This window comes from Fundidesulfovibrio putealis DSM 16056 (assembly GCF_000429325.1).
GTDB classification, from domain to species: domain Bacteria; phylum Desulfobacterota; class Desulfovibrionia; order Desulfovibrionales; family Desulfovibrionaceae; genus Fundidesulfovibrio; species Fundidesulfovibrio putealis.
In genome coordinates, this window is record NZ_KE386886.1 from 256,320 (window position 1) to 305,868 (window position 49,549).

46 protein-coding genes and 1 pseudogene are annotated in these 49,549 nt (G+C 62.4%); 16 read left to right on the plus strand and 31 right to left on the minus strand.

Annotated features, from left to right (window positions below; translation table 11 throughout):
- From G453_RS25745 to G453_RS0121335, 11 genes are all read right to left on the minus strand, one after another.
- Window positions 1-218, minus strand: a 218-nt coding sequence (locus G453_RS25745; protein WP_043647126.1) for a chemotaxis protein CheW, incomplete at its 3' end; no start/stop codon positions are given.
- Window positions 219-245: 27 nt separating this feature from the next.
- Window positions 246-2,339 (minus strand): methyl-accepting chemotaxis protein, encoded by a 2,094-nt coding sequence (locus tag G453_RS28960; RefSeq protein WP_027192667.1) that lies wholly within the window; start codon window positions 2,337-2,339, stop codon window positions 246-248.
- Between the two features lie 102 nt (window positions 2,340-2,441).
- Window positions 2,442-2,954, minus strand: a complete 513-nt coding sequence (locus G453_RS0121295) for a chemotaxis protein CheW (protein WP_027192668.1) — start codon at window positions 2,952-2,954, stop codon at window positions 2,442-2,444.
- Window positions 2,955-2,980: 26 nt separating this feature from the next.
- Window positions 2,981-4,978 (minus strand): HAMP domain-containing methyl-accepting chemotaxis protein, encoded by a 1,998-nt coding sequence (locus G453_RS0121300; RefSeq protein WP_027192669.1) that lies wholly within the window; start codon window positions 4,976-4,978, stop codon window positions 2,981-2,983.
- Between the two features lie 594 nt (window positions 4,979-5,572).
- Window positions 5,573-6,664: an ACR3 family arsenite efflux transporter gene (gene arsB, locus G453_RS0121305; RefSeq protein WP_027192670.1), complete on the minus strand. Its 1,092-nt coding sequence runs from the start codon at window positions 6,662-6,664 to the stop codon at window positions 5,573-5,575.
- 81 nt (window positions 6,665-6,745) lie between these two features.
- Entirely contained in the window at window positions 6,746-7,453 is a 708-nt protein-coding gene (locus tag G453_RS0121310; RefSeq protein WP_027192671.1) for a cytochrome c biogenesis CcdA family protein, read from the minus strand.
- Window positions 7,454-7,465: 12 nt separating this feature from the next.
- Window positions 7,466-7,828 carry a thioredoxin family protein gene (locus G453_RS0121315; protein ID WP_027192672.1) on the minus strand — a complete coding sequence of 121 codons (363 nt, stop codon included), beginning with the start codon at window positions 7,826-7,828 and terminating at the stop codon, window positions 7,466-7,468.
- A 52-nt stretch (window positions 7,829-7,880) separates the two neighbouring features.
- Entirely contained in the window at window positions 7,881-8,117 is a 237-nt protein-coding gene (locus G453_RS0121320; protein WP_027192673.1) for a thioredoxin family protein, read from the minus strand.
- A 16-nt stretch (window positions 8,118-8,133) separates the two neighbouring features.
- Window positions 8,134-9,273, minus strand: coding sequence for a permease (locus G453_RS0121325; RefSeq protein ID WP_084502675.1), 1,140 nt, complete (start codon window positions 9,271-9,273; stop codon window positions 8,134-8,136).
- Window positions 9,274-9,275: 2 nt separating this feature from the next.
- Window positions 9,276-9,734 carry an arsenate reductase ArsC gene (locus G453_RS0121330; protein WP_027192675.1) on the minus strand — a complete coding sequence of 153 codons (459 nt, stop codon included), beginning with the start codon at window positions 9,732-9,734 and terminating at the stop codon, window positions 9,276-9,278.
- Between the two features lie 23 nt (window positions 9,735-9,757).
- On the minus strand, window positions 9,758-10,111 hold the full coding sequence (locus G453_RS0121335; RefSeq protein WP_027192676.1) for an ArsR/SmtB family transcription factor: 354 nt from the start codon (window positions 10,109-10,111) through the stop codon (window positions 9,758-9,760).
- A 491-nt stretch (window positions 10,112-10,602) separates the two neighbouring features.
- Here G453_RS0121335 and cyoA point away from each other — a divergent pair, with 491 nt between their 5' ends.
- From cyoA to G453_RS0121380, 9 genes are all read left to right on the plus strand, one after another.
- Window positions 10,603-11,472, plus strand: a complete 870-nt coding sequence (gene cyoA, locus G453_RS25750; RefSeq protein WP_268870802.1) for a ubiquinol oxidase subunit II — start codon at window positions 10,603-10,605, stop codon at window positions 11,470-11,472.
- 21 nt (window positions 11,473-11,493) lie between these two features.
- The gene (cyoB, locus tag G453_RS0121345; protein WP_027192677.1) at window positions 11,494-13,461 is read left to right on the plus strand and encodes a cytochrome o ubiquinol oxidase subunit I; all 1,968 of its coding nucleotides are present in this window, start codon (window positions 11,494-11,496) and stop codon (window positions 13,459-13,461) included.
- A gap of 61 nt (window positions 13,462-13,522) precedes the next feature.
- Window positions 13,523-14,122: a cytochrome o ubiquinol oxidase subunit III gene (cyoC, locus tag G453_RS0121350; protein ID WP_027192678.1), complete on the plus strand. Its 600-nt coding sequence runs from the start codon at window positions 13,523-13,525 to the stop codon at window positions 14,120-14,122.
- Window positions 14,123-14,446 carry a cytochrome o ubiquinol oxidase subunit IV gene (gene cyoD / locus G453_RS0121355; protein WP_027192679.1) on the plus strand — a complete coding sequence of 108 codons (324 nt, stop codon included), beginning with the start codon at window positions 14,123-14,125 and terminating at the stop codon, window positions 14,444-14,446. It abuts the gene before it with no gap.
- A complete protein-coding gene (gene cyoE / locus G453_RS0121360) occupies window positions 14,413-15,321 on the plus strand; it encodes a heme o synthase (RefSeq protein ID WP_169725388.1) in 909 nt (302 codons plus the stop codon). Before cyoD ends, cyoE begins: the two co-directional genes overlap by 34 nt.
- An 82-nt stretch (window positions 15,322-15,403) precedes the next feature.
- Complete coding sequence (locus tag G453_RS0121365; RefSeq protein ID WP_043647033.1) at window positions 15,404-16,384, plus strand: ABC transporter substrate-binding protein; 981 nt, start codon at window positions 15,404-15,406, stop codon at window positions 16,382-16,384.
- Complete coding sequence (locus tag G453_RS25755) at window positions 16,368-18,350, plus strand: SpoIIE family protein phosphatase (RefSeq protein WP_051272741.1); 1,983 nt, start codon at window positions 16,368-16,370, stop codon at window positions 18,348-18,350. The genes G453_RS0121365 and G453_RS25755 overlap by 17 nt, the downstream gene beginning before the upstream one ends.
- A gap of 121 nt (window positions 18,351-18,471) precedes the next feature.
- Window positions 18,472-20,307, plus strand: a complete 1,836-nt coding sequence (locus tag G453_RS0121375; RefSeq protein WP_051272743.1) for an autotransporter assembly complex protein TamA — start codon at window positions 18,472-18,474, stop codon at window positions 20,305-20,307.
- 121 nt (window positions 20,308-20,428) lie between these two features.
- Window positions 20,429-24,568 (plus strand): translocation/assembly module TamB domain-containing protein, encoded by a 4,140-nt coding sequence (locus tag G453_RS0121380; protein WP_027192683.1) that lies wholly within the window; start codon window positions 20,429-20,431, stop codon window positions 24,566-24,568.
- A gap of 283 nt (window positions 24,569-24,851) precedes the next feature.
- On the opposite strand, the gene G453_RS0121385 is transcribed toward G453_RS0121380, so the two are convergent.
- Window positions 24,852-25,142: an RNA recognition motif domain-containing protein gene (locus G453_RS0121385; RefSeq protein ID WP_027192684.1), complete on the minus strand. Its 291-nt coding sequence runs from the start codon at window positions 25,140-25,142 to the stop codon at window positions 24,852-24,854.
- A gap of 572 nt (window positions 25,143-25,714) precedes the next feature.
- Between G453_RS0121385 and G453_RS29220 the strand changes: the two are divergent.
- Window positions 25,715-26,095, plus strand: a pseudogene (locus G453_RS29220) (PP2C family protein-serine/threonine phosphatase); the annotation flags it as partial.
- A gap of 51 nt (window positions 26,096-26,146) precedes the next feature.
- Here the strand turns inward: G453_RS29220 and G453_RS28965 are convergent.
- The 8 genes from G453_RS28965 to G453_RS25770 form a co-directional block, all read right to left on the minus strand.
- Complete coding sequence (locus tag G453_RS28965) at window positions 26,147-26,737, minus strand: hypothetical protein (protein ID WP_027192685.1); 591 nt, start codon at window positions 26,735-26,737, stop codon at window positions 26,147-26,149.
- A gap of 216 nt (window positions 26,738-26,953) precedes the next feature.
- Window positions 26,954-27,433, minus strand: coding sequence for a hypothetical protein (locus G453_RS25760; RefSeq protein WP_043647036.1), 480 nt, complete (start codon window positions 27,431-27,433; stop codon window positions 26,954-26,956).
- A 37-nt stretch (window positions 27,434-27,470) separates the two neighbouring features.
- Complete coding sequence (locus G453_RS0121400) at window positions 27,471-27,896, minus strand: hypothetical protein (RefSeq protein WP_027192686.1); 426 nt, start codon at window positions 27,894-27,896, stop codon at window positions 27,471-27,473.
- A 61-nt stretch (window positions 27,897-27,957) separates the two neighbouring features.
- On the minus strand, window positions 27,958-28,374 hold the full coding sequence (locus G453_RS25765) for a hypothetical protein (protein WP_043647039.1): 417 nt from the start codon (window positions 28,372-28,374) through the stop codon (window positions 27,958-27,960).
- Window positions 28,375-28,404: 30 nt separating this feature from the next.
- On the minus strand, window positions 28,405-28,779 hold the full coding sequence (locus G453_RS0121410) for a hypothetical protein (protein WP_027192687.1): 375 nt from the start codon (window positions 28,777-28,779) through the stop codon (window positions 28,405-28,407).
- A gap of 219 nt (window positions 28,780-28,998) precedes the next feature.
- Window positions 28,999-29,373 carry a hypothetical protein gene (locus G453_RS0121415; protein ID WP_156921056.1) on the minus strand — a complete coding sequence of 125 codons (375 nt, stop codon included), beginning with the start codon at window positions 29,371-29,373 and terminating at the stop codon, window positions 28,999-29,001.
- 371 nt (window positions 29,374-29,744) lie between these two features.
- Window positions 29,745-30,374, minus strand: a complete 630-nt coding sequence (locus G453_RS0121420; protein WP_027192689.1) for a response regulator transcription factor — start codon at window positions 30,372-30,374, stop codon at window positions 29,745-29,747.
- Window positions 30,371-32,248 (minus strand): sensor histidine kinase, encoded by a 1,878-nt coding sequence (locus tag G453_RS25770; RefSeq protein WP_051272745.1) that lies wholly within the window; start codon window positions 32,246-32,248, stop codon window positions 30,371-30,373. Before G453_RS25770 ends, G453_RS0121420 begins: the two co-directional genes overlap by 4 nt.
- Window positions 32,249-32,787: 539 nt before the next feature.
- Between G453_RS25770 and G453_RS25775 the strand changes: the two genes are divergently transcribed.
- From G453_RS25775 to G453_RS0121445, 4 genes are read left to right on the plus strand one after another with little or no spacing between them, the layout of a single operon-like run.
- Window positions 32,788-33,861 (plus strand): hypothetical protein, encoded by a 1,074-nt coding sequence (locus tag G453_RS25775; protein ID WP_051272748.1) that lies wholly within the window; start codon window positions 32,788-32,790, stop codon window positions 33,859-33,861.
- Window positions 33,858-36,149: a xanthine dehydrogenase family protein molybdopterin-binding subunit gene (locus tag G453_RS0121435; protein WP_027192690.1), complete on the plus strand. Its 2,292-nt coding sequence runs from the start codon at window positions 33,858-33,860 to the stop codon at window positions 36,147-36,149. The genes G453_RS25775 and G453_RS0121435 overlap by 4 nt, the downstream gene beginning before the upstream one ends.
- A complete protein-coding gene (locus tag G453_RS0121440) occupies window positions 36,146-36,631 on the plus strand; it encodes a (2Fe-2S)-binding protein (RefSeq protein WP_027192691.1) in 486 nt (161 codons plus the stop codon). The genes G453_RS0121435 and G453_RS0121440 overlap by 4 nt, the downstream gene beginning before the upstream one ends.
- Window positions 36,628-37,452 (plus strand): FAD binding domain-containing protein, encoded by an 825-nt coding sequence (locus G453_RS0121445; protein WP_027192692.1) that lies wholly within the window; start codon window positions 36,628-36,630, stop codon window positions 37,450-37,452. Before G453_RS0121440 ends, G453_RS0121445 begins: the two co-directional genes overlap by 4 nt.
- Window positions 37,453-37,519: 67 nt before the next feature.
- Here G453_RS0121445 and G453_RS0121450 read toward each other — a convergent pair whose 3' ends face one another.
- The 10 genes from G453_RS0121450 to G453_RS25780 all read right to left on the minus strand — a co-directional run bounded on the left by G453_RS0121450 (window position 37,520) and on the right by G453_RS25780 (window position 45,390).
- Entirely contained in the window at window positions 37,520-38,755 is a 1,236-nt protein-coding gene (locus G453_RS0121450) for an MFS transporter (RefSeq protein WP_027192693.1), read from the minus strand.
- The gene (locus G453_RS0121455) at window positions 38,752-39,861 is read right to left on the minus strand and encodes a pyridoxal phosphate-dependent aminotransferase (RefSeq protein ID WP_027192694.1); all 1,110 of its coding nucleotides are present in this window, start codon (window positions 39,859-39,861) and stop codon (window positions 38,752-38,754) included. The genes G453_RS0121450 and G453_RS0121455 overlap by 4 nt, the downstream gene beginning before the upstream one ends.
- Window positions 39,845-41,161: an ATP-binding protein gene (locus G453_RS0121460; RefSeq protein ID WP_043647045.1), complete on the minus strand. Its 1,317-nt coding sequence runs from the start codon at window positions 41,159-41,161 to the stop codon at window positions 39,845-39,847. The genes G453_RS0121455 and G453_RS0121460 overlap by 17 nt, the downstream gene beginning before the upstream one ends.
- A gap of 572 nt (window positions 41,162-41,733) precedes the next feature.
- The gene (locus G453_RS0121465; RefSeq protein ID WP_027192696.1) at window positions 41,734-42,147 is read right to left on the minus strand and encodes a universal stress protein; all 414 of its coding nucleotides are present in this window, start codon (window positions 42,145-42,147) and stop codon (window positions 41,734-41,736) included.
- Between the two features lie 108 nt (window positions 42,148-42,255).
- Window positions 42,256-43,536 carry an NRAMP family divalent metal transporter gene (locus tag G453_RS0121470; protein WP_043647048.1) on the minus strand — a complete coding sequence of 427 codons (1,281 nt, stop codon included), beginning with the start codon at window positions 43,534-43,536 and terminating at the stop codon, window positions 42,256-42,258.
- A 139-nt stretch (window positions 43,537-43,675) separates the two neighbouring features.
- Window positions 43,676-44,074, minus strand: a complete 399-nt coding sequence (locus G453_RS0121475) for a PRC-barrel domain-containing protein (RefSeq protein ID WP_027192698.1) — start codon at window positions 44,072-44,074, stop codon at window positions 43,676-43,678.
- A 26-nt stretch (window positions 44,075-44,100) separates the two neighbouring features.
- A complete protein-coding gene (locus G453_RS0121480) occupies window positions 44,101-44,277 on the minus strand; it encodes a CsbD family protein (RefSeq protein WP_027192699.1) in 177 nt (58 codons plus the stop codon).
- 284 nt (window positions 44,278-44,561) lie between these two features.
- Window positions 44,562-44,873 (minus strand): BON domain-containing protein, encoded by a 312-nt coding sequence (locus G453_RS0121485; RefSeq protein ID WP_027192700.1) that lies wholly within the window; start codon window positions 44,871-44,873, stop codon window positions 44,562-44,564.
- A gap of 57 nt (window positions 44,874-44,930) precedes the next feature.
- Window positions 44,931-45,086, minus strand: a complete 156-nt coding sequence (locus G453_RS27530; protein WP_084502664.1) for a DUF3309 family protein — start codon at window positions 45,084-45,086, stop codon at window positions 44,931-44,933.
- Between the two features lie 31 nt (window positions 45,087-45,117).
- Window positions 45,118-45,390 carry a DUF2795 domain-containing protein gene (locus G453_RS25780; RefSeq protein WP_043647051.1) on the minus strand — a complete coding sequence of 91 codons (273 nt, stop codon included), beginning with the start codon at window positions 45,388-45,390 and terminating at the stop codon, window positions 45,118-45,120.
- A 519-nt stretch (window positions 45,391-45,909) separates the two neighbouring features.
- Here G453_RS25780 and G453_RS0121495 point away from each other — a divergent pair.
- Both G453_RS0121495 and G453_RS0121500 read left to right on the plus strand, forming a co-directional pair.
- Complete coding sequence (locus G453_RS0121495) at window positions 45,910-47,457, plus strand: FAD-dependent oxidoreductase (RefSeq protein ID WP_051272750.1); 1,548 nt, start codon at window positions 45,910-45,912, stop codon at window positions 47,455-47,457.
- A 157-nt stretch (window positions 47,458-47,614) separates the two neighbouring features.
- A complete protein-coding gene (locus G453_RS0121500; protein ID WP_027192702.1) occupies window positions 47,615-47,887 on the plus strand; it encodes a DUF5661 family protein in 273 nt (90 codons plus the stop codon).
- 460 nt (window positions 47,888-48,347) lie between these two features.
- On the opposite strand, the gene G453_RS0121505 is transcribed toward G453_RS0121500, so the two are convergent.
- Window positions 48,348-49,343, minus strand: coding sequence for a site-specific integrase (locus G453_RS0121505; protein WP_027192703.1), 996 nt, complete (start codon window positions 49,341-49,343; stop codon window positions 48,348-48,350).
- Between the last annotated feature and the right edge of the window lie 206 nt (window positions 49,344-49,549).

Consider the following 49,549-nt stretch of genomic DNA (forward strand, 5'->3'; position numbering starts at 1 on the left):
GCCTCCTCCATGCCGAAACGCAGGCGCAGGTCGATGACGGGCACCGCCGCGCCGCGCACGTTCACCACGCCGCGCACGGCGGCGGGAGTCTGGGGGATGCGGGTTATATCGGTCATGTCCAGTATTTCCCGGACGGTGGAGATGTCCAAAGCGAACATCTCCCTGCCCAGTGTGAAGGAAAGATAACGGTTGGAAACCGGGTGCGCCGACTCGCTCATGATAAAGCTCCTGTTTGGCGGTGCGACCTAGAACCGTTCGAAATCCCGGACGTCCGAGTCGTCCGCATCGCCCATGGCGAGCACCACGCCGCCTGCCGCTTTCTTGGGCGGCTGTGCCTGGGCCGGTATGCGGGCCTGCTGGGGCCTGGCGGTCCCTCTTTTGCGGCGAATGGAGTCCGGCTTGTCCCCTTCAACCTGAAAGAAGCCGATCACGCTTTGGAGCTGTTCGGCCTGAGCTGCCAGTTCTTCTGCGGTGGAGGACAATTCCTCGGATGCGGAGGCGTTCTGCTGCACCACCTGGTCCAGCTGCTGCAGGGCCTTGTTCACCTGGGCGGCCCCGGAGTTCTGTTCGGTGCTGGCGGCGCTGATCTCCTGCACCAGTTCGGCGGTCTTCTGGATGTCCGGCACCAGCCGGTTGAGGAGCGCCCCGGTGCTCTCGGTGACGGCGGTGCTGCTCGACGACAGGGTGTTGATTTCTGCGGCAGCCTGCTGGCTGCGCTCGGCGAGCTTTCGCACCTCGGCGGCGACCACTGCGAAGCCTTTTCCGTGCTCGCCCGCGCGAGCGGCCTCGATGGCCGCGTTCAAGGCCAGAAGGTCGGTCTGGCGGGCGATTTCCTCGATGATGGAGATCTTCTGGGCGATCTCTTTCATTGCGGCCACGGTCTGGATCATGGCCGCTCCGGATTCGCGGGCGTCCCCGGCGGCCTTGACCGCGATGCTTTCGGTCTGGCGGGCGTTGTCGGCGTTCTGGCTGATGCTCGAAGACATCTCCTCCATGGACGCGGAGGACTCCTCCAGAGCGGCGGCCTGCTCGGTGGTGGCCTGGGAGAGGCTCTGGGCCGACGCGGACAGTTCCTCGCTGCCGGCAGCCATGTTGCTGGCTCCGGACTGGACCTCCATCACCACGTTGGAGAGCCGCTCGACCATGTCCTTCATGGACAACAGCAGCATATCCTTGTCCGAGCGGGGGTGCACATCCAGGCGGAGGTCGCCCTCGGCCAGCCGCATGGCCAGGGTCGCTGCGGTCCGTTCTGCTTCCACCATGTTCTGCATGGCCTTGAGCAACGTGCCGATCTCGTCCGAGCTGTCGACCTGGACATCCTGGCTGACGTCTCCGGTAGCCACTGTGTTGGCGACGGTGATGGCCTTGCCTATTCCGGCCTTGAGAACTCTTATCATGTAGATGGCAAACACCACGCCCAGCATGATGCCCACCACCGACACGACAATACTGGTCATGTTGGCAGCCTGCGCGTCACCCGCCATTTTCTTCTTCTGGTCCTCGAGCGACAGTTCCGCCACGGAGCTGATCTTCTGGGCCAGCGCGGCCATGTCCTTTATCACCGTCCCCTGAGATTCCGCCGCTTTGAGGAAGCCGTCCATCCTGGAACGGTAGATCTCGGCCTTGGCGGAAATATCCAGCGCCATAGCTTTTTCTTCCGTGGAGGCGAGCATTCCGCTCAGGTCCTTTGCGGCGGGAATCACCTTGTCCAGAATGGACTTTGCGGCGTCCATGCGCGCCTTGTCCCCTTTCCAGAGGTAGTACAACACCTCGATGCGCGAACGCAGGAACTGCTGCAGGATCTCGTCAACACGCCCGTTGAGTTCGGCATTTCGGACTATGCTGTCCATATCCTTGGCTGCGAGCGCTTTTGCCGAGGCATCCATCAGCCGCTTGTCGAGCGCTTCCGTGACCTGGAGCAACGCCGTGGCGGCATCGACCAGGGTTTTCAAGGTCTCGGCATGGACCTTGTCCGCTTCCTGGTACTTGCCCAGGCCGGTTTCATAAGAAGCCGACGCCGCAACCAGCGTGTCCATGTTCTCCTTGTTCTTGGGATCGACGAATTCCGCCTTGAGGCCCTGGGCCGTGGCACGCGATTCGGACAGATGGCTCTTGAGCGATTCCAGGCGTTTTTCGTCATGCTGGTCGATGAAGTACAGCATGTCCAATCGGGCCATGAGTGTCTTTTCGACAATATCACCCATCTTGGAGGATTTCTCAGACCGGCTTGCGAGATTGCTCAGGCCGTTCCATCCCACCATCGCCACGCATACCGTGGAAAGGATGAGCAGAGTGAATCCAATGCCCAGCTTAACGGTCAGATTCATATTCTTGAACATTGTGCACTCCCTATTGATCCGCTCTCGAATCCATTTCGTCGATACAAATTGACGTGCCCAAGCCAATTAGTGAAACACGTATTCCTGTTTGACGACACATTCCTAGCCGACAGACTTCAGACCTTCCACGCTGGCGCTCACGTCGCCCAGCGACAGAACCTCGTCGGACCCCAAAACCTTGGCGATATCCAGCACCAGGATGAACCTGCCGTCCGCCTTGCCGATGCCGCGCAGGAAATCCGTATTCACGCAAGCGCCCATGGCAGGTGGAGGCGCGATGGTCTCCGGCTCCATCTCCAGCACCTCCTTCACGGAATCGGCTATGGCCCCGAGCACGGTCACGCCGTCACCGTTGGGGATTTCCACGATGACGATGCGCGTGTTCACCGTGCGCTCTGCCTCTTCCATGCCGAAACGCAGGCGCAGGTCGATGACGGGGACCGCCGCGCCGCGCACGTTCACCACGCCGCGCACGGCGGGCGGCGTCTGGGGGATGCGGGTTATGTCGGTCATGTCCAGGATCTCCCGGACAGCCGCGATGTCCAGGGCGAACATGTCCTTGCCCAGGGTAAGGGTGAGAAAGCGGTTTGATACAGAATGCGCCGTGTCGCTCATGATGTACTCCTGTTAGGCGGTGCGGCCTAGAACCGTTCGAAATCCCTGGCGTCGGTTTCATCCGCTTCGCCCATGGCAAGCACCACGCCGCTAGCCGCCTTCTTGGAAGGCTGCGCCGGAGCAGGCGACCTGGGCTGCCGGGGCCTCGCACCAGGCAGGGCGCGCCTGCCCGTTCCCTGTCCGCCGCCGTCCACCTGGAAGAAGGCGATCACGCTCTGGAGCTGTTCGGCCTGGGACGAGAGCTCCTCGGCGGTGGAGGACAGCTGCTCGGAGGCGGAGGCGTTCTGCTGCACCACCTGGTCAAGCTGCTGCAGGGCCTTGTTCACCTGGGCGGCCCCGGAGTTCTGCTCGGTGCTGGCGGCGCTTATCTCCTGGACCAGCTCGGCGGTCTTCTGGATGTCCGGCACCAGCCGGTTGAGGAGCGCCCCGGTGCTCTCGGTGACGGCCATGCTGCTCGACGACAGGGTGTTGATCTCGGCGGCGGCCTGCTGGCTGCGTTCGGCGAGCTTGCGCACCTCGGCGGCCACCACGGCGAACCCCTTTCCGTGCTCGCCCGCGCGGGCGGCCTCGATGGCCGCGTTCAGGGCCAGAAGGTCGGTCTGGCGGGCGATCTCCTCGATGATGGAGATCTTCTGGGCGATCTCCTTCATGGCGGACACGGTCTGGATCATGGCCACGCCGGATTCGCGGGCGTCCCCGGCGGCCTTGGAGGCGATGGCCTCGGTCTGACGGGCGTTGTCGGCGTTCTGGCTGATGCTCGAGGACATCTCCTCCATGGACGCGGAGGACTCCTCAAGGGCGGCGGCCTGCTCGGTGGTGGCCTGGGAGAGGCTCTGGGCCGAGGCGGAAAGCTCCTCGCTGCCCGAGGCCACGTTTCCGGCCCCGGCCTGCACTTCCACTATGACGCTGGAGAGCCTTTCCACCGTGAGGGCCAGGGCGCTCATGAGCACATCCTGGTCGGAGCGCGGCTTGACCGTCACCCGCAGGTCTCCTTCGGACAACTTCTGGGCAAGTTCCGTGATCTCGCGTTCGGCGTTCACCAAGGCCTGTATGGAGCGCATGAGGTCGTCATGCTCGGAACGCAGTTTCACATCCACGCGCAAATCTCCAAGCGAGATCCTGCGGGTGATGTTCTCGACGCCCTTTTCCGCTTCCACCAGCGCGGCGAAGGATTTGAGCATACTGTCTTCGGTAGACCTGGGCACGACCTCCACCTTCAGATCGCCGGAAGCGACCCTCTCCGCCAGCGTCGCGACGCCTTTCTCCGCTTCGGCGACGTTGCGCAGGGCGTTGGCCAGGATGCCGATCTCGTTTTTCAATTCGATGTCCAGCTTGGAGGTCAAATCCCCCACTGAAAGCTTATCGGCGAAGTCCACGCTTTTCTTGAGCGGAATCACGATGGAGCGGGGTATGAAGTAACCCAGCGCGAGGCCCGAGAGCACGGCCACGCTCAGCAGGATGATGGAAAGGAGCAACGCCCTCTCGTAGGATGTCTGCCCGGCGGTGGCCTCCTGCGCGGCCCCCTTGTCGTTGAGGTCGATTCCCTTGACCAGCGTCTCCAGCGCCAGGGTGTAGGTGCTCCTCATCCCGGTGGTCTGGAGCTTGACCGCCTCCTCCATCTTGCCGCTGGCCGCAAGCTCGACGATCTTCTTGTGCAGATCGAAGTATTCCTTGGACGCCTTCTTGAACACCTCGAAGTTATTGCGCTCTTCGTCACTGCTTATGAGCTTGTCATAGCGTTTGACGGCGGCGTCGAGCCGCTCCATGGCTTCCTTGATCCGCTTCTCCTGATCCGCCTTCACCTCAGGGGATTCTGCGATGAACTGGATCAGCTGGATGCGCCTGATGTCGTTGAATGACCTGTTGATGGTCCCGAGTTCCCTGATGCTCGGCAGCCAGTTGGTGGAGAGTTGCTCGATGTTAAGATCCATGGATTTCATGGAGTTTATATTCAACAACCCCATGATGAGAATGATAGCCGTGCAGGAACCGAATGCCAGCGCCAGTTTCAATGCCAACTTCATGATTGCCCCCCCCAGCTTCATGGTTGCGCCAGACGCCTGACAGAACGCCCGGACGTGCAGATCACCCCGAAACTTCTGAGTCACTTCGCCACGCCTTGGCGCGCAGCCATCAACCCCGATGTTTCATGCGAACCTGGGCAGACGCCATCTCCCAGGCGATACACCCGCAAACACCCTCCGGAACTACTCAAATCGAATTTTCGCACTTCCGATCAACGCTACCGACCGTTCGTTGTCCAGCGTGGTGCCTTGCCTGGAGACGCGTGAGCGCTGAAAACTGAATGCCCATTCAGTCTTACACAAATCAAAACTACTTGTAACCCTACCAAATTGAGTTTTTTTGTCCATGCTCGCTCATTGGTTCCTGTCAACTTTCATTTTTCCAAACACGACAGGCCAAAGCCGCATGACGATACCATGCTAAAATAGTTGGATATACCCTATTGACAGTGCTCCCCGAGGGGAGCCCGGGGGCAAGCGGCAGGCATGTCGGAGGAGGGGAAAATAAATCTGGAGAAGCCGTAACGTCTCTGAGGTAGGATCAAAACAGGGCCGCGCAGGGCCATAACCCCGCGCGGCCCCTCACAAAGACGTCTACGGCTTGCAGGACACGTGGCACACGCCAAGGGGCGTCTCCACGGCGTGGGGGAAGTACCTGCGCTTTATCCACAGGGCCACGTTCACCAGGGCGATCAGCACCGGGACCTCCACCAGGGGGCCGATCACGGCGGCGAAGGCCTGCCCGGAATCGATTCCGAACACGGCCACGGCCACGGCGATGGCCAGCTCGAAGTTGTTGGAGGCCGCCGTGAAGGACAAGGTGGCCGACTGTTCGTAGGTGGCCCCGGCCTTGAAGGAGAGCCAGAAGGATGCCAGGAACATCACCAGGAAGTAGATGCACAGGGGGACGGCGATCAGCACCACGTCGAAGGGCAGGCGCACGATGTATTCGCCCTTGAGCGAAAACATCACCAGGATGGTGAACAGCAGCGCCGTGAGCGTGATGGGGCTTATGCGCGGGATGAAGACCTCTTCGTACCACTCCCGGCCCTTCACCTTGAGCCCGATGAAGCGCGAGGCCATGCCCGCCAGGAAGGGGATGCCCAGGTAGATGAACACGCTCTCGGCGATCTGTCCCATGGAGATGTTCACCGCGATGCCTTTGAGACCGAGCGCGTCCGGCAAAACGGTGATGAACAGCCACGCGTACACCGAGAAAAACAGCACCTGGAAGATGGAGTTGAAGGCAACGAGCCCTGCGCAGTATTCCCGGTCGCCCGAGGCCAGGTCGTTCCAGACGATGACCATGGCGATGCACCGGGCCAGCCCGATGAGGATGAGCCCCACCATGTATTCGTGATGGCCGGACAGGAACGAGATGGCCAGCAGGAACATGAGCACCGGCCCGATCACCCAGTTCTGCACGAGAGACAGCCCAAGCACCCTGGCGTTTCGGAACACCTGCCCGAGTTCCTCGTACTTCACCTTGGCCAGGGGCGGATACATCATGAGGACAAGGCCGATGGCGATGGGGATGTTGGTGGTGCCCACCTGGAAGAACTCCACCACGCCGCGCACGCCGGGCATGGCCCAGCCGGTGAGCACGCCGATGAACATGGCCGCGAAGATCCACAGGGTCAGGTAGCGGTCCAGGAAGGAGAGTTTCTTTACGACGCTTTCGGACATGGCAAGCCTCCAGGCCTGTTCGAGCCGTCTTTTACGTTTGGGTTGTGATCGGAATTAACGCACAGCCTCATCCAAGCCGGCTCATACGCCGAGAAATGGCCGGGCCATGAAGTAGACGCCAAGCATCGCGATCATGACCCCCGCTCCCTTGCGGAACCACGCCCCTCCGTGCCGCATGGCCCCGTTCTCCAGCCAGCGCTGCACCAGCGCAGTGGAGCTCCCGGCGGCCACGATGGGCAGGCAGTGCCCCACGGCGAACAGGACGACAAGCGCCACCCCGGTCATGACCTTCTGCTGGATGGTGATGATGGCCAGTATGGGCGCGATGAAGCCAAAGGTGCACGAGCCGGACAGCACCCCGTAGGCCAGGCCCAGCACGAACGCTCCGGACAGCCCCTTGACCTTCAGACGGCCCATCAGGCCGCCCGACAGGGAGCATCTGGCCACGCCCAGCATGTCCAGGGCCACCCAGACCAGCACGGCCCCCACCAGGATGGTCCAATAGGGACCGACGTCCCCCAGCATGCGGCCCAGCAGCGAACAGAGCACGCCCACCGCCGCGATGGTCAGGAAAAGGCCGACCGTGAATGCCAGGGAGTACTTCGCCGCCTCGCGCCCCTGGATGAGCCTGCCCTGCCCGGCCACGTAGCCCACGATCAGCGGGATCGAGGCCAGATGGCAGGGGCTGAACAGCACGCTCACCATCCCCCAGAGGAAACACCCCACGGCGGCTATGGCGAAGCTGTCGGTCATCCAGGCGTTGATGGCCAGAAAGAGCTGGTCGAGCATCGTGTTGCGCCTTTACTGGGCCAGCAGTTTGTCCAGGATTTCCGAGATGGGCTTCTTGTCGAAGAATCCCTCGTGCCTGAACACCTCTTTCCCCTGCCTGTCGTAGAAAATCTGCGTAGGGATGGACTTCAGGCCGTACTTCTTGCTCTGGTCCGGGTTTTCCCACACGTCGATGAAGATGATTGCGGCTTTCCCGGCGTATTCCTTTTCCAGGGCGTCCATCACCGGCATCATCATCTTGCAGGGGATGCAGGCCTTCGCGCCCAGGTCCACCATGGTCACCATGTCCTTTGCCGGGACGTCGGGGATGGGGGCGGCGTGGGCGGGCAGAGCCAGGAATACAAGGATCGAGAGAGGCAGCAGGAATCGAAGCACGGGATTCTCCTTCGTAATCGGGGTGCGGCGCATGCGGGCGCGAAAGATGGCTTCAGGCTTGGGTGATCCAAGCGGCGATTTCCGCCTTGGACGGGACCTTGCCCACGCACTTCACCACGCCGTCCACCGCCACCGCCGGGGTGCTGAACACGCCCATCATGGCGATCTGCTGAAAATCCGACACCTTGACCACCGTGGCTAGCGCTCCGGTTTCAGCCACCACCTCGCGCACCAGCTTCTCCGTCTCGTGGCACTTCGGGCACCCAGGCCCCAGAACCTTGATCTCCATGAAATCCTCCCGAACGCTACAGGACCAGGTTGAACAGATAGCCCACCAGCAATATCCCAAGCCCCACCACGCCCACGAAGGTGGCCAGCAGGCGCGGCTTGAGCACCTTGCGCAGGATGATCATCTCCGGCAGCGACAGCGCGATGACGCTCATCATGAAGGCCAGCACCGTGCCCAGGGCAGCGCCCTTTTCCAGCAGCGCGTGCACCACGGGGATGATCCCGGCTGCGTTGGAGTACATGGGGATGCCGATGCCCACGGCGGCGATCACCGACCACCAGGCGTCCCGGCCCATGATGGAGGCCATGAACCCCTCGGGCACATAGCCGTGGATGCCCGCGCCCAGGGCGATGCCAGCCAGCACCCAGGGCCAGGTTTTGCCGACGATGTCCTTGACGGCGGCGAGGCCCGCGCGAATCCTGCCTGCCCAGGTCAACTCCTCTTCCGGCAGGTCCTGCCCCGCGTGGATGAGGCGCACCCACTCTTCCAGATGGGCCTCCATCTTCAGCCTGCCGATGACCCAGCCGCTCACCATGGCCACCAGAAGGCCCGTGCCCAGATACAGCGCCGCCACCTTCCAGCCCATCAGGCCGTAGAGCAGCACCAGGGCGACCTCGTTGACCATGGGCGCGCTGACCAGGAAGGAGAAGGTGACGCCAAGGGGCACCCCGGCGGTGACGAAGCCCACGAACAGCGGCACGGCCGAGCAGGAGCAGAACGGCGTGACGATGCCCAGCAGCGCGGCCAGGACGTTGCCCAGCGACTCCCTGCGCCCGGCCAGCAGTTGCCGGGCGCGCGCCGCCGTGAAGAAGGAGCGGATGATGCCCACGCCGAACACCACGAGCGTCAAAAGCAGCAGCACCTTGGGGCCGTCGTAAAGGAAGAAGGCCAGGGCGTCGGCGAACCTGCTGCCGTGCTCGAATCCAAGCAGGTCGTAGACCACGGACTGGGCCAGCGGCTCCAGGACAGCGTACAGGCCGATCCACAGGCCAAGCGCCGGAACGCCCCACAGGACGAAGCGCCTGAGCGCGGCCTTGTCCGCCTGGAGCGCTGCCACGCCGTCGTCTGCCGGGGGCTCTCCGGCGCAGGGTCCCCCCAGGGGACGCAGCACCGGCCCCTGCGCGTCCAGGCCGGACAATGGGCGTAATTCTTTCATGTTCATGCCAGCTTGCGTTTCGTCGTGTCGTCAGTCCACTCCGCCATCAGCTCGCGGACCTTGTCCCTGATGGCGTCGCGGATCTTGCGGACCTCTGCCAGCTTCTCTTCATGGGTCCCGGCCAGGGCTGCCGGGTCGGTGAAGGGGATGTGCAGCCGCCGGGTCACGCCGGGGAAGATCGGGCACTGCCCCTCGCGCGCGTCGTCGCACACCGTGACCACGTAGTCGAAGATGCGCCCGGACTTGTACAGGTCGAACACGCTCTTGGAGCGGTTGGCCGAAATGTCCAGCCCCTCTTCGGCCATGGCCTCTATCACCAGGGCGTTTATCTCTCCGGGCTCGAACCCGGCGCTCTCGGCCAGGAAAGCCCCCTCGGCCAGGGAGTTCATGAAGGCTTCGGCCATCTGGCTGCGGGCCGAGTTATGGACGCAGATGAACAGGACTCTTTTCGCGTGAACCATGGGACACCTCACTACTTGATCGGTCACTTGCCGGGTTTCGCGGAACACAGGTTCTCCCGGCGGATATCCTCCAGGCCGCCCAGCATCAGGGCGACCTCCGGATCGTCCTCCAGCCACGTCTTCAGGTGCCCGATGAGCGTCCGCGCGTATTCGGTTTCCCCGGCGGCCAGCGAGTAGTTGACCCACTGCCCCTCCTTGGCGCTCTCCACGATTCCGGCCTCCTCAAGCACCTTGAGGTGGCTGGAGACCGTGGGCTGCGCGATCCCCAAGGCGGCCTGAAGCTCACACACGCACATACGCCGCCTTTGCAGCATTTTGATGATCTTCACCCGGTTGGGGTCGGACAGGGCCTTCATGAGGCGGACGAACGGCTTCATAGTTCTATCTCCATATTTGAATCTACCGATATACCTGCCCTGGGCAGGTGTCAACCACCTCCAGTGAAACAGGTGCGGTTCTTTCCAACCCACGCCCCGATGCAAGGAAAACGTCAGGGCCATCCTGCTATCATGCGACACCACACGGTTCCTGCCCCGCAGAACCCCGAGGGCCAGTCCGGCCCGACCCGGCCGCAACCCCAAACGCAAGGATTCGTCTCATGCACCACCGTATGTTGCCGATGGCCTGCCTGCTCGCGTCCTGCGCCCCACAGCGTTCCAAGGCCAAGCCCGCAGCCGAAGCGCAGGCCAGGGGCGAGAAATCCCTGCCCCTCCCACCCTCTCCCGCTATCGCCGGAACAGCGCAAGAATCCGCCTGCGTTGACAATAAACTATGAAAGACGTAGAAAATAGAATACGGTCACAATCAGGAATGTTCCTCAATACGGCGAGGGAGATACATGAAAAGTCCACTCCGCAGTTTGCTCGTCATGGCCACGTGCCTATGTCTTCTTCCCCTGTTGGGTGGATGCAACGAGATGGTTCTTTTCAATCCCAAAGGACCCATTGGGGAATCTGAAAAATACATCATCCTCATTGCATTCGTGCTGATGCTGATCATAGTGATTCCAGTCATCGTCATGTCCATCGTTTTCCCCCTGAAATACAGGGAATCCAACACGAAGGCTCCGTATGAACCCAACTGGAGTTATTCAAGAAAACTTGAAATAATCATGTGGGTCATCCCATTTATTATCGTCTTTATTCTTTCCGCAATCCTCTGGCGGGAGACGCACCGCCTGGACCCGTACAAGCCGCTCGAAAGCAATGCGAAACCACTTAACGTGGAAGTCGTCAGCCTGGACTGGAAATGGCTGTTCATCTATCCCGAGCACAACATCGCCGTGGTCAACCAGTTCGTATTCCCTGAGAAAGTGCCCTTGAGCTTCAAGATAACCTCGGACACGGTCATGACCTCCTTTTTCATCCCCCAGCTTGGCAGCCAGATCTATGCCATGGCCGGGATGACCACCCGCCTGCACCTCATGGCGGACGAACAGGGGGAATACACGGGGCAGAACCAGCAATTCAGCGGCGCGGGCTTTCCGGACATGAGCTTCAACGCCAAGGCCACGTCGCAGGCATCATTCGACTCCTGGGTGCAGCAGGTCAGGCAGTCGCCGACCAGGCTTGATTCCGCCCGCTTCGCCGAGCTGCGCAAACCCGGCGTCAGCCAGTCCGTCATCTATTATTCCTCGATAGAGCCCGGGCTGTTCGAGCATATCGTCAACCAGTACAATCCGATGACACGCGGTTCGAACGTCATGGGCGGCGCGGCCCATTCCGGACACGGGAACTAAGCTGGCATGGAGGTCGGTGGAATGTTGGGAAAACTGAGCCTGTCTGCAATACCGTACCATGACCACATCGTCATGGGGGCCGTTTACGGTTCTCTCCTGGCCGGATTCGTGATCATCGTCCTGATAACGTATTTCAAAAAATGGCCGTATCTCTGGAAAGAATGGCTCACCACGGTGGACCACAAGAAGATCGGCATCATGTACATCATCCTGGCCATGGTCATGCTGCTGCGCGGCTTCTCCGACGCCATCATGATGCGGGCCCAGCAGGCCATGGCCCTGGGCGCGAACCCCGGTTTCCTGCCCCCGGACCACTTCAACCAGGTGTTCAGCGCCCACGGCACCATCATGATCCTGTTCATGGCCATGCCGTTCCTGTCGGGCCTCATGAACATCGTGGTGCCCCAGCAGATCGGCGCGCGCGACGTGGCCTTCCCCTTCCTGAACGCGGTCAGCCTGTGGCTCTCCGCGGCCGGGGCCATGCTGGTCATGGTTTCGTTGGGCGTGGGCGAGTTCTCCAGGGCCGGGTGGTCGGGCTACACGCCCCTGTCGGGACTGGCCTACAGCCCGGACACCGGGGTGGACTACTGGATCTGGTCGCTCCAGATATCCGGGGCGGGCACGCTGCTCACCGGGATAAACTTCCTGGCCACCATCCTGAAGATGCGCGCGCCGGGCATGACGCTCATGCGCATGCCGCTCTTCACCTGGACCGCAGTCTTCACCAACGTGCTCATCATCTTCGCCTTCCCCATGCTGACCGTGGCCCTGGCGCTCCTGACCCTGGACCGCTACTGCGGCATGCACTTCTTCACCAACGACATGGGCGGCAACACCATGATGTACATCAACCTCTTCTGGACCTGGGGCCACCCGGAGGTTTACATCGTCATCCTGCCCGCCTTCGGCATCTTCTCCGAAGTGGTGGCCACATTCTCCCGCAAGAAGCTCTTCGGCTACCACTCGCTGGTGTACGCCACCGGCGCCATCATGTTCCTGTCCTTCGCGGTCTGGGTGCACCACTTCTTCACCATGGGCACCAGCGCCAACGTCAACATCTTCTTCGGCATCTCTACCATGCTGATCGCCATCCCCACGGGCGTGAAGGTCTTCAACTGGCTCTTCACCATGTATCGAGGCCGGGTGCGGATCACCACGCCGCTCCTGTGGACGCTGGGCTTTCTCTCCACGTTCGTCATCGGCGGCCTGACCGGCGTGCTGCTCTCCATGCCCCCGGCGGACTACGTGCTCCACAACAGCATGTTTCTGATCGCCCACTTCCACAACATGCTGGTGCCGGGCGTGCTGTTCGGCTTCATGGCGGGCTACGCCTACTGGTTCCCCAAGGCCATCGGCTTCCGGCTGAACGAGACCTGGGGCAAATTCTCCTTCTGGTTCTGGCTGAGCGGCTTCTACCTGGCCTTCATCCCGCTCTACATCCTGGGCTTCATGGGCATGCCCCGGCGCATGCAGCATTACGACAACCCTGCCTGGCAGCCCTACCTCATCGTGGCCGCCATCGGCACGCTGCTCATCCTGCTGGGCATAGGCTGCATGGTCATGCAGCTCTTGGTGAGCATCCGCGACCGCCGCGCCAACCGTGACCTGACCGGCGACGCCTGGGACGGACGCACCCTGGAGTGGCTGACCGCGTCCCCGCCCGCAGTCTACAACTTCGCCGTGGTCCCGGTGGTGGAGGATCTCGACGCCTTCTGGGACATGAAGCAGAAAGGCACGGCCTACCTGAAGCCGGACCGCTACGAAGACATCGAGATGCCCAAAAACAACCCCTACGGGCTGGCTGTGGGCGTCGTCTGCTTCGTCTTCGGATTCGCCATGATCTGGCATATCTGGTGGATGGCCGGTGTGAGCTTCCTGGCCCTGATCGCCACGGTGATCGCCAGAGCCTGCAACGACGACACCCACGAGATCATCCCCGCCGCCGAGGTGGAACGCATCGAGGGGCTGCGCTCCCAGGGGATGGCGTGAACATGGCGTCCCTGAAGGATAAACGAGATACACACTGCCGCTTCGCGGGGGGGTGCGCATAATGCAGACGCAATCTTCGGCCATGCCCGAACACGAGGTCCACGACACGGCGCAGACCCAGGCGCTGGGGTTCTGGCTCTATCTCATGAGCGATCTGGTGATGTTTTCCGGCCTGTTCGCGACGTATGTGGTCATGGCCCACAACTACGCGGGAGGCCCCACCGGCAAGGAGCTCTTCAACCTGACCGACGCCCTGCTGGAAACCATGCTGCTGCTGTTCAGCAGCGTGGCCTTTGGCCTGGGCATGGTGGGCATGCACAAGGGCGACAAGCGCATGCTCCTGGCCGGGCTCGCGGCGGCGCTCCTTTTGGGGCTCGGGTTCGTCGGCATGGAGGCGGCGGAGTTCAGCCACATGATAAGCCAGGGAGCCGGGCCGCAGCGCAGCGGATTCCTTTCGGCGTTCTTCACCTTGGTCGGCACCCACGGCCTGCACGTGTCCTTCGGCATTCTCTGGATGGTGGTCATGATGGCGCAGATAGCCACCAAGGGGCTTACCGCCCCGGTGCAGGCGCGGCTGGTGCGCCTGGGCATGTTCTGGCACTTCCTGGACATCGTCTGGATCTGCCTGTTCAGCATCGTGTACCTGATGGGGGTCCTCTAAATGAGCCAGACACACCAGAACAACGCTGGAGCGGGCAGCGGTTCAATCAAGTCCTACGCGACGGGCTTCATCCTCTCGCTCGTGCTCACAGCCATCCCATTCTTCCTGGTCATGAACGGGACGCTTTCCCACTCGGGCACGGTCTTCTGCATCTTCGCCACGGCGGTCTTGCAGATTTTCGTGCAGCTGCACTATTTCCTGCACCTGGACACATCGTCGGCCATGTATTGGAACCTCATGTCCCTGCTGTTCACTTTTTTCATCATCTTCCTCTTCGTGGGCGGTTCGATATGGATCATGCACAGTATGCATTACAGGATGTAAGATCGCAGGATGTGCTCAGGAATTATTTCCTTGTCACGAAACCGCGCCTGGTTGCAGCCAACCTGATCTCTGCGGCTGGAGGATTCTTTCTTGCAGCACAGGGGCACGTGTCAGCCGTGCTGTTTCTGTCCCTCATGGCCGGGATGTCCTGCATCGTCGCTTCCGGGTGCGTGCTGAACAACTACATCGACAGGTACATTGACAGGGGCATGGCCAGGACGCGCGGGCGCGCCCTGGCCACGGGGGCGATCTCGCTTCGCGGGAGCCTCGTCTACGCCGCAGCCCTGGGTCTTGCAGGAGCTGCCATACTGTTGTCCGGGACGAACGCGCTGTGCGCTGTCATCGCGCTGTTGGGCTTCGTAGTCTATGTGTGCGTGTACAGCCTGTACCTGAAACGCAATTCCGCCTACAGCACGGTCATCGGGAGCCTTGCCGGAGCGGCGCCGCCTCTCGCCGCCTATTGCGCCGTCAGAAACGACTTCGACCTGGGGGCCTTGATCGTCCTGGGCATCTTCAGCCTGTGGCAGATACCGCATTCGTACGCCATCACCATCTTCCGCTACAACGACTACGCAGCGGTGAGCATCCCCGTGATGCCCGTCAAAGCAGGCATCGCCGCCACCAAGAAGCACATCGTCTGGCACATCGCCGCGTTCATCCTGGCGGCGCAGCTGCTGACGGTCTTCGGATACGCGGGCTACGCCTACCTCGCCGTGTCCACCGTGCTGGGCCTGTGCTGGCTGGCCACGGCCCTGCACGGCTACCGGGCGGACGACGACCGCGCCTGGGCCAGGAGGGTGTACCTGTTTTCCATCCTGACCATCTTCATTCTGAGCGTGATGATGTCCGTCGATTTCGCGAGGCCCGTCGTCTAGCAGAGTTCGAACGCCGCCCGGCCGGACAAAACCAGGGAACTCCCGCCTTTCCAAAGCACCAGCGCTTGGATAGACTCGCGACATGCCCTCAAGGATTCGCATCGTCATCTCGGCCCTGGCCGTCATTCTCGCGGTCTGGTCCGGCGGCCCGGCACAGGCCGAGGCCCTGAAAAAGGCCTCGCTCATCCCCCAGTGGGAGCCCCAGGCCCAGTTCGCCGGGTACTACGTGGCCAAAGCCAAGGGGTTCTACGAGAAGCGCGGCGTGGACATGGACATCCTGCGCGGCGGTCCGTCCAGCCCGCCCTCGAAGCTGCTGGCCGAGGGCAAGGCCCTGTTCGGGACCATGTTCCTGGCCTCCGCCGTCATGGAGCGCTCCAAAGGCCTTGAGCTGGTCAATCTGGCCCAGGTGATGCGCGGGTCCACCTTCCTGCTGGTGGCGCGAAAATCGGGCAACATAACCCGGCCCAAAGATTTCAACGGCAAGCGGGTCAGCCTGTGGGGCAAGGAATTCAGCCTCCAGGCCGAGGAGTTCTTCAAGAACGCCGGGGTGCAGGTGCAGCGGCTGCCCCAGGGCTTCACGGTGGACCTCTTCCTGCGGGGCGGGGTGGATGTCGTCTCCGCCATGTATTACAATGAATACCACGTGCTGCTGAACTCCGGGCTGGACCCGGAGGACCTGACGCTTTTCCCCCTGCGCGACTACGGGCTCGACTACCCGGAAGACGGCATCTACTGCCTGGATTCCACGCTCAAGGCCGATCCGGAACTGTGCTCCGCCGTGGCTGACGCGAGCCTCGAGGGCTGGCGCTACGCCTTCGAGCACCCCGAGGAGGCCCTGGACATCGTGATGGGCCACGTGGAGGCGGCGCGGCTGCCCACCAACCGCATGCACCAGAAATGGATGCTGGAGCGCCTGCGCGAGGCCATGCTGCCCACGGCGGGACGCCAGGGGCCGGGGCCGCTGCTGGCGGGCGAGTTCGAGGCCGTATCGCGGACCCTGGCCAAGGCCGGGCTGCTGCAAAATCCCGTGAGCTTCGAGGAGTTCCATGTCCCGCCCAGATAGCCAGTTCCAGGGGCGGGGCCTCGGCTTCAAGCTGTCCCTGTTGATCCTGACCTGCACCGCAGCCATCTTCCTGGCCGCTTTCGTCTATTCCCACTACTCCTCCAAGCAGACCCTGATGAAAGAGGCCAGTGCGGACGCCGCCAACCTGACCCTGGCCAGCATCCGCAAGATCGAGACCACGCTGGCCTCGGTGGAGGAGGTTCCGGGATTCCTGGCCTTCACCTACGGCAAGGGAACGCCCACGCCGCTGGCCATCAAACAGGACCTCACGGGTTTCGTGCTCTTCAACCGCGCCGTGTTCGGGGCCTGCGTGGCCTACGCGCCCTATGCCTATTACGCCGGGACGCGCCTCTTCGCGCCCTATGCCTACAAGTCCGAAGGCAGGCTCGAATACATGCACCTGGGCGAGGAGTACGGCTACCCCACTGCCGACTGGTTCCTGATCCCCTCGGAGCTTGAGCGCCCGCTCTGGAGCGAACCCTACTTCGACGAAGGCGGCGGCGGAGCCGTCATGTGCACCTACAGCGTCCCGTTCCATCGCGACGAGGACGGACGCAGGCGCATGCTGGGCGTGGTCACGGCGGACATATCGCTGGAATGGCTGCGGGAGCTGGTGGGGCGCATCTCCATCTTCAAGTCCGGGTACGCCTTCCTGCTGAGCCGAAACGGCGTGTTCGTGTCCCACCCCCAGGACGCCTACATCATGCGCGAGAGCGTGTTCAGCCTGGCGGAGAAGGCCGCCAGCCCGGAGCTTCGGCGCATCGGGCAGGACATGATCAGGGGCGGCTCCGGCTTCGTGCGGCTGCCGGAGTTCGTGCTGGGAAAACCCGCCTGGCTCTCCTACGCCCAGGTGCGAAACGCCGGCTGGTCCATGGGGGTGGTGATCCCCGAGGATGAGCTCTTCGAGGACCTGGACCGCCTCAAGCGCCAGGTGGTGGGCATCGGCCTGGGCGGCTTCGTGCTGCTTTTGCTGGTGATCATCCTGGTGTCCACCTCCATAACCCGGCCGCTCAAGAATCTGGCCGGGCGCACGGCGGAGATCGCCAAGGGCAACCTGGACATCCCCCTGCCCGAGTCCAGATCCGGCGACGAGGTGGGCCAGCTGAGCCGCTCCTTCGAGGAGATGCGCCTGGCGCTTCGCGAGTACATCGCCAACCTCACCGAGACCACCAAGGCCAAGGAGCGCATGGAGTCCGAGCTGAAGATCGCCCGGACCATCCAGATGAGCTTTTTGCCCAAGCGCTTCCCGCCCTTCCCGGACATCCGCCAGTTCGAGCTGCACGCGGCCCTGGACCCGGCCCTGGAGGTCGGCGGCGACCTGTTCGACTTCTTCCTGCTGGAGGACGGGCGGCTCCTGTTCCTGGTGGGCGACGTGTCCGGCAAGGGCGTCCCGGCGGCGCTGTTCATGGCCGTGACCAAGACCCTGGTCAAGGGAATCGCCGAGCTTGAGGACACGCCCGCAGCCATCCTGGACCGGGTGAGCCGGGAACTGCTGGTGGACAACGAGGCCATGCTCTTCGTGACCATGTTCCTGGGCATCATGGACTACAACACGGGCCAGCTGACCTACTCCAACGCCGGCCACAACCCGCCGGTGCTGCTGCGCGGCGGGCGCGCGGACTGGCTGCCCCTGCCCAGGGGGCTGTTCCTCGGGGTCATGGAGGACGCGGTCTACCGGAACATGACGATCACTCTGGAGAAGGACGACCGGCTGGTGGTCTACACCGACGGCGTCACCGAGGCGGTGGACGAATCCGGCGAACTCTACTCCAACCAGCGGCTCCTGGACGTGGTGTCCGGACTTTCGGCCCAGGGCGCGAAGCAGATGAGCGAGGCCCTGGTCGACTCAGTGTGCCGCTTTGCAGGAAACGCCCCCCAGGCGGACGACATCACGGTGCTGACGATCCACTACCTGGGCGGCGGCCCGGCTTCCACGTCTGCGAAGCCGAAAGGCGAGGACGCATAATGGACGCCATACGCTCGTGCCCGACGACGCCCGGCAAGGCTCTGGCGCATACGCTCCATCTCCCGGACTCCGTTCGCATCTTTCTCGTCTCAAGAACGCCAACGCCTGCCGGGAGGTCCTGTTGAGACGCATCGCTCTTCTTGCGGCCCTCTTCTGCGCCGTATGCGCCGTCGAACTGGCTTGCCCCCTCGCCCGCCCGCTTGCCCAGGAACAGGCTGCCCCTGCCAACGGGCAGCCGCTGCGCTATCAGGTCTCCTTCTCCGGCCTGAACGACAAACCCCTCATGGACCTTTTGCGTTCCGTATCCGACACGGCAACCATGGCGAACAAGCCGCCCGCCAACATGTTCCTGCTGCGCGGGCGCGCCCGCGGCGACCTGAAGAAGCTGAAGGACGCCATGGCCTCGCGGGGCTACTTCGCGGCCCGTGTGAGCTTCGCCATCGATGAAAAGGCGACGCCCATCCAGGTCCGCTTCACGCTGGAGCCGGGCGGCGCGTTCCTCCTGAAATGGGTGGACGTGGAACTGGCCGAGGGCAGCGACCCCGTCCGGTTCGCCATCCCGGAGGCCTCCGTACTGGGCCTCACCCTGGACGCCCCGGCGGTCTCCAAGGAGATCGTGAACGCCGAGGACAAGCTCGTCTCCTATTTCAAGAACCGGGGGTATCCGTTTGCCGCCCTGGAACGCCGCAAGGCCGTGGCCGACCCCCAGGCCCACACCCTGCACGTCACCTATATTATCGCCCCAGGCCCGTACTCCGTGTTCGGCCCCACCAGGGTCACAGGGCTCAAAGACGTCAACGAAAGCCTGCTCACCCCGCTGGCCCCCTGGAAGGAGGGCGACGAGTACTCCCAGGAGAAGGTCGAGCTGTATCAGAGGCGGCTGGCCGACCTGGGGCTCTTCGCCAAGGCTTCCGCCGCCCCCAAAAAGCTCGCGGGGGAGCCGGGCCGCGTCGAGGTGGACGCCCAGGTCACCGAGCGCAAGCCGCGCACCTTCAAGGGAGGCGTCACCTACAACACGGACGACGGCCCCGGAGCGCAGATAAACTGGGAGCACCGCAATTTGTTTGGCAACGGGGAGCGCCTGAAGCTCCATGCGGCGGTTTCGCAGGTCAGTTCGGTGCTCGAGGCCAACTTCGAGAACCCGTTCTTCCTGGACCAGAAGCAACGCCTGCTGGCCGGTTTCAGGGCTGCCGACGAAAACACCGACGCCTATCACGGCCAGAACGTCACCGGAGAGATCAAGATTTCGCGCAAGCTGGGCGAACACGTCTCGGCCCAGGCAGGCGTGGGCTACAGGGCCAGCCTGGTCTTCGACGACGCCGCCAACCCCAATACGAGCAACACCCGCTACAACCTGGCCTCTATCCCGCTTGGCCTCTCGGCCGACACGCGAGACGACCCGCTGAACCCCTCCAAGGGCTGGATGTTCGCCCTGAGCGCCACTCCCTGGCTGGACACGCAGGGAACCGACCTCAACTTCCTGAAGGCGGTGGTTTCCGGGTCCCACTACCTGCAGGTGCTGGAAAAACCGTCGCTCATCCTGGCCACGCGGGCCTCGCTGGGGTCCATCTCCGGCGTCTCGGCCTCGCGCCTGGTGCCGCCGGACGTGCGCTTCTACGCAGGCGGCAGCGGGTCCATCCGGGGCTACGCCTACCAGAGCGCCGGGCCGCTTCGCGGCGACAAACCGCTGGGCGGGCGCTCCCTGTTCGATTTCAGCACGGAGCTGCGCATCAGGCTCACGGAGATGTTCGGGCTGGTGTTCTTCCTGGACGGCGGCAACGCCTTCGAAGCCGAGTATCCCGTGCCGGGAGACGGGCTGTTGCTGGGGGCCGGGACCGGGCTCCGGGTGTACACGCCCATCGGGCCGTTCCGGGTGGACGTGGCCACGCCGCTTAACCGCCGCAAGACCGTGGACGACGTGTTTCAGCTCTATATCAGCCTGGGCCAGGCTTTCTAGGATGGCGTTCTCAGAATACGTTCATACAGAGTATGAACCTGAACCAAGAGAACCATTTAATTTGTTGTTGAAAAACATGTACATGTTTTTCAACAACACCACGCTAGCATAGCGGGGAACCATGGGAATCAAGCTCTCACGCACGGCGCTCCTACGGGCGGGCAAGTGGGCGGCCTGGCTGTCAGCCGTTTGTCTGGTCATCGTTCTGGCGGCGTACCTGGTCGTGCAGACCCCGTGGACCAAGGGCCTGCTGGTCGACGCCATCGTGGACTCCTTTGCGCGCGAACTGGGCTGGAAGGTCGAGCTGTCCACTCCCGAGGGGATGCTGCCCTTCACCGTGCGTATCGCCTCGCTGCGCATCTCGGACAAGGACGGCGAGTGGCTGGCCGCAACGAACACCTCCCTGTCGATTTCCCCCTGGCCGTTTGGCCGGGGCCTCGCCTCCGTAAGGCTCGCCGTGGACGAGGCGGCCCTGCGCCGCGCCCCGCTGCTGCCGCCGGATCAAGGCCCGCCGCCGCCTGCCTCGCGTCCGCTGGCCTTCCTGGATTCGCTTGGGCCGATCCCGGTGGAAGCCGAAGTCCAGGCGGACATTGCCAGCCTGATCCTGGACGCCCCGGTGGCCGGACGCGCCATGGCTGGCCGGGCTTCCGTGCATGCGCTGGCCCTGGCCGGAGCCGTGGACGCCCGGATTTCCGTCACGGCGCATGAAGGCGCGAAGGCTCCTGACGCGGACGCCGCGCCCGTGCTGACGGACGTCTCGCTCGAAGCCCGCATCGACCCTGGTGCGCGCACCGCCCGGCTCAAGCTGGCCCTGACCGAAGGAGCTGGCGGCTTGGCCGCAGCCATGGCCGGACTGTCGCCGGACCTCCCCCTGTCGCTCACCCTGGACGGCGACGGCCCGCTGTCCGGCTGGCAGGCCAAATTCGCCATGGGCGCAGGCCAGGACGAGATGCTCTCAGGCACGCTCACCGCAGAACTTGGCCGCACCTCGGCCAATGACGCCAAGGTCGGCCTGTCCTTGAGCGTCAATCCGTTCTTCCTGCCTGTCTCGCCCCAATTGCGCGACGCGCTCGGCTCGCGGGTGGAGCTTGCCTTCGCGGGCCTTATGACCAGCGCCGGGCTGCCGGAGCCGCAGTGGCGGGTCCTGGCGCAGGACTTGTCCGTGTCCACCAAGGCATTCAAGGCATTGGTGCGCGGCGACAGCGGCCCCATGGGGCTCGCCCCGCGCCTGACCTTCGAACTGAGCGTGGCCGACCCCGGCTCACTCGGCGTGAAGACCGGGCCGCTGGCCGTGCACGGCGGCCTGGACGCGGACATCGACCCCGCCGGGCCGCTGACCGCCGCCCTCAGGCTCTCCTCGCCTGATCTGGCTTCCGCCCTGTCGCCGCTTGGCGTGGAACTCGGCGGCAAGGCGGACATCGCCGCGAAGCTCACAGGTGATGTCCGCGCGCAGGATTTCAGCGTGACCCTGGACGCGGGGCTTACGGAGCTCGCTTCCGGCGCCAGCGCCACGGGAGACCTCGGACCCAAGCTCGCCACGGCCCTGGGGCGCGAGGTGAGCCTGCGCCTGGACGCCAGCCTCTCGGGCGGAAAGCTCGCCACGCTCAAGGGGCTTCGCCTCACGTCGAAAGCGCTTCGGGTGGATGCGTCCGGCTCCTACGACATTGCAGCGCGCAGCACGGACGCGCGCGCCGAGGTGGACGCCCCGGACCTGTCGGCGCTTGCCCCGTTTGCCGGAATGAAGCTGGCCGGGTCGGTCACGCTGCGGGCCAGGGCCGAGGGGATCGTGGACGCCCCGCGCCTGACGCTCGACGTGGAAGGAAAAACCCTGACCCTGGACCAGACCCGTCTGGACCGGGCCGGGTTGCGCCTTGCCGCGACGCCGGAAAAAGGCGGCGTTGCCGGAAGGCTCGAGGTCCGGGCGGAAAAGGGAAAGGGCAGTCTGTCTGTGTCCACGGCCTTTGCCCAGGCCGGACAGAAGCTCGTGCTGACGGGCCTTCAGGGGACCGGACCGGGCCTTGCCCTGTCGGGCGACCTGGACGCCGCGCTGGACCACATGACAGCCACAGGCCGCGTGAAGGCCTCCGTGGATCTTGCCCCCCTGGGCGCGTTCCTGAGCACGAAAATGGCTGGACGGATGCAGGCCGAGGTCTCCCTGGCCTCCTCCGGGCCGCGCCAGGACGTGACCGCGCGCGTGGAGGCCTCGGGGCTTTCGGCGGAAGGTGCGGGCGTGAAGAAGGCGGATGTTTCCGGCTCCTTCACCGATGTCCTGCGCTCCCCGCAGGGAGCTCTCACGGTCGCGCTGGCCCAGGTGACGGCAGGCAGCGCCGCGCTGGAGTCCGTCCAGCTCAAGGCCAACGCGGGCGGCAAGGCCATCGAGTTCAGCGTGGCGCTCAAGGGCACGCGCCCCGAAAGCTTCGAGCTGGCCACGGGCGGCTCGTTCGCTCCCGCGCCGGGCGGCGGCACGCTCCGCCTGGACAAGCTCGACGCCACGGCCAGAGAGATGAAGCTCATTCTGACCCGCCCGGCCACCGCCGCCTTCGCGCCGGGCGTCATGAGCCTGGAGGGGCTGAATCTCTCCCTGGACGGGACATCCATCACGGCTTCCGGCGCGCTGAGGCCGGGCAAGGCCGAATTCTCGGCGGACGTGGCCGCGCTTCCGCTGGGGATGCTTGAGAAAGCCGGGCTGCCCGCCCTGTCCGGAACGGCCACGCTCGCGCTCAGGGTATCGGGAACGCCCACCGCCCCCAGAGTTACGGCTGAAGTGAAGCTTGATCAGGTGGCTGTCAGGGCGGCGCAGGGCCAGAACATAGCGCCCGCGAACCTCACCGCCGAAGTGCTCCTCGCCGGGGGGCGGCTCACGGTGTCCGCACGGGCTTCAGCTGGCACCGGTGCGGCATTTGACCTCAAGGCCGCCCTGCCCGCACGGCTCAGCCTGTCCCCCTTCGCCTTCGCCCTGCCCCGCGACGCCGCGCTGGAAGCCGCGCTCACGGGCGACGTGGATCTGGCCCAGGTGGCGGCCATGACCGGCGACGAGGCCCTGAGCCTCAAGGGCACGCTCAAGGCCGACTTCACCGTTTCGGGAAAGCTGTCGGCTCCGTTGGTCTCGGGGCGCGCCACGCTGAGTGGCGGGCAGGCGGACTACGTCGCCACCGGAACCCGCCTGCGGGACATCACTCTGGACCTTGAGGCGTCCGGCACGCGCGCCACCCTCAAGACGTTCTCGGCCAGGGACGCGGGCCAGGGGAGCCTCACCGTTTCCGGCAAGGCCGATCTCTCGCCCGAGGCCGGATTCCCCTTCGAGGGCGCCCTGGTGGTGGACAAGCTCACTCCGGTGCGCATGGACATGGTTACGGCCATGCTCTCGGCCAAGGTGGACGTCTCGGGCGGGGCTGGCGGCGCGAAGGTCAAGGGCGGCGTGAACGTCGGCCCGGTGGAGGTGGCCATCCCCAACCGCGTTCCGCCGGACGCCACGCCCATCCAGGTAACCATGGTCGGTCCGCGCGGCTCCACGCCCGCAAAGCCCGCCCCGCCGGCAGCGGCCTACCCCGTGGACCTGGACGTGGCCGTTGACTTTCCGGGCCGGATCTTCGTCCGGGGCATGGGGCTTGACTCCATGTGGGCCGGGAACCTGCGCGTGAAGGGCACGGCGGCCCAGCCGGAGATCGGCGGGGCGATCCGCATCGTGAAGGGACAGCTCGACTTCTTCGGCAAGAACTTCAACCTCGCGCGCGGCGAAGTGACCTTCTATGGCAGCACTCCGCCCATGCCCGTGCTGGACATTGAGGCAAAAGCCGAGGCCGGAGACATCACTGCCAGCATCCTGGTGTCCGGCAGCGCCGCCCGCCCGTCCATCGACTTCACCTCCGACCCGGCCGTGCCGCGCGACGAAATCCTGGCCAGGGTGCTTTTTGGCCAGAGCGTGTCCTCGCTGACCCCGCCCCAGGCGCTGCAACTGGCCCAGGCGGTGGCCACCCTGAGCGGTGCGGGCGGGTCGCTCGACTTTCTGGGCGCGACGCGAAAGCTGGCCGGGCTTGATTATCTCGGCGTGAAATCCACGGGCCAGAACATCGGCCAGAGCACGGTGGCGGCGGGCAAGTACGTGGCCGACGGAGTCTACGTGGAAGCCAGCCAGGGTCTGGCGGGTACGAGCGGAGCCGTGTCCGTGGAGGTGGACGTGACCAAGAACATCACCATCGAAAGCAAGATCGGCCTGGACGCCAAGACCGGAGTGGGGCTCAACTGGAAGTTCGATTACTGAGGACCGCCGGGTTGTGAGCGCGCAGGCCCGGCAGCCTGGGCGCTGCCCCTGTGGCAGACGCCTGCCTGGCTTGTTCCATCGTCTTCCGGACTCAGCCAGCCCGGTGTGACACTCCCTCCGACGGCAAAGTTGCCTGAGGCAGATGCGCGCCATGGCAGCCGGGCATCTCCAGCATTCGGGAGCCTGTCCGACGAGGCCAAGCAACACTTCGAGAACGAAAAAGGGCCAGGACGTGGTCCTGACCCTTCGATTCTATCGGAATGCGCTTGTGAGGCTTATGGGCCTACCAGCGGCGATCCCCGCCGCGACCGCCACCGCCGCCGGAGCGGGACTTCTCTTCGGCTTCGTTGACCTTCAGATTGCGGCCACCGAAATCCTTGCCGTCCATGCCCTGGATAGCGGCCCTGGCGCCTTCATCGTCCATCTCGACGAAACCGAAGCCGCGAAGACGGCCGGTCTCCCTGTCGGTGATCAGGCTTACGCTGATGACCTCGCCAAAGGTGGCGAACTGGGTACGGATGTCGTCTTCGGTGGAATTGAACGAAAGATTGCCGACATAAAGTTTCTTAGACATGGGCTATTGCTCCCTTTTTTGGCAATGTTTTTTTCGCATCGATTGGAGCTGCACATCAGAAAAGCCCAAGATCCAAAAATTTCATGCTCGTTGAGTGACTCGAACAAGTTAATATATGTGCACGTTCCAAACATTGTAAAGGCAAATTTCAAATATAATTCTTCCCGGAGGACCGTCCACGCCCGGCGTTTCGCTTATGGCGGGGCCTCCCGCCCTTATCAAGAAACATTTCCAGCCCGGCCACCCAGGCTCCACAGGAGCCCGGACGGCTGAAAAGTGCATCTCGCCGCCTGGAGCCAGGAATCGACCCGCACTTCCCGCCACGCACTCCTCTCCCGCCGGACCCGCTCCCGATCAACACGGCTGCTCCGTTCGCACCGCATTTGCCATCGCTTGCCAAGCCGATGTCAGGAAAATGTCAGGGCATCCCTATAGGTCATTCCCAAAAGGCCATGTGACGCCCGTGGCCCGAGTGCGCCCGAAGAGCGCCAGCCTCAGCAGCGCAGCTGTGGTCAACATCTTCGACCCGCTGGAGGGATGTGCGAGGTTCCCCCGGTCATGGAGAACGCCCGATGAGGATCGAGTCCGCAGGACTCACGGACACGGGGTGTGTCCGTGAAAACAACGAGGACGCCTTCCTGGCGGATTCCAGCCTTGGACTGTTTGTCGTGGCCGACGGCATGGGCGGACTGGAGGCCGGGGGAATTGCCAGCAGGATGGCCGTGGATACCGTGGCCGTGAAGCTCCGCGCGGCCTCCGCCGGGATCTGCCCGGACCATCTCCTGACCCGCCCCCTGGCCCAGGCGAAATTCATGGAAGACGAGATGGGGCGGGCCTTCGAGGAAGCCAACGCCTGCATCCGCCGCCTTGCCCTGCAGGGTCCCGGCCCCGTGGGGATGGGCACAACCCTGACCGCCCTGGCGCGCTGCGGGGACCTCTTCGTGCTTGGCAACGTGGGCGGCAGCCGCACCCGGCCCAGTCCATCTCGGCACGCTTGGCGGGGATCATCGCGGCGAGAGCGTATACTCCACGATGACGTACTGCCCCTTTTCGGCGGCTGGTTTCAGAACGGCCGTGAACGTCGCGTAGGTCCCCACCTGAATCCCCTTCTTCTTCCAGGTGTCCGGCCTGGCGTGGCGGTCAAGCTTGGTGCCGCCGCTGACGTAGTAGCTGGTTCCACGCGCCTCGAAACGATCATTGGCAAGCGCGATGAGTTCGTCCACCTGGGAGAACAACTCCACGTCGTTTGAACACGAGGACACTTCATACTCAGCTGAGGCGTGCCTGCTTACTTTCCTGCCAAAATACTTCTCTGTGACATCATCAACCCGTGCAGCTGGGATCAACACCGTCACCCTGTTCTTATTTCGCAGGGATTTTGCCTCATGGCATACGAGGAACAGCTGCGCAAAGTCCTGCAACATGCTGTCTGTCAGGGATTGTTGCTTGAAGCTCTGGGTGTTTGCTTCAGCCAGGGGCGTAAAGAAATCGTCGAGTTGCTTTTTTTCGTCTGCAGAGACGCTCGCACCGAAACATGCAACGGCCAGCACAACAAACACGGTGCATGTTGCCGCCCATAATATGATGCTTCTCATGAGATGCTCCTGCATATAACCTTAGGATCAGTCCCAATCAGAGGTGTATCCGCGTGGATCTCGTCGTGAACCTGCACATGTCCCTGTGTATCAGTTCAAGTCAGAGGGGACTGGCTGGGAATCTGGGCAGAAATCCGTTTTCCATATGCGCTGTATAGACAGGTGTTGCCTCTGCTGGAGATCTTACACATTGCGCAACAGGCCCTTTCCATGCGCTTATTTGCGTGAAACCGTGATCCCGTAGACTGAATCCTCCCCAGCATTTTTCACTTCACGGAAGCGGAATGCCAACCCGCCATGCGTCCAGGACGTCACCTTGCCGGATTTGCGGCCCTGGCCTGCATTCGCGGCAATCCACGACACAAGTTCCTGGGCCACCGGATTCTGCTGCTTCAGGCTGGATTCGATCACGATCTCGATCCATCTGCCCTTGCTGTCGAAATCCACCAGCAACGTGACCGGGCCTTCGCCCTGCACGGCAATGAAATCGTACTGGGTGCGCTCAACCGTGAGCACGGAAGGTTCTTCACCCGCCAGCGCCCCGCTCAGTTGCGCCGCGAGTGTCGCCCTGTCCGATTCGGCGCTGACCGTCAGGGTTTTGCCCCGCAAGACGACGGGGAATGATTCCGGTTCCGCTGCCTGCGCACAGCAGGCACAAAGCAGCGTAAGAACGGCGAGTATACGGACAATGAACATTGGTGGCTCCCCCAGGGACTTGCGGCCTTCGCCCGAATCACTCGATGATGATGGTGTCGATCCGAAGCCGCCCCTTCTCCACGCCAAGCCAGATCTGCGCCTGGTCTCCAACAAACTGGATTATCTTTCTGGGATGAACGAACGGCTCCTGGGCGATGGCGTCCCGCACGGACCTGGTCAGAACCAGATCGTAGTTCCGTACAAATGCCGCCTTGTCCTTGATTTCAAGTCCATCCTTGACCTGGATCTCAATGGGGTATGCGACCATGGCGGCAACGGCGTCCCTGTCATCGGCCTTCACGGCGCTGCGAAGGCTGAAGGCAAAGTCGTCGAGCGGCTTGCAGCTCTTGAGGCCGACACTGGCGCACTCCGCCTTGCTGGGGCCTTGCGCACCTGCCGACAAAGGCAAGGCCGTGACCAGAAACAGAAACAGCGTCATGGCGGCCTTCATGCGTCCGTACATGTGGGGTATCCTTTCAGGCAGGGGGCGGATCGCCCCCCCCCGTTCATCTGGCGTTGAGCGTTCAGTTCGTGATCTGCACATCCAGGGTGTAGCGCGTGTCTTTGCCGCGCATGGCCCCCACGATGATTTTGTAGGTGCCGCCGACAGGCAGGGTTCCCTCCCATTGCGTGGCGTCGTCCTCCTCGCCAGCCTTGGGCAGATAGGCGACTTCCTTGCCGGGCAACTGGATATGAAACAGGACCAGTTTCAGCTTGTTGGACACCTTCACGCGCATGGTCTGTCCGGCCTTGGCCGTTATGGGGTAGATGTCGCGGTCCATGCCCTGGACGTCGCCCTTGAGCGTGGCGCTGTTGGCGCCGGGCGCAAAGGAAATGGGCGGCTTGTCTTCGGCAAAGGCCCCGGTTGCGATGCACAGTCCCAACATGGCCGCCAACGCAAGGGCTGGCACGGAGCGGAAAGAGCGACGATTCCTGTTCATTCTGTACTCCTTACGAGCGAGGCTTTACAGTTACTGAAGATCCTCGCACATGGTCTCGATGAGCGCCACCCGCATGTCCTTGGACTGCGGCTTGCCGTTGAAAGCCAGCCCGCTCAGGTCGAACTTGCCGCGCTTGGGGTCGATGGTGAACTGCAGCAGTGCGTTCACATTTTGGCCGTCGTACTGCATTTTGCCGTGCACGTTGACGATATAGTCTCCCTGGTCGGACCAGCCGGACTCCCAGCGTGGATTTTTGAAATAGTTCTCGATCAGACGCCAGACGTAGAACTTCTTGCACGAGTTGAAGCTCTGGTTGCGCAGCCATTCAATCTCGTCGGAATAGGCAAAGGCTGGCGATGACGCGAAAACAAGAAACAACGCGACCGCAACGGATTTGATGAACATAACGGATCCCTTCATTCGTGTTTGAGTTGAGATTCCAGTTACACGGCAAAGACACACTCATGGAGCAACTCGATGTTTCTAAAGCTCGCGCAGATGCCGGACGTCGTTTGCGCTCGTGCACGATGCCGTGCGCTTTTGAACGCCCTTGGGACGACTTCCAAAACGACAATGGCCTCTCCTGGTGCAATCAACTGCCAGGTTTGTCGTGAGAACACCGCGCTAGAGATTGAATTCCTTGGCGACAGCCATGATCGCCTTCTCCAGCTTGTTTTCCAGGTCGCCCTGAGGCTCGTTGGCGGTGTCGCCGAAGATGGTCCCCACAAAGGCCAGCGGGCACTTGTTGCTGGTTACGGTCAGCACGATGGCATAGGTCACGACCTGCTGGCCGTCCTTGCTGGCGGCGTTGACTGAAACGCCGATGCGCGGAACCCGTTTTTTGTCCAGCATGTAGAAATTGGACCCGCGCAGATATTTTTCGATCCGATGGCCGAAGTTTTCGGCTTCCGCCCCGGTGGCGTCCACTTCAAGGTCAACGGGAATCTTGGTCGCGGCGACAGCCGTGCCGCCCTCGGCAAGCGCAAACAACGAAAACATGGACAACAGCAGGACAAGTGTCCGCACACAAGAAGAGAGCCGTACGCAACGCATTCTTAACTCCTGGTTGATGGCGTGAGAAATGGATGTTCCACACACTGATTCCTTTCAGACGAAGCTGTCGCGGCGCACATTGATTGCGTCACGAACTATGCGGCAGGCAATACAAACGGACCACGTGCCGGCAGGCATGCGTCTATTCGCCTGCAAGAAAATCCGTCAGGGGCTTTCTAAATATGCGGGCGTTTAATCGTCTGTAGGCTTTTCCCCGGATTTTGTGTGGGGGATTTCCCGGACATGCTCCAGGCAGGACGCAAGGCGAGGGGAAGGCGACAGGGCGGGATTCTGGATTCAGGGCTGACGAACGAGGCTCAACGGCGGGTGCTGATGGCGAATTTGCGCAATTCCTTCATGCCGACCAGCCCCAGCTTCTCCATGAGGCGGCTGTAATACGTTTCCACGGTGCGGGTGCTGATGATGAACTCGCGCGCGATGTCCGCCGCAGAGTCCCCCTGGCCGAGCATGCGCAGTATCTGGCGCTCCCTCTCGCTGAGCTCCGCTTCGCGCGCTCCGTTGCCCTTGACGGCGCGCATGGCCAGGCTCTGGGCCGCCCTGGGGCTGATGAAACGCCTTCCGGCCCGGACCTCCAGCACCCCGTGCAGCAGCACCTCCGCCATCTCGCGCTTGGTGATGTAGCCGCCTGCGCCGGAATCGAAGGCCAGGGCGATGGTCTCCGGGTCCTCATACATGGAATAGACGAGCCCCGGGATATTGCGCGCCTTGAACGCATGGAGAAGCTCCAGGCCGCTGTCTTCGCCCAGGCTGAGGTCTATGATCGCGATGTCCGCTCCGGAGCCCTTCATCACGGCAAGAGCCTCGGACCGGCTTCCGGCCTCGGCGCATACCGTGTGCCCGTGCTGGCCCAGCAGCAGAGCCAGACCCTGGCGTACCGCCGGATGGTCGTCCACCAGCATGACGCGGGCTGCGTTGCGTTCGGTCATCCGGCGCTCTCCTGTGTTGATTCGGACTTCTCAGCGGCGGTGCAGGCCACGGTGCAGGTCACGATGGTTCCCCCGTCTCCGGCGTCGTCTATGCGCAGATCCCCGCCGACCACTCCGGCGCGGTGGGCCATGATCTTGAGCCCAAGGCCGCCACGGGGCTTGTTTCCGGGCGCGATGCCGCAGCCGTCGTCGCGGATGGTCAGCCGGACGCCCCGCAGGTCCAGGCACTCCAGGAACACGTCCACGCGGCTTGGCGCGGCGTGCTTGATGGCGTTGGCGATGCCCTCCTGCGCGATGCGGTAGAGCTGGGTCATGTGCTCGTTTTTGCATTGAGCGCACGGCAGATCTTGCCTGAACGTGATGGGAATTCCGCTGGACTCGCTGAAGCGCAGCGCCAGCTCCTCCAGGGACGAGGCCCCGCTCCCGGCCCTGTGCTCAACGGGCCAGAGCCCTCGCGACAAGTCGTAGGCGTGCCCCACCGTGTCATCGATCAGACTGGAGAGCTGGCGCACCTCCCGGGCGATGGTGTCCTCCGAGGGGATGCGATGCTCCAGCACGGAGCAGCGAAGGCGCGCGCCGGTCAACTGCTGGCACAGGCCGTCGTGGAGGTTGTGGCTCAGGCGGCGGCGTTCGTCGTCGCTTATGCTCACCACTTCGTGCTGGAGGCGGGCTCGTTCAGCCACCTCCCGCTCCAGGGCGATGTTCTTGCCTTCCAGTTGCGTGGAGAGTGTTTCCACCGTCGAAAATGCCAGGGAGAACCTTCGTGACAAGGCAAGCGCCTGAAAAAGAAGAAAGAAGAAGAGTCCGACCTGTATTTGGGAGCCTGTCTGGATGTAGCCGGTCTCGTCCAGCATGTCGTTTATGCCTGCCAGCCCCAGGATCACGAACCCTGCCAGCAAAAGGCGGGCGTTGTCCCGTTGGCGCGCGCACGCCAGGATGAGTTTGTAGACGCAGTAACATATCATTATCGACGCCGAAATGTAGTAGACCGGCAAAAGTTCCGTCAGGAGCAGCATCGGGCTAAACACTGTCAGCACAACAAACAGCACTGCCATGAATGAGCAATAGTGCCGTATGTTTTTGGGGAACTCGAAGGGGTAAAGAGAGCGGAAGAATTGATATCCGATTGGTACAGTCAGCATCAGGCAGATGAAGGCTATCTTCTCCAAAACAACGCTTCCGCTAGCGCCCCAGAAAAGTCCGGAGACCCAGTCACTGGAGCTGGAGAAGAGCTGGTTGCCCAGCCACAGCAGGCAGTACAGGCCGAGATGCAACGGGGAACTGCTTTGGGGACGAAAACAGTAAAGGGCAATGTGGTACACGCCCATCACCAGCAAAGCCCCGGCAAAGAACAGGGCCACGCCCCATTTGCGCGCCTGCAAAGCCTGAAGCGCGCTGGCCTGCCCGAAAAGGAGCGGGGAGGTTATGCCGCCATCGCTGTAGGAAAAGTTCGACACGTGCAGCATGATCTCGATGGGGCGACCATCCGAAGGAAATTCAAAGAGCTTTACCGAAAAATCCGGGGTTTCCTCCTCAGGGCGCGTCCCGGCGATTCCGCTCCCACCCAGAAGGCGGCCATTCACATAGAGGCGATAGGCGGAGTTCACCTTGAAAACACGCAGCGCCAGCCGGTGTTCTCCCGGCCAGGGCAGCACGAGCAGGCGATAGGTGGCGAAACCAGTCGCGGCGGCTTCCAGCCCGTTTGCCGCAAGCCCCGACCATGCCGAGGGCAACGTGATCAGGCTTTCCGGCGAGGACGCACCAATCCCGACGGATTCCTGCTGACCGACGAACCGGCTCCAGGCAAATTCCCATTGGCCATCAAGCGCCACCACGGGGTTGCGTTCAAGGTCCGAAGCGCTCAGGTCGAGCACGCCGCCTCTCGCCGTCGGGGGCGCTCCGGTTTTCGCTTCGCATCCCAGGCATAGGAGTGTCAGGCATAAGGCCAGAACGAGACGAAGAGAGGCGATACTGATCGCATGTGCACGGCTTCGGTGCTGCAGGCCTGCGGTGCGAACCATGGAAAACAAATAGTTCCAGAAATTTGCATCGGTCAAGGGCCATTTCCAGCGCGAGCCAGCCCCCAAGAGGAGTTCCCTGAAAGATCGTCGGGCAGGCTGAGGGCGAAGAGGGAGGACAAACCCGTTTGCGGCTTCCGGGCTTACACCGGCCAGAGCCGCGCCAGCGCAATGCCCTCCTGCCCTGCTCCAGTCATACTTCACATCTCGCGCCGCAGAGGCTTGCGGCCTCATCGCGTTTGACGCCCCTGGATAACTCTCCTAAAATACACAAAATGATCAACTTCATGTCACTTCGCCTCTTCGATCAATGGATGCCTGTGTTCCAGGCTGCCTGAACGGGGCTGAACGCATGGGGTGGCGGTTCGTGCCGCAGGAAAGCTGAAGGAGTCTTCATGAACGTGACGACGCAGGAGAGCCACAGCGAACGCATCGAGCGCATCAGGCGCAACTGGCGGGAGATCGAACCCGACCGCAAGTATGCAATCGGTCCGCTCAGGTCCGGAGACGGACAGGGCATAGCCCAGCTCTTCTACTCCGTGTACGGCGACCGCTACCCCGTGGAAGACTACTACATCCCGGAGAGCATCGAGCGGCTCAACGCCGAAGGCGCGCTTCTCACGGTGGTGGCCCGCCTGGAATCCGGAGCCGTGGCCGGCCAGGGGGCCTATTACCAGAGCTCCCCGCCCAACAAGGCCCTCTTCGAGTTCGGGCAGCTGCTCATCGCGCCCGAATACCGCAACTCGCTCATGGTCGCCAAGATCCTCAAGGAAATGGACAGGCTGTCGCGCACCATGACCCAGGCCCAGGGTTTCTTCGGAGAGGCCGTGTGCACGCATCTGGTCACCCAGAAGCTCGTGGACAAGCAGGGGTACGCGGAGTGCGGTCTGGAGGTGTCCCTGATGCCTGCCGGGGCCTACGAGAAGGAAGGGGCCGGTTCCCAACGGGTCAGCTGCCTTCTGGGAGCGCGGGTGGACCGCGACCATCACATGCCGCTTCATCTGCCGGAGTGCTACCGTAAGGAGTTGGAACTCATCCTTCGCGGCTTCTCCCTGGATAGGGAGATCAGCTTCAGCGCCATGGACGCGCCTCTTGCAACTGAGAGTTCGTTCGACTCCCGCACGTTCGATTTCGCCTCGGTGGAGCGGGTGCAGGTGACGACCGTGGGGAGCGATTTCACCGATGTTGTCCGCACCCTCGACCAGGACGCGAAACGCCGCAACATGGCCGTGGTCCAGGTGTTCGTGAACGCGGGCGGGCCAGGCGCGGCCTTCGCGGTGGAGGCCCTGCGCGCGCGGGGGTTCATCCTGGGCGGGCTTGTCCCGCTCTGGTTCGGCCCGGACGGAATCCTTATGCAGAAGATCTACGTGGAGCCGGAATTTGACGCCATCAACCTGTTCTCGGACAGGTCGAAGGCGCTCCTGGCCTTCATCCGTGCGGACTGGGACCGCGCGCGGAGCCTAGCGTGATTTCCACGACACCCCCCGGCGACCCGTTCCAGCACCGAGACGCCTTGTCCAAGGCCGTGGGAGCCGAACGCTTCAGCACGGACTTCAGCCCGCCCGGATGCCTCTGGGCCGGGGCCAGACGCGCGGGCGTGCCCCACGCCAGGATCAAGGCCGTGCACACCGAAGAGGCCCGCGCCGTGGACGGCGTGACGGCGGTGCTCACCGGGGCGGACGTGCCCGGCTCCAACCTGCAGGGCATCGTCCACAAGGACCAGCCCGTGCTGGCCACGGACACGGTGCGCCACGCGGGCGACGCGGTGGCCCTGGCGGTGGCCGAGAGCCGCGAAGCCCTGGCCGAGGCATTGGCGCTCATTCGTGTTGATCTCGAGCCGCTGCCCGGCGTGTTCGACCCGGAGCTGGCCCTGGCCCCGGACGCGCCCCTGGTCCACGCAGGCCGGGAAGGGGGCAACCTGTTGGCCCGTGGGCTTGTTCACAAGGGCGACGCCCGCAAGGCCATGAACTCATGCGACGTGGTGGTGGAGGGCGAGTTCGAGACCCCCATGCAGGAGCATGTCTTCCTGGAACCGCCGAGCGGCGCGGCCAGGATGACCGCCAAAGGCGGCCTGGAGATGGTGGCGTCCACGCAGGCCCCGTTTCGCGACCGCTTCGAGATCGCCCACGCCCTGGACCTGAACCCCATGAGCATCCGGGTGCGTGCCCCCTACCTGGGCGGCGCGTTCGGCGGCAAGGACGGGGCCACGGTGCAGTGCCTGCTGGCCTTGGCTGCGCTGAAAAGCGACGGGCAGTGGGTGAAGATGTGCTGGAGCCGCGAGGAGACCTTCCTGGCCGGGTACAAGCGTCACGCGGCGCGCATGCGGGTGCGGCTCGGGGCCTCCCGCCGGGGCGAATTGCAGGCCCTGGACTGCTCCATGTATTTTGACTCCGGCCCCTACGCCCACCTTGCCGTGGAGATCATGGCGCTCGGCCTTGAGCACGCAGGCGGGCCGTACCGCATCCCGCACACCCGCATGGAAGGTTTCTGCGTCTACACCAACAACCCCGTGGGCGGGGCCTTCCGGGGGTTCGGCGTGGTGCAGGCCAGCTTCGCCATCGAGCGGAGCATGGACGCCCTGGCCGCGCGGCTCGGCCTGGACCCCGCAGAGCTGCGCCTGAAGAACGCCCTGCGCACCGGCGAGCTCAACTGCGCGGGCGTGGCCATGCAGTCCCCCTCGGGCGCGGTGGAATGCCTGGAGGCGATGATGGCCCACCCCGTATGGGCGGACAGGAGTAACTGGAAAGCGAAAGCGCCGCCGTTCAAGCGCCGGGGCGTGGGCATCGCCGCGTCGCTGAACGCCATGGGCTACGGGCGCGGCCTGCCGGACGCGGCTGCGGCAAAGCTTGAGCTCACGCGGGAAGGAAACTTCAAAATATTCAACTCCGTGCCGGACATGGGCCAGGGCAATGCTCCGGCTTTCGTCCAGCTGGCGGCCACGGCCCTGAACCAGGAGGCCTCGCGCTTCGAGGTGGTCCAGCCGGACACACGGCTGTGCCTGCCCGCCGGGTCGTCCTCGGCCAGCCGCACCACGTACACTTTCGGCAACGCGCTGCTCAAAGCCTGCGAGGCCATGCGCGAGAAGCTCAAGGCGCGCGCGGCCCTGGCCCTGCTGGCGGACGAGCCGTCCCGGCTGCGCCTCGCGCCGGGGATGGTCGTGGACGACGCCACGGGGCGCTCGGTCCCTCTGGCCATGCTTGGGGCCATGCTCCAGCGCGACGACCGCATCTGCGTGGACCAGTGCGTGATGCCCGTGGTGGAGAATCCGCCGGATACCGGCAAGGAGTTCCGGCTGGGCTTTCCGCATAGGTTCTTCGCCCACGGGGCCTGCGTCTGCGCGGTGGAGGCCGATGAGCTCACCGGGCAAGTGGCGCTTCTGGAGTGCGTCACTGCCGTGGAGTGTGGCAAGGTGCTGAGCGCCCAGGGCGTAGAGCGCCAGGTGCAGGGCGCAGCGGCCCAGGGCGCAGGGTTTGCGCTCATGGAGAATCTTTCGACCGAGGCCGGGCACATCCTGACGGGCGACCTGTCCACGTATCTGATCCCCACCGCGCTGGACCTGCCCGGCCTGGAGTGGGTGTCCGTGGACGGGGACGAGCCCACCGGCCCGCACGGGCTCAAGGGGATGGGGGAAGTGGGCATCCACGGGCCTGCGCCCGCAGTGGCCCAGGCCCTGGAAGACGCCGTGGGGCTTGCGATCCGCCGCGTCCCAGTGGAACCGGAGGACGTATTGCGGGCGATGAGGGGCGAAAACGCATGAGCACAGACATCACGGTGACGTTCACCTTGAACGAGGCGCGGGTCAGCATCGAAACGAGCCCCGGCAGGCGGGTTCTGGACCTGCTGCGGGGCGACCTGGGCCTGACGGCGGCGAAGGAAGGCTGCGGCTCGGGCGAGTGCGGCGCGTGCTCCATCCTGGTGGACGGCGTCGCCAAGCTCTCCTGCCTGATGCTGGTTGCGCAGCTGGAAGGCCGCGAGGTGGTCACGGCGGAGGGGCTGGGCACGGTGGAGCATCCGCATCCCATCCAGCAGGCGTTCGCACAGCACGGAGCCGTGCAGTGCGGGTACTGCACGCCGGGCATGACCATCGCCTCGGCGGAACTGCTCGCCCGGACTTCCTCCCCGGACCGGGCGCAAGTGCGCGAGGCCATCTCCGGCAACCTGTGCCGCTGCACGGGGTACGTAAAGATCGTGGACGCGGTGATGGCGGCTGCCGGGGCCGCGCGCGGGGAGGACTCGTGAGCGCTGGCGTGTTTTGTCCGAGCAGTCTTGATGAGCTGTGGCCGCTTCTGGAAGACGGGGCCACAGTGATGGCCGGAGGCACGGACCTCCTGGCCCGGCGCCGCGGGAAGGCTCCCGATTTCGTGGCCTGCCTGGAGCGGCTAGGGGGCCTGTACGGCGTCAGCGAGGACGCGGGGCTCATCCGCCTGGGAGCCTGCGAGACCCACACGCGCCTGCTGCAAAGCCCCCTGGTGCGGGAGCGTTTGCCCGCGCTGGCCTCGGCGCTTTCCGTGCTCGGTTCGCCGCTGGTGCGCAACATGGGCACGCTCGGCGGCAACATCGTCACTGCCTCGCCCGCAGGGGACACCCTTGCGCCTCTCTACGCGCTGGATGCGCAGGTGGAGCTTGCCTCAAAACAGGGAAAGCGCCGGATTCCCCTGGCCGGGTTCATCACGGGGCCAGGGCGGGTCGAGCTTCAACCGGGCGAGATCGTGTCAGCGGTGATTGTTTCACCGCCGGACGCTTCGGCGCTCCAGCACTTCGAGAAGGTTGGCCGCCGCAAGGCGCTGGCCATCTCGGTGGTCAGTCTGGCTGCGGTGATACGTATGGAGTCTGGCGGAGTGGTCACGGACGCGCGGCTGGCGCTGGGCAGCGTCGGCCCTACGATAGTCCGCTGTCCGGGGGCTGAAGCGCTGCTGGCCGGACGACGCTTAGAGCGCGAGACTCTGCTGGCCGTCGGGCAGCTCATCCGGGAAGAAATTGCACCCATCGACGACCTGCGGGCATCGGCGGCCTACCGCCGGGACGTGGCCGGGAACCTGCTGCTAAGGCTGGCCCCGTAATCCTGCCCTGTATGGGATTCCAAAGGGCGCAGCCCTTTGGCCGCCGGAGGCTCTCCTGCGTCAGCTTTTAGTGCCTCGTCGAAGATACCTCGACCGCCCTTCTCCTCTTCCATTCCCTGACCGCCAGCGGCGCGACCAGCGCCGCCGCCGCGCAGGCGCACCCGGCGCTCGCGACAAACAGCGACGGGAATCCCCCGGCCCCGGCGAGCAGCGCTCCCCCCGCCAGGGGGCCGAGCGTGTATCCGGCGTCCATCATGAACAGCATCAGGTTCATGTTCATGGGGCGAAGCGCGGGCGGCGACTCAAGGAACATGGCCGCGTTCAGGAGCGGCATGGCGATGCCCAGGCAGAATCCGTAGGCTCCGGCCAGCCAGAAGAAAGACGCCTCGCCGCCTGCGCAGGCGAACAGGGCCATGCAGGCGCATAGCGCCAGGAGCGCCAGCACGGCCAGACCCCGCCTGGGCAGCCTGTCCACGTACGGCCCGGACACGAGGCGCGCCGCGATGGACGCCGCAGTGGACACCGTGAAGAACAATCCCGGCTCGCCGATCCCCAGGGACACCGCGTAGGGCTTTACGAAGAAGAACACCTGCGTGGAGCCCGCGAACACCAAGAGGTTCGCCGCCAGCAGCAGAACGATGGGGTGGCGGCTCAGGTTCTCCCGCAGTTCGCGCAGGGTAGGCCGCCGCGTTTCGGCAGGCGGGAACGCGCTGCGCCCCAGGCGAGCCCCCAGCGGCATGAGCATGGCAAGCGAAGGCAGCGTCAGGAGGGCGGTCCAGGCGTAGGCCTGGGCTTCTCCGCCGACGCGCGAGAGCAGCCACTCGGTCAGCGGAGGCATGAGCGCATAGGGCACCAGCGACGACAGGGAAAACAGGCCGAAGGCCCGCCCGGCAAAGCGCGGAGGCACCACTTTGGAAAGAAGCGTCACCACCGCGCTCACCAGACAGACGAAGGCCAGCCCGTGGAAGATGCGCACTGCAAGAAGTTCGGGGATGGTGGCCGCGAACTGGTAGCTGGGCAGGGCAACGCCGATGGCCGCGAGGGAAAGACGCGCCAGGGTCAGCGCCTGACGGGGGGTGAGCCAGACGCTCAAAAACGGCCGCACCAGAAAGGCGGCCAGCGGCTCGGCCGCGATGATGGTGCCGCGCCAGGCCGGGTCCACGCCGAGCTTTTCCAGGTAGCTGGCCAGACCGTAGAACACGGCGATGTTGCAGAACCCCAGGCCCGCCGCCAGGGTGAGCACCAGGAAATCATACGTGAACAGGCGCTCGGGCCTGTCCGTGTCCGGCGCGCCCGGGCTCACCGCTTGTCCAGGCTGCTGCGCAGGGCCTTGGCGAAGGCTTCCATGGCGGGTTCGCGCGCCAGCGTGACCCTGATCCAGTTGGGGAAACGAAACCCGGTCATGGTGCGGATCATGACGCCCTGCTTCATGAGCAGGCGGTAGAGCAGCGTGTCCGGGATGGGCACGCGGGCCATGATGAAGTTGCCCGCCCCCGAGACGTGCTCGAGACCCAGCGAGTCGAACACGGATTTCAGGTACTCCCCGGCCTGGGCGACCATGCGCCGGGTTGCCGCCGCGTGCGTCCCGTCGTCCTCCAGGGCCGCCTTGGCCGCAAGCTGGCCCAGCGAGTTGACCGAGTAGACAAGATGCGTGCGCCTGACGATGTCCACGGCTTCCAGGCCGCCGCACAGGTAGCCCACCCGGAGGGCGGCCAGCCCGTACATCTTGGAGAAGGTCCGGAAGACCAGCACGTTGGGGTGGCGCTCCATCACCTCCATGCCGTCCGGGAAGTCCGGGTCGTCCACGAACTCCCGGTAGGCCTCGTCCAGCACCACGATGGCCCGCCCGCCGACGGCCCGCAGGAAGCGCTCCAGGGTGTCCCTGCTCCACCACGACCCCGTGGGGTTGTTGGGGTTGCACACGAACACCACCTTGGTCCTGCCGGTCATGGCCGCGAGCATGGCCTGCGGGTCCAGGGCGTAGTCCTTGAGCGGCACGAGGCGGGGCTCGATGCCGGAGAACGCCGCCACCCACTCGTAGACCGCGAAGGTCTTGTCCGCCGTGACGATGTTGTCGCCGGGCTGGCAGAAGGCCTTGATGACTGAGGTGATCACCTCGCAGGAGCCGTTGCCCACCAGGAAGCGATCAGGAGCCTTGCCGAAGGCGTCGCTCAGGGCCTGGCGCAGGAAGAAGCAGTCGCCGCTTGGGTAGACCGCGCCCCGCTCGGGCGGGAACGCGGCCAGCACCTCCTGCGCGGCGGGCGGCGGGCCGAGGGCGTTCTCGTTGTTGTTCAGGCGGTAGAGCCGCTCCACGCCGTACTGGCGCATGAGGACGTCGTCCGGGCGGCTGGGGACGTAGCTCTCGAAGTTCAGGACGTGGGTGGGGACGAGATCAGCGAGCTGGCGCATACTGGAACACCGCCACGTCCGAGCGGCCCGCGAAGGGGAGGACCAGCCTGGGTTTGAATCCGGCGTCCATGACCGGCCCGGCCAGGGAGGCTTCCCAGGCCTGGGACAGGTCCATGTACAGCAGAATGTTCAGAAAGCCCTTGTCCGACAGCACGCGGACATGCCCGGCGAGGTTGGCGGCCATGTCCTCACCGTCCAGCAGGGGGCGCAGCACGGCCAGACCCTTGCCCTTGTCCATGGTGGTGGAGAAGAGCGAGCTCTTGCGCTCACTGGGGCCTGAGGCCCCGAACGGCTGCGCCGCGAGCACGTCCCTGCACATGGCCAGACGGTCGTAGACGCCGCGCAGGAAGCCCTCCAGGGCCGGGTCGGCCCACACGGTCTCGCCCATGTCCTCGCGCAGGTGGCGGTAGAGCACGGGCTGCTCGCTCTGCCCCGCCTCGTCGTAGCGCGTCAGCGTCCCCAAGGTCTCGAAGTATCCGTCCGGAGTATCCTGCGTGGCCCTCTCGCTGAACACGATCTCAATCTTTTCGCGGGCCACTGTCGCCAGGAACGCGTCCGCGAGCATCCGGGCCACCTGGGGAGCGTCCTCCTGCGGGGCGAAAACAAACGGCCCGGAAAAGGAAAGCCCCTTCTCCCCGGACCTGGCCCAGCAGAGAAGCCCCGCGGGATGGGAAGCTTCGTCCAGGGCCAGCACACAGGTGAACTGGCCCGCCCTGACAAGGTCCGCGAACTTGCCGGGGGTCTGGAAGCTGGCCGGACAATGCCAGGCGGGATAGCGGGCCGCTGCCAGCGCGGCGGCGTGCATGAGCCGGTTCGGGTCGTGCTCCAGGCCAGCCCGGTAGGGAGGCTTGAAGGTGACGGTTGAAGGCGGGGCCTTGGCCGCCGGATAGGCCTTGTCCACCTCGGCGTGCAGCGTGAAGGAGGATTCTCCGTCGCGGGTGAGGCGAAAACGGTCCGCCACGCGTCCGGCCAGGATGAGCCCCAGATCATTCGCGGCCTCACCGGCTCCGTCCAGGGAGGTGGTGCAGCTGGCGTTGAGCGCGCCCAGGCAGAGCCCGGAGGCCTGGAACTGGAGGGACGCGCACACCTGATAGGGCTTTCCCGTGAGCACCGTCTGTATCGCGCAGTCCTCGTGGGCCACCTGGGCCAGGTAGGTGAAGAACTCCTCCACCGCCAACTGGAAGCGCATGCTCTCGCGCTTGCCCAGGCCGCGCGACTGCGCAAGCGCCTCGGCCGCCGTGGTCAGGACGCGTGCGAAAGCGACGTCTGGGGGCGTCGTGAGCGAGAGGATGGTGTCCATCAATGATCCTCGTTTCCCTGATTTATGGAATCTGCAATCAAACCGCCGGTGAGTGGAGCAAAATCAGAGCAAAAAAGCAAACAGGCCGATTTCCCGCAGCAAGAAATCGGCCTGGCATATTGAAATCATGGTGCCCGAGGCCGGACTCGAACCGGCACGACCCTTTCGGATAGAGTTGCTTAACTAGCTGGAATAGTGACAATTTATCAACAATCCACCACCAGCAGCCAAATATTGTCAGGTGGTTGCATGTTCATGAATATTCATGAACATGCACGTTTTGTCAGCCCGTGTAGAGCAACTTTGGAGCAATACATTGCCTCACCTTCTGGGCTCCTTTCCGCGCAAGGACAGGTCCCTGCCATTGGCGGGTGATCCGCTCCAGCCCACTTCGTGCCTAAAGCTCTCAGCGGCGTGCGGTGGAAGCCGTTGATGCAGTGATTGACGACAAGGCCGCCCAGGCCAACATTAAGGCGAGGGATGCCAACAGCCACCACATGCCTCCTGTCAGGAGGCATGGCAGGCTGCGAAAGGGGTCCCCTCCTCTGCACCCTTCACGTGTCCTCCACCTTCTAGCGCAGAACCAGAACGGAACATGTGGCATGGCTGACAACCTTGCTAGCCACACTACCGATCAAAAAACGGTCCAGCTCTGTTTTGGCCCTGCTGCCCATGATGATGAGATCAACACCCTTTTTTTCAGCATAGTTCAGGATACTGTCTGCCGGGGATGTTCCGCTTTCCAGTACTTCGGTGGCGTGGATGCCCTTAGCCTGAGCCTTCTCCAAAGCGCTGTACAGGTTCTTTTGGGATTGTTCGCGTACTTTCTCTCCAAGTCCGGAGGCGATCCCGTCCCCAAAGTCGAGGATTTCTTCTGCCACCGTGTAGAAGATGCCTTCTGCCTTGAAAAATTTAATAAGATCCAGTGCACGTTCTACGACGAAATCAGTCTGCGACGAGATGTCAAGAGCAACGAGAATCTTCATGATATGCCTCTCCTCATGGGATAACAGTGTTCCAGACAAAGGACGCGGCAATCTCTCGAGCGTAACATTTCCAGAGCACCAGACAACGCTATCGGGAGCCTTCCATGTTCACCGAACCCACGTGACAAACATGGTCAGCACAGCGATTGCCATCACGGTCGTCGCCAGCCAGCCGAGTATTCTGAGGCGGAGGTTGATGACGAAATGGCCCATCACATCCGTCCTGGCCGCCATGAACATGATCACCACCATTATCGGAACTGCGATGACGCCGTTAATGACCGCGCTCAAGAAGAGCGCCTTGATGGGATCGACTGGCGTGAAGTTGAGGGCCACGCCCAAGAGGGTCGCGACTGCCACGATCATATAGAACCCTCTTGCCTGCCGGAGCTGGCGGCCAAGTCCGATGGGCCACCCGGAGGCCTCTGCAACTGCGTATGCAGCCGATCCCGCGAGAATTGGCACGGCAAGCAGTCCGGAGCCGACGATTCCGGCGGCAAACAGCCAAAACGCATACTTCCCTGCCAAAGGGCGAAGCGCTTCCGCAGCCTGGGCGGAGGTCTGGATATCCGTGACGCCATGCTGGTGCAGGGCCACCGCCGCCGTCAACATGATGAAAAAGGCGACGAGGTTGGAAAAGCCCATGCCAACATAGCTATCAACCTTAATGCGGTGAAGACTGCTGCGGGCCTGCTCAGGCGCGGCCTTCAGCGGTTCTTCGCCCTTGGCCGCCCGCTGTTCCTCAACTTCCTGTGACGCCTGCCAGAAAAAGAGATACGGGCTGATGGTGGTGCCGAACACGGCGACCACTCCGATCGCATACTCTGTTGAGAATGATACCGACGGGATGATCGTCTTATAAAACACCTCGCCCCATGGCACCTTGACCACAAACACAGTGCCTACATAAGCGAAGAGCGCCAGAGTCAACGCTTTGAGAATGGGGGAATAGCGCGGGAAGGGCACGAAAACCTGAAGAACCAGCGACACTACGCCAAAGGCTATCGCGTACAAGTGCGCAGGGCCGCCAATGAGGAGTTTGAGGGCCGCTCCCATGGCGCCGACGTCGGCAGCTATGTTGATCGTGTTTGCCAAGAGGAGCAATCCGACCAAGCCGCGTAGAAGCCAGGGGGAATAATGGTTGCGTATATTGGCGGCGAGGCCGTGACCCGTGACCCGGCCAATGTTGGCGCTCACGACTTGAATGCCAACCATGAGCGGAAACGTGAGGAAGGCCGTCCACAGCATACCGTAGCCGAACGCAGCGCCGACCTGCGAATAGGTGGCGATGCCGCTGGGATCATCGTCGGCTGCCCCTGTTATGAGACCGGGGCCCAGCTTTTCCCAAATCGTTTGGTTCTGCCGGAGATATATTTGAAACTGTTTCATCGCCCTCCCAACTCCATCGCTCAACACTTACCTGTGTGAATCCCGCAACCAACCTCGAAACCCCAAATTAAAGCTCCTCCACGCCAAGCACAGACGTGGAGGAGAAAACGGAAACCCCCAAAGAGAGGAACTCGCTCAATCACGGCTTTGTGCTGTAGTATGTATGAATTCCCTTAGCCCAGTCCGGGCTGGCCATGTCGGGCCAATTGTCTTTGTCGAATCCAGGCGCTTGCTTGAGATGTTCCTTGTCTATGCTGAGCAGAAAGCGTTTGTTCTTCGTGTCAAGGGTCAGCGAACTCCACGGCACCGCGAACAGCTTCTCCCCCATTCCGAGGAAACCGCCGAAGGACAGCACCGCATAATCCACTTTGCCGCTGCTCATATCCAACATGATTTCCTTGATCTCTCCCAGAGCCTCATTATTATGGTTGTAGACATCATTGCCGATCAGAGTGTCTGCACCCATTATTGAGGGGCCAGGACCTTTATGACTCTTGGCCTTGTAAATTCCGTAGGTGTCACGTTCTTCGTAATTCATGTGCATCTCCTTCCACAATGCAGAGATTAGATGCCTTTCTTCACTTCGCTCTTGACATCGCCATAGGCAGCTTGAGCCTTACCCACGTTTTTCTCGATGTTGCCCTTGGCTTCCAGTTTCTTATCGCCGACGACTTTTCCGGCGACTTCCTTGACCTTACCGCTCACTTCTTTGGCGCGACCTTTAACTTGATCCTTGTCCATGACTGTCCCCTGTAAGGTTATATCTGTTTAAAATTCGCAAGAGCGTGGCGCTTGGCTTGCTGCGCCTGCCTGAGCCGAATATGTAAAAGTCTCTGTGTGGTAGGCATCGCCCGGCAGTTAGAGACTCGCTCAAAGAGAGCCTCGACTGATGCGTCTGGCCAAGCCGTCTCCACGCGAACCTGTCGACTACTCGACACCGCCAACTCGTCGCACACTCCGGACGAGGCCGCAGAGGGGTGAATTGTCGGCATTGACGGACGCACACAACTGACCGGGGCACGCCGTTATTTGAGCCGCATGTCATTCTCGACCGACTTCACGCCCTTGACACCACGTGCGATCTCGGCCGCCCTGGTGATGTTAGCCTGAGTGCTGACAAAGCCGCTCAATTGAACCACCCCCTTTTCTGTTACGACTTTAATTTCGAAGGATTTCAAAGTAGGATCTGCCAGAATTGCAGATTTCACCTTAGTTGTAATGACAGTGTCATCGACAAACTCTCCAGCAGACTCTTGCTGTGGCGTAGCAGCCAAGGCTATGGTGCCCGCCAACAATAACGCAAGGATCAATGAAAATACAGCAGCTCGTTGTTTCATACCTGTACCATCCTTGTATATGTTACAGTGTTAAACCATCACCGCACTCCTGCCATGTCATAGTCTCTTTGACACAATGAGAACAATTAGTATTATGAGTATTAATCCAACCCCCCCACTCGGACCATATCCCCAACCCGTGCTGTACGGCCATGTTGGAAAAGAACCGAGCAGTAGCAGTACCAACAGAACTAAGAGCACTATCCGTAGCACATCAGTTCTCCTTGTGGTTAAGTGATGGGAATTATTCTCGCTCGCCGAACTCCACCATGAGCTCGGCTCTACTGGCGTAACGCCTCTCGGGAACGATCTTGATAAGACCAAGCACCGTTTCGTCCGCGCCGTTCTGTTTGGCCTGTCTGAGGATGTCCGCTTCACTGGCCGGGAAGGCAATCCATCGAATATACTTGGACATGTTTGCCGAATGAAGGTTTTGGTCGCCGTTGAGCGAACCGCTGCCGAGCAAATCGTCGGCCTGTGTTTCATTCGTACGGGAGGCTTTTGAAGCAGTAGGCATGATAAATCTCAGATATCGTTATCTTGTTTCTTTAGAGAGCACCTACTGGCCATCCGCGCCGTCTTGTTGCAGCCTATCTCCTTGGTTACAAACCACTTCTAATTCGGTTTGAGATCTCGAGTTCTTTCCCTTGTGAATGTCCACAACTGAAAGAGCACATTTTACAGCATCGCAATCATAGCAGCCTTTTCAACGCGGTCAAACCATTTCTGTCGATACTGGTGCCTATCGATCCATATTTTCTTGAATGATAACATCTTATTAAACATGGACCAATGTGAACTATTTGTAATGTGAAGTTCAGATCAGCACATTTTCAAAATACAACTCAGGAATTATTGCATATAACTGAGCTGCAACCAAGTAACGGCTTTATTCACATTTTCCGTCACCACTCAATCCCGCTTGTTGGTTGACCAGCTTCAAAAATGTGATACGTTCACGGTAAGCTTTGTTCTCCTGCCCATATCCTGCCGGGCATGACCGCACTGCCCATACGATCTCCCCCAAGGAGCCCCCATGAAAACGCAACCAGTCGGCGTACCTTTGCCCCATCAATCGGTCTGGGCGGCGACAGTTGAACGCCCGATGTTTTCTCCACTGGAGGGAAATATCCGAACCGACGTATGCGTCATTGGCGCGGGGATCGCCGGGCTGACAACAGCGTATGAACTCATCCAGGCGGGGAAGAACGTAGTGGTGCTCGATGACGGCCCGCTCGCCGGGGGGATGACCGAGGCGACCACGGCGCACCTCACCTGCGCCATCGATGACCGCTATTGCGCGATCGAACGATGGCACGGCCAGGAGGGGGCGCGGCTTACGGCACAGAGCCACTCGGCGGCCATAGATCGCATTGAGGAGATTGCTAAGAATGAGGCAATCGACTGCGATTTCCAACGGGTGGATGGGTATTTGTTTTGGCCGTCCAGGCTACATGACGACATGTTGCGTGAAGAAATGGAGGCGGCACACAGGGCAGGGTTGACCGATGTGGTGAAGGTCGATCGTGCGCCCTTTGAGTCTTTCGAATCCGGACCCGCACTACGATTTCCCAGGCAGGGGCAGTTTCATCCGCTCAAGTACCTCTTGGGGGTGACCGGGGCGATCATGCGCGACGGGGGAAGAATCTATTGCAACACCCATGCGGATACCATCGAGGGGGGCGACGCCGCCAAAGTAACTACCGGAAACTCCGTAGTGCACTGCGATGCCATCGTGGTGGCCACGAACACGCCCATAAACGACCTGCTGGTGATTCATACCAAACAAGCTGGATACATGACCTACGTCATAGGTGCGAAGATTCCTCCGGGCCATGTTGAGCGGGCGCTGTATTGGGATACGGAGAATCCTTACCATTACGTGCGCGTACAGCCCGTCCAGAAGAATGGTGAAGAATATGAGCTGCTCATAGTAGGTGGGGAAGACCACAAATCCGGCCAGGCAGAGGATACCGGCGAGAGGCATCAGCGCCTGGAGACGTGGGCCCGGGCGCGGTTCAAGGCGATGGGAGAGATTGAATTCACCTGGGCCGGAGAGGTGCGGGAGACAACGGACGGTCTCGCGTTCATCGGGCGCAACCCACTGGATAAAAAGAATGTGTTTATCGTGACCGGTGACTCCGGGATGGGGATGACCCACGGAACGATTGCGGGGATGCTCCTGAAGGACATGATTCTTGGAAAGGAAAACCCGTGGGAGAAATTGTACGACCCCTCTCGGATAACCCTGAGCGCGTCGGGAAACTATGCCAGAGAAACGCTGAACATGATGGCGCAGTATCGGGATTGGTTTACGGCGGGTGATGTGGAATCGGTGGATGCGATTGAAAAGGGAACCGGCGCAATCCTGCGGCGCGGAATGAAAAAAATTGCTGCATTTCGCGATGAAACCGGAACAATACACGAGATGTCGGCTGTTTGTCCCCATCTGGGGGGAATCGTGCGCTGGAACCCAACCGAAAAGACCTGGGACTGTCCATGCCATGGGTCACGATTCAAAGAAACAGGGGCGGTGATGATGGGACCGGCGAATACCAACCTGGCCCCGATTAAGGACGACTGACCCTTGCCGGCCGGTGCATGCCGGAAACCGGTCTTTCCTAATAACCCAGAAAGTAAAACAGCATGTATTACTCTGAATTTATGATTACACACAGGAAGTATTTCATTGGCATGGCACTGTGTATACTTTTTTAAACCACTCTGAAGGAGAAAACGAAATGTCAGCTAAACAAGTTTTCACAACTGAGCAGGCCCGTAAAATCGGTGATCAGCTGGGTGTTGATTGGAGTCGCTTCGACACGGAACAATTCCGCATGGGTTTGAATGTTGAACTGGAGCATGGCCTGATTGAACCGTCAACGGACGTGACAGGCAACGACCCCATACTCACCGGCAAAATAGCACTCGCCCATCTCAACGAGTTTGCCGATTACTACACCCGTTTAAAAAAAATGGAACAGGAAGCCAAACATGGGAAAAGCCAGAGCTGATTCAAACATGGTTACATCAGCTGGCAGAATTCCATCAGGGTTTCGTCAGCGGTGGCTGCTCATTGGCGGTTTGAGCCGGACCCGGCTTTCTTGGACACCGAATTGGGCCTGTAGAGGAACATTGTGCACCATGTTATTACGCATTCTACTTTCTTCACTTTCTCTGGTTGTCCTCGTTGACCTGCCGGGTTTCTTCGGACCACCTCAGCCATTGCTTTTGGCGCGAAAGACCCGGACCCGATGCATTTGACTGTCGAGCCTCTCTCCGACATCCACGTCGATGGGACGGAAGTTGCGATTCCGAAAGCGCCGTTCCGGCTAATTTTCAAACCGACAATGGCGGCAAGCGCCCAGAGGATCTCGTGAATTTCCAACGATTCTGACATGTTGAATATTCTATTCTGGCTTTTGTCCTCCAACCATAGAAATCTTAAGATGGCTCCAGGACGCCCCTTTGGTGCTATCCCCGCTTCATCCCAGCCAGTCGATCCGCCAACCGCGCCGTTCTCAGGTGCGTGTAGCGCGCCAGCATTTGCAGCGTCTTGTGTCCTGTCACAGCCTTGATCTCCATGACATCCAGGTTCGTAAGCTCGAAGAACCTGCTGGTAGCCTCATGGCGAAGGTCATGGAAACGAAGGTCATCAAGCTTTGCCTTCTTGCGCGCAAGCTTCATGGCGGTCGTGATCTGATCTTCCGAGAAGTTAAACACCGATTTCTGATCAATACTGCGCGGCAACTCACGCAGAACGGCTAACGCCCTCGGGCTGAGCGGAACCGTGCGGGTTTCGCTATTCTTCGTTTCCGACAAAACCACATTCCGGTTCCCCAGGTTGACGCATTTCCAGCGTAGGTCTGCGATCTCCTTCCGGCGCATGGCGGTTTCCAGTGCGAACAGAATGACCGGCTTGAACCGTGGTGATGCGACAGCCAGCAGCCGTTCTTCCTCACCGTCTTCAAGGCGTCGGTCGCGGCCCTTGGCTGGCCTGGGCTTCGCTGCCAGGGCCACGGGGTTTTGCAGGCTTTCCATGCCCCAATCCGAGCGGGCGTAGTTGAAGAGTTTGGAGAGCAGAGCAAAATCCAGGCGGATGGTGTTGCCGCTCGCGCCCTCGGCTTCCCGCTCCCGCCGCAGGTCGGCAATGTCCTTGGCGCGGATGGTGGCCATGATCCGGTGGGCGAGGGTCCTCTTCTGAAGGAACCTGGCCCGGTCGGTCTCACGCTTGGGGTGCTTCAGGCGCGGAATATACTCCTTGATGTAGCGATCGAGGCACTCGCTCAGCGTGTATTGCTCGGCTTCCTTCGCTGACACGAAGAGGCTCTTGTTCATGTTCGTCTCGACATCCTTGGCCCAGGCTTCCGCCTCCACCCTGGTGTTGAAGGTCTTGCAGGTGGTGGGGTAGCCCCTTTTGCGGATTCTGGCCTCCCACTGATAGAGGCAGCGCTTCTGGGATGTCGTCATATCGCGCTCCATTATTGCTCCACTCTTCTCGGAAGCAGGTGGGGCAACATTGGAACCAAAAGTCAAATAGGCCAATTTCTCATTGCAAGAAATTGGCCTAACATGTTGAATTCATGGTGCCCGAGGCCGGACTCGAACCGGCACGACCCTTTCGGATCAAGGGATTTTAAGTTGCTGAAATCGTTCAATCTTATCCATGGCTTACC

Coding starts and splice junctions, on each gene's coding strand:
- cyoB (WP_027192677.1), top strand. CDS start 11,494: ATGTTGGGAAAACTGAGCCTGTCTGCAATACCGTACCATGACCACATC.
- G453_RS0121380 (WP_027192683.1), top strand. CDS start 20,429: ATGGGAATCAAGCTCTCACGCACGGCGCTCCTACGGGCGGGCAAGTGG.
- G453_RS0121480 (WP_027192699.1), bottom strand. CDS start 44,277: ATGGACAAGGATCAAGTTAAAGGTCGCGCCAAAGAAGTGAGCGGTAAG.
- G453_RS0121325 (WP_084502675.1), bottom strand. CDS start 9,273: ATGAAAGAATTACGCCCATTGTCCGGCCTGGACGCGCAGGGGCCGGTG.
- arsB (WP_027192670.1), bottom strand. CDS start 6,664: ATGTCCGAAAGCGTCGTAAAGAAACTCTCCTTCCTGGACCGCTACCTG.
- G453_RS0121410 (WP_027192687.1), bottom strand. CDS start 28,779: ATGTTCATCAAATCCGTTGCGGTCGCGTTGTTTCTTGTTTTCGCGTCA.
- G453_RS0121330 (WP_027192675.1), bottom strand. CDS start 9,734: ATGGTTCACGCGAAAAGAGTCCTGTTCATCTGCGTCCATAACTCGGCC.
- G453_RS0121475 (WP_027192698.1), bottom strand. CDS start 44,074: ATGAATTACGAAGAACGTGACACCTACGGAATTTACAAGGCCAAGAGT.
- G453_RS0121295 (WP_027192668.1), bottom strand. CDS start 2,954: ATGAGCGACACGGCGCATTCTGTATCAAACCGCTTTCTCACCCTTACC.
- G453_RS0121470 (WP_043647048.1), bottom strand. CDS start 43,536: ATGAAACAGTTTCAAATATATCTCCGGCAGAACCAAACGATTTGGGAA.
- G453_RS0121420 (WP_027192689.1), bottom strand. CDS start 30,374: ATGACCGAACGCAACGCAGCCCGCGTCATGCTGGTGGACGACCATCCG.
- G453_RS0121310 (WP_027192671.1), bottom strand. CDS start 7,453: ATGCTCGACCAGCTCTTTCTGGCCATCAACGCCTGGATGACCGACAGC.
- G453_RS28960 (WP_027192667.1), bottom strand. CDS start 2,339: ATGTTCAAGAATATGAATCTGACCGTTAAGCTGGGCATTGGATTCACT.
- G453_RS0121455 (WP_027192694.1), bottom strand. CDS start 39,861: ATGCGCCAGCTCGCTGATCTCGTCCCCACCCACGTCCTGAACTTCGAG.
- G453_RS0121460 (WP_043647045.1), bottom strand. CDS start 41,161: ATGGACACCATCCTCTCGCTCACGACGCCCCCAGACGTCGCTTTCGCA.
- cyoC (WP_027192678.1), top strand. CDS start 13,523: ATGCAGACGCAATCTTCGGCCATGCCCGAACACGAGGTCCACGACACG.
- G453_RS25755 (WP_051272741.1), top strand. CDS start 16,368: ATGTCCCGCCCAGATAGCCAGTTCCAGGGGCGGGGCCTCGGCTTCAAG.
- G453_RS28965 (WP_027192685.1), bottom strand. CDS start 26,737: ATGAGAAGCATCATATTATGGGCGGCAACATGCACCGTGTTTGTTGTG.
- G453_RS0121320 (WP_027192673.1), bottom strand. CDS start 8,117: ATGGAGATCAAGGTTCTGGGGCCTGGGTGCCCGAAGTGCCACGAGACG.
- cyoA (WP_268870802.1), top strand. CDS start 10,603: ATGGCCACGTGCCTATGTCTTCTTCCCCTGTTGGGTGGATGCAACGAG.
- G453_RS0121465 (WP_027192696.1), bottom strand. CDS start 42,147: ATGAAGATTCTCGTTGCTCTTGACATCTCGTCGCAGACTGATTTCGTC.
- G453_RS25760 (WP_043647036.1), bottom strand. CDS start 27,433: ATGTTCATTGTCCGTATACTCGCCGTTCTTACGCTGCTTTGTGCCTGC.
- G453_RS25775 (WP_051272748.1), top strand. CDS start 32,788: ATGAACGTGACGACGCAGGAGAGCCACAGCGAACGCATCGAGCGCATC.
- G453_RS0121385 (WP_027192684.1), bottom strand. CDS start 25,142: ATGTCTAAGAAACTTTATGTCGGCAATCTTTCGTTCAATTCCACCGAA.
- G453_RS0121400 (WP_027192686.1), bottom strand. CDS start 27,896: ATGTACGGACGCATGAAGGCCGCCATGACGCTGTTTCTGTTTCTGGTC.
- G453_RS0121300 (WP_027192669.1), bottom strand. CDS start 4,978: ATGAAGTTGGCATTGAAACTGGCGCTGGCATTCGGTTCCTGCACGGCT.
- cyoD (WP_027192679.1), top strand. CDS start 14,123: ATGAGCCAGACACACCAGAACAACGCTGGAGCGGGCAGCGGTTCAATC.
- G453_RS0121335 (WP_027192676.1), bottom strand. CDS start 10,111: ATGAAGCCGTTCGTCCGCCTCATGAAGGCCCTGTCCGACCCCAACCGG.
- G453_RS0121505 (WP_027192703.1), bottom strand. CDS start 49,343: ATGACGACATCCCAGAAGCGCTGCCTCTATCAGTGGGAGGCCAGAATC.
- G453_RS0121415 (WP_156921056.1), bottom strand. CDS start 29,373: ATGTTTTCGTTGTTTGCGCTTGCCGAGGGCGGCACGGCTGTCGCCGCG.
- G453_RS0121500 (WP_027192702.1), top strand. CDS start 47,615: ATGTCAGCTAAACAAGTTTTCACAACTGAGCAGGCCCGTAAAATCGGT.
- G453_RS0121495 (WP_051272750.1), top strand. CDS start 45,910: ATGAAAACGCAACCAGTCGGCGTACCTTTGCCCCATCAATCGGTCTGG.
- G453_RS0121440 (WP_027192691.1), top strand. CDS start 36,146: ATGAGCACAGACATCACGGTGACGTTCACCTTGAACGAGGCGCGGGTC.
- G453_RS0121485 (WP_027192700.1), bottom strand. CDS start 44,873: ATGAAACAACGAGCTGCTGTATTTTCATTGATCCTTGCGTTATTGTTG.
- G453_RS25780 (WP_043647051.1), bottom strand. CDS start 45,390: ATGCCTACTGCTTCAAAAGCCTCCCGTACGAATGAAACACAGGCCGAC.
- G453_RS0121365 (WP_043647033.1), top strand. CDS start 15,404: ATGCCCTCAAGGATTCGCATCGTCATCTCGGCCCTGGCCGTCATTCTC.
- G453_RS25765 (WP_043647039.1), bottom strand. CDS start 28,374: ATGAACAGGAATCGTCGCTCTTTCCGCTCCGTGCCAGCCCTTGCGTTG.
- cyoE (WP_169725388.1), top strand. CDS start 14,413: ATGGATCATGCACAGTATGCATTACAGGATGTAAGATCGCAGGATGTG.